The organism is Empedobacter sp. GD03739 (assembly GCF_029843245.1).
GTDB classification, from domain to species: Bacteria; Bacteroidota; Bacteroidia; order Flavobacteriales; family Weeksellaceae; genus Empedobacter; species Empedobacter falsenii_B.
In genome coordinates this window covers 1-48,628 of record NZ_JAOCHX010000027.1, presented here as the reverse complement: position 1 = coordinate 48,628, position 48,628 = coordinate 1, and the positions used below count along the sequence as shown (strand labels likewise).

Annotated in this window: 46 protein-coding genes and 1 riboswitch; of the genes, 26 read left to right on the top strand and 20 right to left on the bottom strand. The window is 31.3% G+C overall.

The window, feature by feature from the left end; translation table 11 throughout:
- The 5 genes from N5E64_RS10230 to N5E64_RS10210 form a co-directional block, all read right to left on the bottom strand.
- The coding region (locus tag N5E64_RS10230) for a T9SS type B sorting domain-containing protein (protein WP_280037452.1) at positions 1-1,003 on the bottom strand (1,003 nt) is incomplete at its 3' end.
- Between the two features lie 6 nt (positions 1,004-1,009).
- On the bottom strand, positions 1,010-1,789 hold the full coding sequence (locus N5E64_RS10225) for a hypothetical protein (protein WP_280037450.1): 780 nt from the start codon (positions 1,787-1,789) through the stop codon (positions 1,010-1,012).
- A 70-nt stretch (positions 1,790-1,859) separates the two neighbouring features.
- A complete protein-coding gene (locus tag N5E64_RS10220) occupies positions 1,860-2,648 on the bottom strand; it encodes a hypothetical protein (RefSeq protein WP_280037449.1) in 789 nt (262 codons plus the stop codon).
- 240 nt (positions 2,649-2,888) lie between these two features.
- On the bottom strand, positions 2,889-3,305 hold the full coding sequence (locus tag N5E64_RS10215) for an OsmC family protein (RefSeq protein WP_115001108.1): 417 nt from the start codon (positions 3,303-3,305) through the stop codon (positions 2,889-2,891).
- Between the two features lie 317 nt (positions 3,306-3,622).
- Positions 3,623-4,714, bottom strand: coding sequence for a M42 family metallopeptidase (locus N5E64_RS10210; RefSeq protein ID WP_219034484.1), 1,092 nt, complete (start codon positions 4,712-4,714; stop codon positions 3,623-3,625).
- A gap of 61 nt (positions 4,715-4,775) precedes the next feature.
- Between N5E64_RS10210 and N5E64_RS10205 the strand changes: the two genes are divergently transcribed.
- From N5E64_RS10205 to N5E64_RS10180, 6 genes are all read left to right on the top strand, one after another.
- Entirely contained in the window at positions 4,776-5,429 is a 654-nt protein-coding gene (locus N5E64_RS10205; protein ID WP_280037447.1) for a DUF4294 domain-containing protein, read from the top strand.
- A 72-nt stretch (positions 5,430-5,501) separates the two neighbouring features.
- A complete protein-coding gene (gene pfkA, locus N5E64_RS10200) occupies positions 5,502-6,485 on the top strand; it encodes a 6-phosphofructokinase (RefSeq protein ID WP_260391944.1) in 984 nt (327 codons plus the stop codon).
- 31 nt (positions 6,486-6,516) lie between these two features.
- Positions 6,517-7,521: a type I glyceraldehyde-3-phosphate dehydrogenase gene (gene gap / locus N5E64_RS10195; protein ID WP_038336349.1), complete on the top strand. Its 1,005-nt coding sequence runs from the start codon at positions 6,517-6,519 to the stop codon at positions 7,519-7,521.
- Positions 7,522-7,739: 218 nt separating this feature from the next.
- Positions 7,740-8,336: a sigma-70 family RNA polymerase sigma factor gene (locus tag N5E64_RS10190; RefSeq protein ID WP_280037446.1), complete on the top strand. Its 597-nt coding sequence runs from the start codon at positions 7,740-7,742 to the stop codon at positions 8,334-8,336.
- A 322-nt stretch (positions 8,337-8,658) separates the two neighbouring features.
- A complete protein-coding gene (locus tag N5E64_RS10185) occupies positions 8,659-9,624 on the top strand; it encodes a nitronate monooxygenase family protein (RefSeq protein ID WP_115001115.1) in 966 nt (321 codons plus the stop codon).
- An 11-nt stretch (positions 9,625-9,635) separates the two neighbouring features.
- On the top strand, positions 9,636-10,499 hold the full coding sequence (locus N5E64_RS10180) for an acyl-CoA thioesterase II (protein ID WP_115001117.1): 864 nt from the start codon (positions 9,636-9,638) through the stop codon (positions 10,497-10,499).
- Positions 10,500-10,658: 159 nt separating this feature from the next.
- Here N5E64_RS10180 and N5E64_RS10175 read toward each other — a convergent pair whose 3' ends face one another.
- The 8 genes from N5E64_RS10175 to N5E64_RS10140 all read right to left on the bottom strand — a co-directional run bounded on the left by N5E64_RS10175 (position 10,659) and on the right by N5E64_RS10140 (position 17,373).
- The gene (locus tag N5E64_RS10175; protein ID WP_115001118.1) at positions 10,659-10,898 is read right to left on the bottom strand and encodes a hypothetical protein; all 240 of its coding nucleotides are present in this window, start codon (positions 10,896-10,898) and stop codon (positions 10,659-10,661) included.
- 3 nt (positions 10,899-10,901) lie between these two features.
- Entirely contained in the window at positions 10,902-11,747 is an 846-nt protein-coding gene (locus N5E64_RS10170) for an aldo/keto reductase (RefSeq protein ID WP_115001120.1), read from the bottom strand.
- Between the two features lie 47 nt (positions 11,748-11,794).
- The gene (locus N5E64_RS10165; protein ID WP_125349248.1) at positions 11,795-12,373 is read right to left on the bottom strand and encodes a hypothetical protein; all 579 of its coding nucleotides are present in this window, start codon (positions 12,371-12,373) and stop codon (positions 11,795-11,797) included.
- Positions 12,333-12,515, bottom strand: a complete 183-nt coding sequence (locus N5E64_RS10160; protein WP_125349247.1) for a hypothetical protein — start codon at positions 12,513-12,515, stop codon at positions 12,333-12,335. Before N5E64_RS10160 ends, N5E64_RS10165 begins: the two co-directional genes overlap by 41 nt.
- 151 nt (positions 12,516-12,666) lie before the next feature.
- Positions 12,667-13,500 (bottom strand): hypothetical protein, encoded by an 834-nt coding sequence (locus N5E64_RS10155; protein ID WP_115001125.1) that lies wholly within the window; start codon positions 13,498-13,500, stop codon positions 12,667-12,669.
- A gap of 29 nt (positions 13,501-13,529) precedes the next feature.
- Entirely contained in the window at positions 13,530-14,270 is a 741-nt protein-coding gene (locus N5E64_RS10150) for an MIP/aquaporin family protein (RefSeq protein WP_115001127.1), read from the bottom strand.
- 12 nt (positions 14,271-14,282) lie between these two features.
- Positions 14,283-15,785, bottom strand: a complete 1,503-nt coding sequence (gene glpK, locus N5E64_RS10145) for a glycerol kinase GlpK (RefSeq protein WP_115001128.1) — start codon at positions 15,783-15,785, stop codon at positions 14,283-14,285.
- Between the two features lie 28 nt (positions 15,786-15,813).
- Positions 15,814-17,373 (bottom strand): glycerol-3-phosphate dehydrogenase/oxidase, encoded by a 1,560-nt coding sequence (locus N5E64_RS10140; protein ID WP_115001130.1) that lies wholly within the window; start codon positions 17,371-17,373, stop codon positions 15,814-15,816.
- A gap of 133 nt (positions 17,374-17,506) precedes the next feature.
- Here N5E64_RS10140 and N5E64_RS10135 point away from each other — a divergent pair, with 133 nt between their 5' ends.
- Positions 17,507-18,283, top strand: coding sequence for a DeoR/GlpR family DNA-binding transcription regulator (locus N5E64_RS10135; protein ID WP_115002099.1), 777 nt, complete (start codon positions 17,507-17,509; stop codon positions 18,281-18,283).
- Between the two features lie 79 nt (positions 18,284-18,362).
- Here N5E64_RS10135 and N5E64_RS10130 read toward each other — a convergent pair whose 3' ends face one another.
- Positions 18,363-18,965, bottom strand: coding sequence for a DUF4126 domain-containing protein (locus N5E64_RS10130; protein ID WP_115001131.1), 603 nt, complete (start codon positions 18,963-18,965; stop codon positions 18,363-18,365).
- 336 nt (positions 18,966-19,301) lie between these two features.
- Here N5E64_RS10130 and udk point away from each other — a divergent pair, with 336 nt between their 5' ends.
- The 12 genes from udk (at position 19,302) to N5E64_RS10070 (ending at position 33,792) form a co-directional block, all read left to right on the top strand.
- Complete coding sequence (gene udk, locus N5E64_RS10125) at positions 19,302-19,970, top strand: uridine kinase (protein WP_260392473.1); 669 nt, start codon at positions 19,302-19,304, stop codon at positions 19,968-19,970.
- Positions 19,970-20,359, top strand: coding sequence for a septum formation initiator family protein (locus N5E64_RS10120; protein ID WP_280037436.1), 390 nt, complete (start codon positions 19,970-19,972; stop codon positions 20,357-20,359). The genes udk and N5E64_RS10120 overlap by 1 nt, the downstream gene beginning before the upstream one ends.
- Positions 20,352-21,626: a methylmalonyl-CoA mutase family protein gene (locus tag N5E64_RS10115; RefSeq protein ID WP_280037435.1), complete on the top strand. Its 1,275-nt coding sequence runs from the start codon at positions 20,352-20,354 to the stop codon at positions 21,624-21,626. Before N5E64_RS10120 ends, N5E64_RS10115 begins: the two co-directional genes overlap by 8 nt.
- Positions 21,627-21,753: 127 nt before the next feature.
- Positions 21,754-22,920: an RsmD family RNA methyltransferase gene (locus tag N5E64_RS10110; RefSeq protein WP_280037433.1), complete on the top strand. Its 1,167-nt coding sequence runs from the start codon at positions 21,754-21,756 to the stop codon at positions 22,918-22,920.
- Between the two features lie 62 nt (positions 22,921-22,982).
- Positions 22,983-25,160 carry an FUSC family membrane protein gene (locus tag N5E64_RS10105; protein WP_280037431.1) on the top strand — a complete coding sequence of 726 codons (2,178 nt, stop codon included), beginning with the start codon at positions 22,983-22,985 and terminating at the stop codon, positions 25,158-25,160.
- 3 nt (positions 25,161-25,163) lie between these two features.
- Positions 25,164-26,963, top strand: coding sequence for an ABC transporter ATP-binding protein (locus N5E64_RS10100; protein WP_115001141.1), 1,800 nt, complete (start codon positions 25,164-25,166; stop codon positions 26,961-26,963).
- A 60-nt stretch (positions 26,964-27,023) separates the two neighbouring features.
- A complete protein-coding gene (locus N5E64_RS10095; protein WP_280037429.1) occupies positions 27,024-27,698 on the top strand; it encodes a hypothetical protein in 675 nt (224 codons plus the stop codon).
- A 232-nt stretch (positions 27,699-27,930) separates the two neighbouring features.
- Positions 27,931-29,226 (top strand): TolC family protein, encoded by a 1,296-nt coding sequence (locus tag N5E64_RS10090; RefSeq protein ID WP_280037428.1) that lies wholly within the window; start codon positions 27,931-27,933, stop codon positions 29,224-29,226.
- Positions 29,227-29,230: 4 nt separating this feature from the next.
- Positions 29,231-30,223 carry an HlyD family secretion protein gene (locus tag N5E64_RS10085; protein ID WP_125349239.1) on the top strand — a complete coding sequence of 331 codons (993 nt, stop codon included), beginning with the start codon at positions 29,231-29,233 and terminating at the stop codon, positions 30,221-30,223.
- 6 nt (positions 30,224-30,229) lie between these two features.
- Entirely contained in the window at positions 30,230-31,411 is a 1,182-nt protein-coding gene (locus tag N5E64_RS10080; protein ID WP_125349238.1) for an ABC transporter permease, read from the top strand.
- 35 nt (positions 31,412-31,446) lie between these two features.
- Positions 31,447-33,336, top strand: coding sequence for an ABC-F family ATP-binding cassette domain-containing protein (locus tag N5E64_RS10075; RefSeq protein ID WP_280037426.1), 1,890 nt, complete (start codon positions 31,447-31,449; stop codon positions 33,334-33,336).
- A 67-nt stretch (positions 33,337-33,403) separates the two neighbouring features.
- A riboswitch (SAM-I-IV-variant riboswitch) is annotated at positions 33,404-33,503 on the top strand.
- Between the two features lie 43 nt (positions 33,504-33,546).
- Complete coding sequence (locus N5E64_RS10070) at positions 33,547-33,792, top strand: hypothetical protein (RefSeq protein WP_280037424.1); 246 nt, start codon at positions 33,547-33,549, stop codon at positions 33,790-33,792.
- Between the two features lie 57 nt (positions 33,793-33,849).
- Here the strand turns inward: N5E64_RS10070 and N5E64_RS10065 are convergent, their stop codons facing one another.
- Complete coding sequence (locus N5E64_RS10065; protein WP_125349236.1) at positions 33,850-35,337, bottom strand: helix-turn-helix domain-containing protein; 1,488 nt, start codon at positions 35,335-35,337, stop codon at positions 33,850-33,852.
- 118 nt (positions 35,338-35,455) lie between these two features.
- Between N5E64_RS10065 and aceB the strand changes: the two genes are divergently transcribed.
- Positions 35,456-37,042, top strand: coding sequence for a malate synthase A (aceB, locus tag N5E64_RS10060; protein ID WP_280037421.1), 1,587 nt, complete (start codon positions 35,456-35,458; stop codon positions 37,040-37,042).
- A 77-nt stretch (positions 37,043-37,119) separates the two neighbouring features.
- A complete protein-coding gene (gene aceA, locus N5E64_RS10055) occupies positions 37,120-38,397 on the top strand; it encodes an isocitrate lyase (RefSeq protein WP_257468114.1) in 1,278 nt (425 codons plus the stop codon).
- Between the two features lie 51 nt (positions 38,398-38,448).
- Here aceA and N5E64_RS10050 read toward each other — a convergent pair whose 3' ends face one another.
- Positions 38,449-38,886 (bottom strand): hypothetical protein, encoded by a 438-nt coding sequence (locus N5E64_RS10050; RefSeq protein WP_115002102.1) that lies wholly within the window; start codon positions 38,884-38,886, stop codon positions 38,449-38,451.
- A 9-nt stretch (positions 38,887-38,895) separates the two neighbouring features.
- Positions 38,896-40,086, bottom strand: a complete 1,191-nt coding sequence (locus tag N5E64_RS10045; RefSeq protein ID WP_280037419.1) for an MFS transporter — start codon at positions 40,084-40,086, stop codon at positions 38,896-38,898.
- A gap of 293 nt (positions 40,087-40,379) precedes the next feature.
- Here N5E64_RS10045 and N5E64_RS10040 point away from each other — a divergent pair, with 293 nt between their 5' ends.
- Positions 40,380-41,255 carry a helix-turn-helix domain-containing protein gene (locus N5E64_RS10040; RefSeq protein WP_280037417.1) on the top strand — a complete coding sequence of 292 codons (876 nt, stop codon included), beginning with the start codon at positions 40,380-40,382 and terminating at the stop codon, positions 41,253-41,255.
- A gap of 93 nt (positions 41,256-41,348) precedes the next feature.
- Positions 41,349-43,298 carry an oleate hydratase gene (locus N5E64_RS10035; protein WP_125349231.1) on the top strand — a complete coding sequence of 650 codons (1,950 nt, stop codon included), beginning with the start codon at positions 41,349-41,351 and terminating at the stop codon, positions 43,296-43,298.
- A 155-nt stretch (positions 43,299-43,453) separates the two neighbouring features.
- Here the strand turns inward: N5E64_RS10035 and N5E64_RS10030 are convergent, their stop codons facing one another.
- The 3 genes from N5E64_RS10030 to N5E64_RS10020 all read right to left on the bottom strand — a co-directional run bounded on the left by N5E64_RS10030 (position 43,454) and on the right by N5E64_RS10020 (position 45,464).
- On the bottom strand, positions 43,454-43,900 hold the full coding sequence (locus tag N5E64_RS10030) for a hypothetical protein (protein ID WP_280037414.1): 447 nt from the start codon (positions 43,898-43,900) through the stop codon (positions 43,454-43,456).
- Between the two features lie 146 nt (positions 43,901-44,046).
- Positions 44,047-44,253 carry a helix-turn-helix domain-containing protein gene (locus N5E64_RS10025; RefSeq protein WP_125349309.1) on the bottom strand — a complete coding sequence of 69 codons (207 nt, stop codon included), beginning with the start codon at positions 44,251-44,253 and terminating at the stop codon, positions 44,047-44,049.
- Positions 44,254-44,822: 569 nt separating this feature from the next.
- Positions 44,823-45,464, bottom strand: a complete 642-nt coding sequence (locus N5E64_RS10020) for a DUF6266 family protein (protein WP_038337029.1) — start codon at positions 45,462-45,464, stop codon at positions 44,823-44,825.
- A 604-nt stretch (positions 45,465-46,068) separates the two neighbouring features.
- Here N5E64_RS10020 and arr point away from each other — a divergent pair.
- The 3 genes from arr to lnu(H) form a co-directional block, all read left to right on the top strand.
- Positions 46,069-46,518 (top strand): NAD(+)--rifampin ADP-ribosyltransferase, encoded by a 450-nt coding sequence (arr, locus tag N5E64_RS10015; RefSeq protein ID WP_280037412.1) that lies wholly within the window; start codon positions 46,069-46,071, stop codon positions 46,516-46,518.
- A gap of 178 nt (positions 46,519-46,696) precedes the next feature.
- On the top strand, positions 46,697-47,560 hold the full coding sequence (locus tag N5E64_RS10010) for an aminoglycoside 6-adenylyltransferase AadS (protein WP_003013318.1): 864 nt from the start codon (positions 46,697-46,699) through the stop codon (positions 47,558-47,560).
- Between the two features lie 287 nt (positions 47,561-47,847).
- A partial coding sequence (lnu(H), locus tag N5E64_RS10005) for a lincosamide nucleotidyltransferase Lnu(H) (protein WP_051021433.1) occupies positions 47,848-48,628 on the top strand: 781 nt, incomplete at its 3' end.

Here is a 48,628-nt window from a genome sequence, read left to right as displayed (position 1 = left end):
CATACCAATAATTATCTGTTGAAACTGGTTTTCCAGCTATTTTTCCGTCCCAAATGAAATTCTCTGCTTTTGTAATTATTTTCACTTTTTTACCAAAACGATCGTAAATTTCGACTAACGCATTTGGATAAGCATGTAACAATTTACTCAAATCCCAATTGTCATTTATTCCATCATTATTTGGCGTAATCACATTTGTAATCACCATTGCTTCAGCAGGAATTTCTGTCAAACATTCTCCATTTTTAGACTTAACTCGAATAATATATTTGCCTGCAACTACGTTTTTAAACGTATTAGAACCTTGCCAAGGATAAATGATTTTACCTCTCTCATCTTCTAATTGATATTGAACAGAAGTATTTCCTCCACTTGCAACAATAATCATTGAATTATCTAAATCAGTATTTACCAAAATTGATGGAAATTCTATTAACTGAACTTCAGTTTCAGCAATCGAAACACAACTTCCAATTTTAGCTTCCAAACGATATTTACCAGCCTTATTTACAACAAAAGTTGAAGAAGTAGATGTATAAACTAAGTTATGATGTTCATCAAACCAATTGTATTCATCAAAACCACTCGGAGCTATAATGGTCATCGAATTAAAATCTGGACAGAAATAATAAATTGGTGCTAAATCAATTTGTGTAGCTTCGGTAATCGTAACTTGTAATTTTTGCGTAGAAGAACCACAACTGTTGGTTTCCGTAACTTGCAAAGTATAAACACCTAAAGGTGTATTCTTCCAATCGATTTCGACTTGATTTCCTGATGTTGTAATTGGGATATAACTTCCAGAAAAATTACTTTCTAAAACTTTCCAAACATAAGTAGAACCAGTAGTTCCGTTGCCAGAGTTTTCGTTCAAATCTACACCATACTGATGTTTTGAAGCAAAACATAGTTTTTGCTGACCTAATAGACTACATCCCAAAAGAAGCAGTAAGCCTATTAAGCCTATTTTTTTGAATTGATATGTTTTGTAATTATAAATCAATTTATATTAGAATTCAATTGGAGAGATCACCGGACCAGCGCTTAATTTAATTGTTACAGTTTTTCCTGCAGCATTTGTAATTGTAGAATTCGTGAATGTGACTTTTGTACTAAGTGGTGCCGGTTGTGTAGCTGTATAAGTAACATTATTTATAACAAAAACAACATCAACTGTTCCATTTGGAGTAATCTCTATATCTATCTTACCATCAGAATCTAAAGTAGCTGAAGTATTAGTGACTACAGATGTAACTGTAACATTTCCGTTTGTAACCTCAAAATTAACAATAGCCCCAGGCGTACCATATAAAGTAATATTAGCCTTAGCAGTACTACAAACATCGTCGCTATCTGCATCAATGAATAAAACATCAGGTTTAACTAATTTTACATTAATATCTGTTTTAGAGTCTTCCGTAGAAATCGAAGGTTGACAACTATTAAACTCTTCTGCTGTAATTTTATAATCTTTTATCAAAGCTGCAATTTCAGCCGGAGTTGGTACTCCTGACGGAGCTGTTGGCCATACAGCATTCCATGTAATTGTAGCTTGATTTGAATCGTTTAATCCTGATCCATCTGGATCATTTCCTGCTGTAAAAGTTGCTGTGGTGGTAGTTCCTGCATTAGGATTCCATCTGTACCATGAACCTGCCGTACCATCCGGAGAAGCTCCATTTGGCCCTTGAGTGTCAACTGTCAGAGATTTTGTAGCTACAAGTGGTGTACCATCAGCTTGTGTTGATCCATCAGTATAATATTGAGCTTGTGCTTTAAAACCTAACAAGGTGAAAGCAAATAAAGTAATGCATTTAAGAGTAAAATTTTTATTCATTTTTTTATGATTTTCTATTTAATTAATTCATTTCTATTGGTGCTATTTTAGGTAGTGGATTTTGTACAACATCAAATTTAAATTTTATATAACATCCTGTATTTTTTTTATCTTGAATAAAAAGTGTATTATCTCCACTTGTACTTATATCAGTCCACCATGGATTTATAAAGGGTTTATAAGTTACTCCATTATCATTACTAATCTGGTAAACTCCAGAACCACCTCCTAATGTTAATTTGATTCGAGCTGGTAGCTTGCACAATGAATAATCTGGTAGAATAATATTTCTCTCTACTTTCAATATATCTAATAAAGGAGGTGTACCAACTGTAACACAATTAGGTTCCCCTGTATACCAATCGCTTGCTGTATAAACTGACTTAGGTGCAATTGCTGTAGGCCTTCTAATCATACTTGTTCCTGTTTTATCTACTCTTAACTCATCTATTACAACTCCATTTTTTAATAATTGAATTTGATCATCATCATTAATTCCGTGAGAACCATTTAATATTAAATCATAATTAGGATTATTACAAATAATTGGAGATGTAGATGTTACACCAACACCTATTAAATAAATACTATAAGGTTGCAATAAACCTGTTAAAGCAATATTTGTAGTCCATGGTTTTGGAGGACTTGGATTATAATCTCCTCTTCTACGATATGTATAATTATTAAGATTAATCACTCTATCTGTTGGGTTATATATTTGTATAACCCCAAAAGAACCTGTTTTATGATCATATATTTGGGATATATATATTTCTGATCCTGTTGGTACAGTTGGACAACGTCTTTCCACCACAGTAAAAGATACATTAGACCATGTTTGAGCAGCAGCATGCTGTATAAAAAAGAAAAAAAGTGTGATAAAAAATAAAATTCCTTTCAATAGTATTTGTCTTTAGTAATTTCACAAAACTATCGTTCTTTTCTAACATAAAATTTAGAAATACATTATCATAATGTTAATTTTTTAACTTTTATTCCAACAAAAAACCGGGCTTAAAAGCCCGGTTTTTTGTTGGAATATCACAGCTACTTAATTTACATTTATCTCGTAGGTGATATCAATTCCTCCATTTGCAAGCATATCATGTACACTACAATACTTCTTAACCGCTAATTCAGCAGCCTTATTTGCTTTATCTAAATCAACATTTCCTTTTAAGAAAAATTTGATGTGAATATTTGTAAAAATATTTGGAATTTCATCTCGACGCTGACCTTCAACCTCAACTTTAATATCTTCAATTTCTTGACGTTGTTTTTTCAAAATTTCATTCAAATCAAAAACACTACAACTTCCCAAAGCAATCAAAACCAACTCCATTGGGCGAACTCCTTTTCCTTCTCCTCCAATCGATTCAGGTCCATCAATATTTACTTTTACCGAAGAACTTGACGCAGTCGCTTCATAGTGAGAAGCCTGATTTACTCTATTTAATTCAACTTTCATCTTATTTCTTTTAAAGTATAAAAATAATCATTCTCTAAAGATTTATTCTAATATTTGATTGAATAATGATTTTCTGAATAAATTTTAGCTAAATTTAAATTCAATTATAGAAAATTTTGATGAAACTGCTCAAAAAATACTTGAAAACGGAGGAATAATAGCATGCCTAAATTTGCTATTCCTGGAATGTCTTGGCAAGGATATTTTTTTTAGATACAAATAACAATGTTTTGGGAATTTTTGAAGTAGATCGAAACACAAAATAGCAACAAAGGCTGTCGTGAGACAGCCTTTATATTTTTTTATCACTTTATAATTTAAACGGTATGATATTTAAAACTTTGTTCGTTTTTAATTGTTTTTACTGATTCGTAAATCAACTCGATGACATTTTTTACATCAGCTTGATGAACCATTTCTACAGTTGTGTGCATATAACGCAAAGGCAACGAAATTAAAGCAGACGGAACACCTCCATTACTATATGCAAAAGCATCTGTATCCGTTCCTGTTACACGAGAACTTGCCGCACGCTGAAAAGGAATATTGTTTTTCTCAGCTGCATCAATAATTAATTCGCGCACATTATTTTGCACCGCTGGCGCATAATAAACAACTGGACCATCACCACATTTTTGCTCACCTTCTTTCGATTTTGTAATCATTGGAGTTGTAGTATCGTGTGTAACGTCCGTAATAATTGCAACATTTGGTTTAATTGTTTGTGTAATCATTTCCGCACCACGCAATCCTACTTCTTCCTGAACCGCATTTACAACGTATAAACCAAAATCTAATTGATCTTTATTTTCAGCCAATTTACGCGCAACCTCAGCAATCATAAATCCTCCCATTCTATTGTCTATCGCACGACAAACAAAATAACGGTCATTCAACGTAAAAAATTCATCAGGATAAGTAATCACACAACCAACGTGAATTCCAAGTTCAAGAACTTCTTCTTTTGATGTACAACCTGTATCAATCCAAATTTTATCTGGAGTTGGCGCTTCATCTTTTCCTGCTTGACGCAAATGAATTGCTGGCCAACCAAAAACTCCTTTTACAATTCCTTTTTTGGTATGAATATTAACCACTTTAGAAGGTGCTATCATATGATCTGATCCTCCGTTACGAATCACATAAATCAATCCATCATCAGAAATATAATTCACAAACCAAGAAATCTCATCAGCATGGGCTTCAATCACAACTTTATACTTCGCTTCAGGATTTATTACACCATAAGCAGAACCGTAATTATCTGTTTTTACTTCATCTACATATGGTTTGATATAATCCATCCAAACTTTTTGTCCTTCACTTTCAAAACCTGTAGGTGAAGCTGTATTTAAATATTTTGTCAAAAAATCCAAAGATTGTTGATCAAACAAATTATTTGTACTCATTTTAGTTTATTTATCTAACAAATGTACTAATTTTAGGAACAATTTTTGAACTAATTCTGATATGAAATTTTATATCTATCATATAACTTTACTACTTACTTTTGTTGGATTATCTAATGTTAATGCTCAAATTTTTGGGTTAGATTTAGGGGGAAAAAATCCTTCTCAAGAAATTAAAAATGATTCAATTAATTTAGATGAATTTGCGTTTAATCCTTTAGACACAATACATCTTAATGAAATGAATAGTTATTCGGTTCATTTAAAAACTGATTTAGAAAAAAAATATTATTTATGGCTAAGAAAGCGCGTTCGCGATGTTTGGCCTTATGTGAGAACTGCTGTTAGAGAATATAATTATGTATCGGATACGATTCAAACTATGGATAAAAGACGAGACAAAAAACGTTTTATTAAATCTCGTCAAAAGGATTTGGCTGATCAATTTGAAAATCAATTAAAAAATATGTCTAGTTCTCGTGGACAAATTCTTACTAAATTAATCTACAAAGAAACCGATAAAACAACATATGATATTATAAAAGAATTACGCGGCGGATTGAATGCTTTTCTTTATCAAGCAGCAAGTGGCGCATTTAATATTGATCTGAAACAAACTTATGATCCGAAGCGAACACGAGAAGATTTGTATATTGCGGTTATTCTTCAACGAGATTTTGCAGACGGAACGTTAAAACCTGTCGACGAAGATTAATTTATCTTTCATACTACCAATTATAATAATATTCTGATTTTTTATTATATTTGATTTAATAAAGGAAAAAACGTGGGAAACAATATAAAAAGAATTGGTGTATTAACCTCTGGAGGTGATGCGCCTGGAATGAATGCGGCCTTACGTGCCGTTGTAAGAGCATGTAAGTACTACGATATCAAATCAGTAGGAATCCGTCAAGGTTATGAAGGTTTGATTAACAATGATATGATTGAACTTGGACCTCGTTCAGTGAAAAATATTATCAATCAAGGTGGTACAATTCTTAAAACTGCTCGTTCTTTAGAATTCAAAACTACAGAAGGTCGTCAAAAAGCATATAATCATCTAAAACAAAATAACATTGATGCTTTAGTTGTAATTGGTGGAGATGGTTCTTTTACAGGAGCAAATATATTTCATCAAGAGTTTGGTGTTCCATTTATTGGAATTCCAGGAACAATTGACAATGATATTTTCGGTACAGATTTTACAATTGGATACGATACAGCTTTGAATACTGTAATTGATGCAATTGATAAATTAAGAGATACTGCTACATCACATGATCGTGTATTTTTTGTGGAAGTAATGGGACGCGATGCAGGTTTTATTGCTTTAAATAGTGGAATTGCTTCGGGTGCACAGGATATTTTGATTCCAGAACAACGTGATAGCGTCGAAGAATTATGTTCTTCTTTAGAACGTTCAGAAAAATCTGGAAAAAAATCAAGTATAGTTGTAGTTGCAGAAGGTGAAAAGTTAGGTGGAGTTTTTGAATTAGCAAAACAAGTACAAAATCGTCATCCAGAATATGATATTCGTGTAACAGTTTTAGGACACATACAACGTGGTGGTTCTCCATCTTGTCACGATCGTGTTTTAGCAAGTCGTTTAGGAATTGCTGCTGTCGAAGGTTTACTAGAAGGTAAAACAAATCTTATGGCTGGTATTCGTTCTAATAAAGTTGTATTTACAGCCATTGATGAAGCCATCAAAAAACACAATGAGATTGACGAAGAGTTGATCAAAGTAGCTAATATTTTAGCGATTTAAACATTTAATATAAAGGGAAATTATATATACTATGTCAAAAATTAAAATTGGAATCAACGGATTCGGAAGAATTGGTAGCCTTGTTTTCGGGGTTGCTATTGAGAGAAACGATATTGAAATCGTAGGTATTAACGATTTAGTAGACGTTGATTATTTAGCTTATATGCTAAAGTATGATTCAGTTCACGGAAAATTTAACGGAGAAGTTAAAGTAGAAAACGGAAACTTAATTGTTAATGGACAAACAATTCGCGTTACAGCTGAAAGAGACCCAGCGAACTTGAAATGGGACGAAGTTGGAGCTGATATCGTAATCGAAGCAACAGGTTTATTCTTAACAAAAGAAACTGCAGGAAAACACATTGAAGCTGGAGCAAAAAAAGTTGTTTTAACAGGTCCTTCTAAAGATGATACCCCTATGTTTGTAATGGGTGTTAACCACGAATCTGTAACAGCAGAAGACACTATCGTTTCTAATGCTTCTTGTACAACAAACTGTTTAGCACCATTAGCAAAAGTAATTCACGAAAATTTCGGAATTGTGGAAGCTTTAATGACAACAGTTCACGCAACTACTGCAACTCAAAAAACAGTTGACGGACCATCAATGAAAGATTGGAGAGGTGGACGTAGTGCAATGGTAAACATCATTCCTTCATCTACTGGAGCTGCGAAAGCAGTTGGAAAAGTAATTCCAGAATTGAACGGAAAATTAACAGGAATGTCTTTCCGTGTACCAACTGTTGATGTCTCTGTAGTTGATTTAACAGTTAAATTAGCAAAAGAAACAAACTACGACGAAATCAAAAAAGTAATGCGCGAAGCTGCTGAAGGAGATTTGAAAGGAATTGTAGGATACACAGAAGATGCTGTTGTTTCTCAAGATTTCGTAGGTGATACAAGAACATCTATTTTCGATGCAGAAGCTGGTATCATGCTAAACCCTACTTTCGTTAAGTTAGTTGCTTGGTATGATAACGAAATTGGTTACTCTAACAAAGTAGTTGATTTAGTTCAACACATCGCAAAGATTTAATTCTTAATTAATAATTAACAAAAAGGCTGTTCTCAATAAGTGAATGGCCTTTTTTGGTTTAGACTTCTAAAATTTTAAGAAAATTTTATTTTTTTTTAAGACTTTTTATGTTAATTCACTTGTTTTGATTCAAACTTTGATTATATTTGAATCACTTATAAAAAAAACAAGAAGCCTATAGATAAAAAATCTACTTACTAAACCAAATTATCTACCTTATGAATTACGAAGAAGACTCATTACTAATCAAAGACTATGTTGATGGTAATGAATATGCTTTAGAAATTTTAATTGAGAAGTATAAAAGTAGAATCTATAGTTTCATTTTCTCAAAAGTTTTAGACAAAGATATCACTGAAGATATTTTCCAAGATACTTTCATAAAAGTTATTCTTACACTAAAAAGTGGCGGATATAATGAAGAAGGAAAATTTTTACCTTGGCTAATGCGTATTGCGCATAATTTAACTATTGATTATTTTCGAAATATTAAGAAAATGCCTGCTGTTAGAGAAACTATAGGTAAATATGATGACGAATATAATATTTTCGATTTTATTGGAAACTCTGATGAATGTTCTGAATCCAAAATCATAAAAAATCAAATCGAAAATGATTTAAGATACCTGGTTACTTTATTACCAAGTGATCAAAGAGAAGTTTTAGAATTAAGAATTTTTAAAGAATTAAGTTTCAAAGAAATTGCGGAAGAAACAAATGTCAGTATTAATACTGCATTGGGAAGAATGCGCTATGCTATTATCAACTTGAGAAAAGTCATCGAAAATAATAACATTATTTTAACAATCGATTAAAAAATAAACTTATCTATTTAACGTTTTTAAAGTAAATAAGTTTTTATGATTGAATTTTACTCAGAAAAATTTGAACCAAAACAATCAACGATTGAAAAATTATTAATGTTTTCAAAATCAATTTCAGCATTGAAATTAAATAACGTGAAGGAAATAATAATCCTAAATTTAAATTAATCGAACACTGCTTTTATCAAATAAAAAATCCTGAAAATATTAAACATTTCAGGATTTTTTTATGCAAATAAATTAATCTTTTCTGAAAATCATAACTCAATTTATAACTATATTGCATCCTATACCACATCAAAAAAATTTTAGTATGACCCTACAAGAATTTAAAAATAGTTTAGATTTACCTTTAATCACTTCACCTATGTTTCTTGTTTCTCGAACAGAATTAGTTATAGAATCTTGTAAAAATGGTGTTTGTGGAACATTTCCTTCATTAAATGGTAGAAAACCAGAAGATTTTGAACAAATGCTAATTGACATCACAACTCAGTTAGAACAATTCGAAAAAGAAACTGGAAAAAAAGCAGCACCTTTTGGAGTAAATTTAATTGTAAATAGAACCAATCCAAGAATTGAAACTGATTTAGCTTTATGTGTAAAGTATAAAGTTCCATTAATCATAACATCTTTAGGAGCAGTAAAAGAATTAGTAGACACTGTACACAGCTATGGAGGAATAGTCTTTCATGATGTTATAAAAAAACGTCATGCTGAAAAAGCTGTAGAAGCTGGTGTGGATGGAATTATTGCTGTAGCTGGTGGCGCAGGCGGACATGCAGGAACTGCTAATCCATTTGCTTTAATCGATGATATTAGAACATTTTATAACGGCTGCTTAATTCTTGCTGGTTCATTGAATAATGGAAATGATATATTAGCTGCAGAAACAATGGGAGCAGATTTTGCATACATAGGAACTCGTTTTATAGCTACAAAAGAAGCAGCTGCAGATAATAAATACAAAGATATGATAGTAAATTCCTCATTTGAGGATATTATTTACACTGACGGTGTTTCTGGTGTTAATGCTAATTTCTTAAAACAAAGTATCAAACATTCCGACATTAATATCGAAGATAAAAAAGAAGAGGATTTTTCTAAACTAACAGATCATGATGACCAAAAAGCTTGGAAAGATATTTGGTCTGCCGGTCATGGCGTTTCTGGTATACATGATGTTCCTACAGTAAAGGAATTAATAACTAGAATGAAAAATGAATATAAAACTGCCTTAGAAAAGAATGTCCAACGCTTAAACAAATTAAAATTTTAATCTAACATAAAATGAAAACAACACAAGAACTCATCGAATTAATTTCTCTAAAAAAGTTAGAAAATAATCTATTCGAAGGAAAAAGTTCTTTTATGGGAAGTCCTCATGTTTTTGGAGGACAAGTTGTAGCACAAGCATTAAATGCTGCATACCAAACAGTAGACACAGACAGATTTTGTCATTCATTACATTCATATTTCATTTTAGCTGGTCAATTAGACGAACCAATCTATTATGAAGTTGCTATTTTAAGAGATGGAGGAAGTTTCAGTACAAGAGTAGTAACAGCAAAACAAAATAACGAAGCTATTTTTGTAATGGCATGTTCTTTTCAATTAAAGCAAGAAGGTTACGAGCATCAAGAAGAAATTCCAGATGTAAAACAACCAGAAGAATTAATCAGCTGGAGACAAATTGCAGAAATGTTCGGAGATTTTTTACCAAAAGCTACTAAGCAATTTATAATGGCCGATAGACCAATAGATTTTAAACCTGTCGAAACATTAAACCTTGCAGAAAAAAAAGATTATGAAAGTTATAGCAATGTTTGGATGAATTTTAATGATGCGCCAGAAAACTTACCCTTGCAAGTTGTTCATCAGTTAATCGCTTACAGCTCTGATTATAATTTATTATCTACAGCGTTAAAACCTCATGCTTCTAAGGCTCATTTTGGTAACACTCAAATGGCAAGTTTAGATCACTCCATTTGGTTTCACAGAACTCCAAATTTACAAGATTGGATTTTAGTGAGCGTAGATTGCCCAAGTACAATGGATACAAGAGGGTTTACAAAAGGAGAACTATTTAACAGATCAGGTGAGCTAATTTGTAGTGTTGCTCAAGAAGGTTTAATTCGACCAAAAACAAAATAAATACATCAAAAAAAAACCTCATAATATACTATTATGAGGTTTTATATTTATTTAGGCGTTCGAGCGGGTTTTCCTCAATATCTTTTCTAATTGATAATTTAACTGAAATAAAAATACATCCAATTAGAAAAGGATACCGCTTCACCTCCTAACGCAAAGTCAATCAAAAATAATTTTTGTTCCTTTACTTATACTATCTTGCATAATAAAATCAATAATCTCTTGATTTATATTTTCTGATAATACAGAACGTTTTTTAAAAATTAATAAATCAGCATAAAATACTGGTGGATGAAAGACTAATTCTCCTGAAACTCGTATAAAAACATTAACGGTCTGATTAGAATAATTAATTAATATTTCTCCTCTAGAAACAATTGAATAAGTTATTTGTTTCATCAATTATTTCTTATTTGCAAAGTAATCTAAAAAATTATTTGGATCAGCACCTGTTCTTTCGTTTGAATTCAATGAATCAATTTTATGAATATCATCCAAAGAAAGTTCAAAGTCAAACAATAAAGAATTTTCTTTTATTCGTTCTGGATTTACACTTTTTGGAATTGTAGCTATCCCTTTTTGTAGATCCCATCTTAAAATAATTTGAGCAACAGACTTATTATATTTTTTAGCTAAACTTTTTAGTATTTCATTTTCTAACAATCTCCCTCTCATCAATGGAGCCCAAGCTTGGTAAGCAATTTGATGATCTTTACAATAATTAACCAATTCTTGTTGAATCAACCTTGGATGAAATTCATTCTGAACAACCATCGGTTTATAAACGCAATTCTTCTGAATTATTTCTAAATGATGTTGCAAACAGTTAGAAACTCCAATAGATTTTACTAAACCTTCTTCATATAAAAATTCTAAAGCTTTCCAAGATTCAATTAATTTATCAGCGACTGGCCAATGAATTAAATACAAATCAATATAATCTAAATTCAGGTTTTTAAGTGATTGATGAAAAGCATTAATTGTTTTATCATATCCCATATCATCTATCCAAACTTTTGTAGTAATAAATAATTCTGAACGATTGATTTTGTAAGAATTAATTGCTTTACCAACTCCTATTTCATTATTGTAATAAGATGCTGTATCTATAAGACGATAACCTTCATCTAAAGCTGAATGAATAGCAGTTATAACCTCATCACCTTCATTCGTTTTATAAACACCCAATCCTAAAATTGGTAAATGAAGACCATTATATAATTTTATTTTTGTGTCTATATCAATCATAATTTGAATTTACGAATGAATTTACAATAAATAAATCTCTTAAAAAACTAGAGACCTAAATATAAATAAGTATTAACACTCATACTTAAAGGTCTAACATCTAAAGACTGTTGTGTTACTCCCCCGTTAATAGATTCTGTTGTAGCAGAAACTGTATGACTATGATCTCCTGCATTTGATGTTTGATAAGTACCTGAAGTATCATCTGCAATATTTGTTAAATTACCATTTCTTGTCATCTCATAAGATGTATTTCCCCTATCTGTATAATTATGATTATGTGACCCTGCAACATTTGTAGAAGCTGATGCAGATAAAGTAACATTTGGAAGCTGACCTCTAGTAAGAGTTTTAGTATTAGAATTTGACAATCCTCCAAGCGTTGTATTATTCTGTACTAAATAAGCATTTGTTGCATCAGGTAAATTAGTAGAAAAACCTAAAACACTAGCTTGTGCTTGCTGAGTAGACATTAAACTACTTACTGAACGTCCGTCCAATTTAACCCAACCATTATGGTCACTAGTAATAAGGCTATACTTAATATCACCAGTTAAATTAGTTGCTACAGCAATTGTTTTCCATTCAGGTGAATTTGAAACACCATTTGATGTAAGTACCTGCACTACCTTGACTTGTAGCATTACCACCAACATTCAATTCATTAGTAACTTGTAAACTACCATTTACATGAAATGTTTTCTGAGGTGTTGAAGTATTAATACCAACCTGTGCAATTGCTATGTCCACAATTAGACTAGCAATCATAATTAATAATTGTTTTTTCATAAAGTTTTAATTATTTGTATTTCAAATTTATACAATTATGTATTATAGTTATTTAACTTTCTTTTTTTTCAGGAAAATAAATAAAAAAAGGGACTAATAAATAGTCCCTTTTATAATTAAATAAAAAATATTAAAAAATATTAAACGCAAGTTGAATATTGCCAGAGTCATTAATTGGACTCCAAGAAGCTGTAGCAGTTATAGGTAATTGATATCTACCAAAATTAAGTGTTTTACCAATAATAAAACCTACGTTTGCTAAACCTGATTTAGGTCCATAAAAGTTTTTTCCTTTATCTTCTTTTTCAGGTGATAAAGCAAATGCTCCAGCAGCATACAAATCTAAATTAACTAATTTACTTTTCACCACAGGATAAGAGGCTTGTACATAAGAAGAATAAAGATTTTTCTCATTTTCAATTCCTCTATCTCTACCATGAATCACAGTAGACCAATATAAATTTAATGGAATTTTATCAGAAATTGTATATGACACAGAAAGATCTAAAAAGTGACCTGTTTTATCTCCATTATATTCAAAAAAATCTTTATTATTCCATGTAGCATTAGTGGAATAATTATAAATATCCCAAAGAGCAAAAGTTAAATTTTTCACTGGAGAATAAGTTACATAATAATCAAATTCTCTATATTCTCCAGTTGTTCCGTATCCTCCCCAAACTCCTGCTTTTAATTTACCATCTGCCGTACCAACTCCTGCATCTATAGCAAAAACGGTAGAATTTGTAACAGCTAAACCTCTCCATAAATGCATTGTTTTTAATTGACCATGTAAATAAAATGGAGATAATTCTTGCTGAAATTCTTCATTTAAAGACACCTTGCTTTTTTCATCCTCATTTATTTTAAGATCTGCAACATCATATGACTGAGAAAAAATACTAACTGGAGTTAAAAAAACAAAAGTTAGTAATATATTTTTTAGTGAAGTTATTTTATTCATGTTGTGTGGTTTTGAAATGAATAATTATATTAACTAGACAAAAAGTTAAATAATAACGCTGCAAAAACAGCTCCTAAAATTGGTCCTAAAATTGGAATCCATGCATATCCCCAATTACTTGAACCTTTACCTTTCATTGGTAAAAGAGAATGCATAATCCTCGGCCCAAAATCACGAGCAGGATTAATTGCATAACCAGTTGTTCCTCCTAAAGATAATCCAATAGACCAAACAACGAAAGCTACTGGTAAAGCACCAACTGATCCTAATCCTAATTTCACTTCTTCTGTACCCGAAGTACCTTTAGCATCAGAAAAATAAAATACACAAAAAACCAATACAAATGTTCCCAAAATTTCAGAAAGGACATTTCTAAAATTATTTGGAATTGCTGCCCCTGTAGAAAAAACACCTAATTGAGAACTTGGATCATCTGAAGAAGCATCAAAATGATCTTTATACATTGCCCAATTTAAAAATGCTCCTATCATCGCTCCTAATAACTGAGCAAGAATAAATAATGGTACTTTAGACCATTCAAATTTATTTGCTAATGCTAAACCTACAGAAACTGCAGGATTTAAATGAGCACCACTCACAGGACCTGCAATTACAACTCCTGCAAAAACAGCCAAAGCCCAACCTGTTGTAATAACAATCCAACCAGAACCATGACCAATTGTCTTTTTCAAAGCAACGTTTGAACAAACACCACCACCTAAAAGTATTAGGACAGCAGTTCCTATTAATTCAGCTGAAAATTCATTCATAATTCAATTGATTTAATCTTCAATCCAATTTTGAGTTCTTTTTACAGCCTTATTCCAGAATTTCAATAAGTCAGCTCTTTTATCTGAATTCATCTCTGGTTTAAAAACTCTATCCTGCTTCCATTGAACTTTTATCTCATCAATATTTTTCCAATATCCAACAGCTAAACCTGCTAAATATGCAGCACCAAGAGATGTAGTTTCCAAAACTTTAGGACGAATAACTTCATTTTCAATCAAATCAGCTTGAAATTGCATTAATACATTATTCGCACAAGCTCCGCCATCTACTCTTAATTCTTTTATTTCCCCTTCAACATCAGATTTCATACTCTTAATTAAATCATCAACCTGAAATGCAATTCCTTGGATAGCTGCTTTGGCAATATGAGCCTGTGTCGTACCACGAGTAATTCCAAAAATTGCACCTCTCGCATATTGATCCCAGTAAGGAGCACCAAGACCTGTAAGAGCTGGTACAAAATAAACACCACCATTATCTTCCACAGATGCAGATAATCTTTCACTTTCTGGTGCAGATGAAATTATTTTAAGACCATCTCTCAACCACTGAATAACAGCTCCTCCTACAAAAACAGAACCTTCTAATGCATAAGTTGTTTTACCGTCTATTTGCCAAGCAACTGTCGTTAATAAATTATTTTTTGAAAAAACTGGTTTTTCACCAATATTCATTAATAAAAAACAACCTGTTCCGTATGTATTTTTAGCCATTCCTTCCTCCACACACATTTGTCCAAATAATGCAGCTTGTTGATCTCCAGCAATACCAGAAATTGGAATTTTAGTTGAAAATAACGTTGTTGATGTTGTTCCATAAATTTCACTACTACTCTTTACTTCAGGTAGCATAGATTTGGGAATATCAAATAAATTTAACAATTCATCATCCCACTCCATTGTATTAATGTTATAAAGAAGTGTTCTTGAAGCATTAGAAACATCCGTAATATGCATTTTTCCTCTAGTAAATTTCCATACAAGCCAACTATCTACAGTTCCAAAACATAATTTCCCTTGTTCTGCTTTTTCTCTTGCTCCATCAACATTATCTAAAACCCATTTAATCTTTGTAGCACAAAAATATGAATCAATAACAAGACCTGTCTTTTCTTGTATAATATCTTTATACCCTTTTTCTTTTAATGAGTCACAGTATTTTGATGTTCTTCTATCTTGCCAAACAATTGCATTATAAATAGGATCTCCTGTTTCCCTATCCCATACTATAGTTGTTTCCCTTTGATTTGTAATACCTATAGCTGCGATATTAGTTCCATTTAAATCTGATTTAGCTACAGATTCAGCAGCTACTGAAGATTGTGTATACCAAATTTCATTTGGATCATGTTCTACCCAACCTGGCTGGGGAAATATTTGCTGAAAATCTTTTTGAGATATCGCTACAATTTCTCCATCATGATTATAAATAATAGCTCTCGAACTAGTTGTACCTTGATCTAATGCAAGAATAAATTTTTCGTGTGTTTCCATTTTTTGTGGTTTTTATTTTTTTTTCTTCTTATAATTGATATATTTTTGCTAATTGAGCAAATTCATTTACTTCTTTTTGAATCCATTGTTCATCTTTACCTAACTCTTGAGCCATAATTGTTGCTACTTTATGAGAAACTTCAACTGCTCCTTTTGCATCTAATAATAAAAGTCGAAGTCTACGAGCTAAAACATCTTCTAATTTATATGCTAATTCATTTCTTACAGCAAAAACAACACAAGCATATGTGTAATCATATTTTGGCAATAATTTTTCAGCATACTGAGGGTTTTCTTTTTCCAATTTCAATATCTCTGATCTATCAGAACCATAAAAATGTAAATCTTTTTCAAAGTTGACATTTTCTTCATATCCATGTATTTTTAATTGCTCAGTTTTACAACTTACTGAAGGAACTTTATTCAATTGAATAATTTTATCAATTGTATCTTGTCCCATTCTTCTAAATGTTGTCCATTTCCCACCTATAATTGTTACTAATCCACTATCAGAAACTAAGATTTTATGACTACGAGAAATCTCTTTAGTGTTTTTCCCTTCACCTTGTGGTGCAGCTAAAGGACGTAAACCAGCAAAAATAGCTTGCACATCATCTTTAGTCGGTTTTCCTACTAAATATTGTTGAGCTGTAGTTAAGATAAAATTAATTTCTTCATCTAAAGCTCGTGGTTCTAATTCTGCATGATCTCTAAGCGTATCAGTTGTTCCTAGAATTAATTTATCATACCATGGTACAGCAAATAATACACGACCATCACTAGTTTTAGGAATCATTAAAGCATTTTCACCTGGCAAGAATTTTTTGTCAATTGTTATATGAACACCCTGACTTGGTCTTACTAGATGAGGTGAATTAGGTTTATCAAATTGCAAAATATTATCAGCATAAACTCCTGTTGCATTAATAACTGCTTTAGCATTTAATTCATATACTTCTTCCGTATCTTCTGTTTTTATTTTTACTCCAGAAAGTTTTCCTTTCGAATCTTTTAAAAGACCTACAACTTTTGTATAATTTAAAACACAAGCACCATTTTCTATAGCTGTCTGAGCTATATTTAGGGCTAATCTTGAATCATCAAATTGACCATCTTGATACACTACTCCTCCTTTTAAACCATTAGGTTTTACTGTAGAAAGTAATTTCAATGTATTTTTTGAATTAACGTATCTTGATTTTCCTAAACTTAATTTCCCAGCTAAAAAATCATAAAACTTTAAACCAACCGTATACATAATATTATCAAAATACGAGTAATTAGGAATTACAAAAGAAGTATTTCTTGTAAGATGAGGTGCATTTTTTAATAATAGACCTCTTTCATGACAAGCCTCTTTTACTAAACCAATATCACCTTGTGCCATATATCGAACCCCTCCATGTAAAAGCTTAGTTGCTTTACTTGAAGTCCCTTTTGCAAAATCAGCTTGTTCAACTAATAAAGTCTTATATCCTCTAGTAGCAGCATCCATTGCACATCCAAGACCAGTGGCTCCTCCACCGATTATTATAACATCCCAATCTTTTGTTGATGCTATTTGTTTTAATAAAGAGCTTCTTTTCATAATAAAAACATTTCGAAATCAAAAATAATAAAAAAAAACAAATAAGAAATAAATAAAAACTATTTTTAATGTAAAAAGAAATAATTATATGTAAAAACTTTATTAAATTTGAGTAGATTTTAAAACATAAATGATGATAGAATTTGAAACAATGGCGCAAAGACATAATTATATTTTAGATCAATTAGAGAAAAATGAAGTCGTTAAAATATCTGATTTAGCAAAAAAACTTGATATATCTATTGTCACAATCAGAAAAGACATTAAAACATTAGAAAACATGAACTTAATATACAAAGCTCATGGTTTAATATATAAAAACAATCCCTATACACAAGATATAAATGTAAACGAAAAAAGCTTATTAAATGTTGAACAAAAGAGAGATATAGCAAAATTTGCTGCATCTTTAATTGAACCAAATGATGCAATTTTAATAGCTTCGGGAACAACTGTTTTACAATTTGCTCAGGCTATAAACGTAACAAATGGAAAGTTAACAGTTGTAACTTCTGCAATGAACGTTGCATTAGCTCTTAGTGGTAAAGCTAATATTGAAGTAATACAATTAGGTGGTGTTGTTCGACCAAACTCTACATCTGTTGTTGGACCTTATGCTGAAGATACATTGAAAAAACTTTCTTTTTCTAAATTATTTCTTGGAATTGATGGTATTGATACAGATTACGGATTAACAACCTCTAATTTACTCGAAGCCAATTTAAATCATCTTATGATAAAAGCTTCTCAAAAAACAATTGTATTAACTGATTATAGTAAATTCGGAAAAAAAGGTTTTGGTAAAATATGTAATCTTAATGAAATTGACCATATTATAACTGACTCTAGAATTACAGAAAAAGCAAAAGAAGATATTGATAAACTTGGAGTAAAATTAACTATTGTTTAATAATATTTCTTTTTGTTTCTTTTAATAAAAAAACCTTGATAACAATTGTTATCAAGGTTTTTTTATTATTATTTTAATTTTAATGCAATAATATATTGTTTTTTCTTTTACTTACATGACTGTAAGCATAATAACAACTGTACAATATAAATAATACAAAGAAGAAACAAAGCACAGGTAAATAAATTGACATAAATATCAAAATTACAGAACAAAGTGTTTCTACTGTACTAATTACAAAATTCCCTTCTCCTCTTGTAGTTATTGTTGATACATCTCTTGCTGCTGTCATAGTTGCAGAAATAAAGAAAGAAACTCCTCCTCCAATAACTATAGCTAATACCCAAGAAAGGTATTCATTAATCACCTCTGGTAATACAATTTTAAAAATAAATATCCCTGCAATTGCAGCTAAGAGCACAGATAATTTATCTAAAAAATTATCTAAAATAGGAATATAATATACTACTATTTCTACAGCGGCTAATAATCCTAAAATCATCATCGTTGTATCAGTTCCAATCCAACTCCAATTATCAGAAATATTTAAATCAATACTTCCTGAATCGGTTAATAAACTTACAATGAAAAGTGGTAAGAATATTCTAAAACCAGTTGCAGCTACTAAACCAATACCTATGAGTATTGGTAAGAGAAAATTTGTTGATAATAATTCGTTCATTTTTTATGTTTTTAACAGTTTTGATTACTTAAATTTACAAAAAAAATACTTAATAATTATCATTTTTTTCTTTCCTTTGCATCCGATTAAGAGAAACCAAGTACTGCAAAGTACTTTTTTTGTATAAATAAACCTAAATGTTTGAGTTACATCTAAATAATCGAATAATAAATCAATCATTTTTTAAATGCATCGATAATTATTTCTTTTCTCAAAATCAATCAACCAAAACTTCTTCACGACAACATTTAAAATTTTGCAAGAATCGATTTCTTTTTATTTTAATTTCTGATAGGAAAATTTTATCTTTAAGGAAATTTTACGAGAACTCTTGCAATGGAAACATCAAACGAAATTAAAAAAAATAATAAAACAAAAATGCTAGTAATAGGAATTGCAGGAGGAACAGGTTCGGGAAAAACAACTGTTGTAAATAATATTTTAAGAGATCTTAACGCGGAAAGCGTTATCGTTATTTCTCAAGATAATTATTATAAAGATCATCCTGAATTATCTTTTGATGAACGTTCTAAGATCAATTTTGATCACCCAAGATCAATTGATTTCGAATTACTAAAAGAACATGTCGCTTTATTGAAAAATGGCGTATCAATAGAACAACCTGTCTATTCGTTTATTACGCATAGTCGCAAGGAAGAAACGATTTTAACCCATCCACAATCGGTTATTATTGTAGAAGGAATTTTGGTATTGACTGACCCAGATTTACGCGATTTATTTGATGTAAAAATCTTTGTTCATGCAGATTCTGATGAGCGTTTAATTCGTCGTGTACGTCGTGATATCCAAGAACGTGGGCGCGATTTGGATGAAGTTTTAACGCGTTACCAAAAAACGTTAAAACCTATGCATCAGCAATTTATAGAACCATCTAAAAACTATGCAGACATTATTATTCCGAATATGAAAAAGAAAAATTCTGTCGCAATCAAAGTTTTATCAACTGTAATTAAAGAAAAACTCAACTCGAAAACTACTGTATAATGAAAGAAAAATCGGAAGAAATCTTTGACGAAGAACTTACACCAGAAGTACCGAAAAGAAAAATTAAGGATACACGTGTATTCAAATTTGTTTGGAATCGTTACTTTGTTCTAACGGTTGCGTTTGCTGTTTGGATGATTTTTTTCGATCAAAATTCTTTTTTCGTACATCGCGAGTTGGATAAACAAATCAAATTATTAGAAGTTGATCAACAATATTACCAAGAACACTTGGATACTGAGTCTGAAAAATTAAATCAACTAAATAGTAATCCTGCTGAAATTGAAAGGATTGCAAGAGAAAAGCATTTCTTGAAAAAAGATGATGAAGATATTTTTATCATTCAGCAAGAAAAAGTTACGAAGCCACAAAATAAAGAAAATGAGTAAGTTATTTGAAAATTTTGATTCTATTTCTGAAAAAGAATGGAAAAATAAAGTTCAAGTCGAGCTAAAAGGTTTAGAATATAATGAAACTTTAGTTTGGGGAACGAACGATCAAATAAATGTAAAACCATTATATACAAAGGATGATGTCGATTATTCGGCTGTACAACCTTTACCAAAATCCTCAAAAGATTGGAAAATTATTTCGAAATATACTGGAAATAAAAACCAAGATTACAGCTTTTTGTATGGATATTTGATTAATCAAAATCAAATTGATTCATCGTTAGAACTTCCTAATTATCTAGATTTATTTATTAAATATAATGGAACTTCTGATTTAAAATCGCTTGAAAATCTTCCAAATCTGAAATATTTAGATTTAGATATTTATGGATATTTGGCTCAGAATGGACTTTGGCAAAATGATTCAGAAAAAGCATCAAAAGAAGTTGTGAAAGAATCTTTAGCGTTGAAAAATTTCGAAAAAGTAATTTCAATTCAAGGAGATGTTTATCAAAATGCTGGTGCAAATCATGTTCAACAAATCGCGATAACACTTGCGCATGCTGTAGAATATTTAGAAAATTTTGGAGCTGATATTGCGGACAAAATCTATTTTAAATTCGCTGTTGGAAGTAATTATTTCTTCGAAGTTGCAAAATTAAGAGCATTCCGCTTTTTATGGAAAATGATTTTGGAGCAATATAACAAAGAAAGTGAAGCATTTATTTTCACTTCAACATCAGATCGCAATAAATCTAAATTAGATATTTACAACAACGTTATTCGCTCTACAATAGAAGCTTCTTCGGCTATTTTCGGTTCAAGCGATGCTGTTTTTGTTGGATCATATGATGAAGTAAATAAAGAGTCTGATTTTGGGTTAGAATTAGCCGCAAAACAACAATTATTGTTGCAAAAAGAATCTTATTTGAATCAATTTGCTGATCCTGCTGCTGGTTCTTTCTACATCGAAAGTTTGACAAATCAAATGGCTGAAAATGCGTTAGAATTGTTCAAAACGATACAAAATGTAGGCGGTTTTGTAAAAGCTTTACAAAATGAAACTATTCAAGATTTTGTTTACACAAGCGCGAAAAAAGAGCAAAAAGATTTTGATGAGCAAACTATTAAATTAATTGGTGTTAACAAATTTAGAAATCCTGCGGATGTGATTGAGAAATCGCCAAAAGAAAAAGTGGTAAAACAAGCACTTTTTGTTCCAATTGTTCCAACTCGTTTGGCAGAAAAAGAGGAAAAAAAATAGTTTTTGCATGAATTGGATGCCAATTTCATTAAAAGAACTTAATAATATAATCGAAACTTCAGTAGCTGTGATGGATACTGAAGTTTTGTGTTTAATAAAATAATATTTTACGTCAAAAAATAACATTTTGAATCCAACTATTTTAACAAAAGAATTTCAAGATTATCTGAAAATAATCGAACATGAAGACATCAAATCTATAGGTTTGAAAAAATCGTTGTTTGAAGAAATTTCTTCTGCTGAAATTGCACAACAATTGAAAGGGATTCAAGTTTCAAAACATAAATTTCCAACACTTTATTCGACAGAAAATATTTATTTTCCGCCTTCAATTAATTTGGAACAAGCAAGTTCAGAAGCCACAGCAAATTATAAATCAACTTTAGTTAAAGGAAAAAATTTGATTGATTTAACCGCAGGTTTTGGAATTGATACCATGGCTTTTGCAAAGAATTTTGACAAAGTATATCACATCGAACAAAATCCTGAATTGAGTGAGATTGTACAACATAATGCTAAAATTTTAGCGCCAAATTTAGAAACCTATACAGGAACTTTTCAGTCTTTTTTTGAAGAAAATCCTACATTAAAATTTGATGTTATTTATCTCGATCCAGCAAGAAGAAATTCGAGCGGAAGAAAATTTATTTTGGAAGATTTAGAGCCAAATATTTTAGAATGGATTCCAACTTTTTCCGAAAAAACAGAGAAAATTATCATCAAGCTTTCGCCTTTATTAGACATCACTTCTACCCTACAACAAATTGATTCAATTTTTGAAATACACATTGTTGCATTAAAAAATGAAGTGAAAGATTTTCTAATCATTTTAGATAAAAATTCTTCGACAAAAAATCCTTTGATAAAAGCTGTTAATTTAGAAAATAATCAACCCGAATTTTCTTTCCATTTTGAAGAAGAATATAGTGCAAATGCAAGTTTTGAAGAAATTCAACATTATATTTACGAACCAAATGTTGCGATTCTAAAAACTGGTGCTTTCAAATTATTGAGCGAAAAATTCAATCTTCATAAACTTCATCAGAATACTCATTTGTATACTTCGAATGAACTTTTAGAAAATTTTCCTGGAAAAATTTACTTAATTGAAGAAGAAATTAAAAATCCAAAAAAAGAAATTCTAAAAACAAAAGCGAATTTATTAGTCAAAAATTACAATCAGCCAATAGATGTTATCAAGAAAAAATTCAAAATTATTGATGGCGGCACAACAACTTTAATTTTTACACAAAGCATTGATGGTTTTCATATTCTAAAAACTTCACGAGTTTAGTTGGGTTTCGAAAAAAGTTGTGTTAATTTTATACAACAATTTTCAACCTTAAAAAATTACAATTGAAAATCATCAATAAAATTGAAAACTTTATCTACGGAGAAGCGCTTTCAGATGGCTTAAAAACTTCTTTAGCGATTATCATTCCGCCTATCGTAGCCAGCTTGTTTGGCGATTTATATGCCGGTGTAACGATAAGTCTTGGTGCAGTTTTAGCACACATGACGGATACACCTGGTCCATTTAAAGAACGCCGAAACCTGATGTGGCTTTCCGTGCTCTTGATTTTCTTTGTTTCGTATTTCACCAAAACGATTAATAGTTACCCAATATTTCTAGGTATTTGTTTAACAATTATCGTTTTCTTTTCTAATATGTTAACCGTTTGGGGACAACGTACGAGTGCGCTTGGAATGGTCATTATGATGTCAATGGTAATGAATATGAATGATTTACGACATGAGTTAAGCCCTCTTCATATTGCGCTTTTTGTGACGGCTGGAGCAGCTTGGTACACTATTTTTAGTCTAGCTATTAGCACTTTTCGTCCTTATCGTATGGCGCAGCAAAACTTAGCTGATACAATGATTCATATTTCTGAATACATTCGAATCAAGGCTTCTATGTTTGATAAAGACTCAAATTATGATGATATTATCAAAAAATTAATCGATGAACATGTTGTAATTAATGAAAAACAAAGTTTAGTTCGTGAATTAGTTTTTTCGAATAAAAAATTGGTAAAAGACCAGACTCCAATTGGGCGTTCGATTGTATTTATTTTCTCTGACTTAATCGATATTTTCGAGAATATTACCGCGACTCAATACGATTATGTAAAAATTCGAGAAGTTTACGGTGATACAAAAGCTATGCGCAAAATCTATAATTTAATGAATAAATTAGCGCATGAGCTTAAAATGATTGCTTATCATATTAACTCGAACAAACGTCCTAAACAACCTACTTTTGACTTTGAAGTTGAGTTGAAAAAGATTGATGATGCCATCAAAGAATTATATGCAGAAGGACAAAAACCAATCGTTTTATCTAAAATTTATATCAATCTAAAGCAAATTGTTTATAAAATAGAGTTTATTCATAAGTTTTTTTATGATGATTCGTTCACAGAAAAAAAGAAAAATCCGCTGGATCATGCCGAACATTTTGAACCTACAGTTGATTATTCTTTACGAAAATTAAAAGATCATCTGAATCTAAAATCTTCAATTTTTAGACATGCAATTCGTGCATCAATTGTAATGTTATTAGCTTATGGCGTCACATTTATTATTCCGATGACTTATCATAGTTACTGGATTTTGATGACAGTTCTAGTAATCTTAAAACCTGGTTTTAGTGTAACAAAAAAACGAAACTTTCAGCGTTTGAAAGGAACAATTGGCGGTGGATTAGTTGGGGTTTTAATATTATTGATAATTCCTCAACACAGTATCCGATTTGCTTTAATGCTTATTTTCATGTTAATGGCCTACACTTTTATTCGTCACAAATATGCAATTGGTACATTTTACTTAACCGCGTATATTCTTATTTCGTTTAGTTTTTATTCGCAAAAAGATTCATTGTATATTATTCAAGAACGTTTTATTGATACACTTGTTGGAGGATTTATGGCGTTTATTTCGAGTTATTTGATTTTACCAACTTGGGAAAAAAATAATATGAACGAATATATTCAAAAAGCATTGATTGCAAATTATGAGTTTATCTATTTGGTTTTTAAAAAATTAGCCGACAACGAAGTTTCTACAACAGATTATAAATTAGCTAGAAAAGATGTTTTTATTGCAATGGCAAATATTAATTCAGTTTTTCAGCGTGTAATTTCTGAACCGAAAGGAAAACAAGAAAATGCTAACGTACTGAATAAATTCACCATTTTCAATCAATCATTTGTCTCATATTCAGTTGGTTTAGTTAAAATTTTAAAGAAAAACAATTCCGTTATTTTAACTTCAGAACATATTCGATTGATGAAGAAAATTTTGCAATTATTGTTACAAAACATTCGGCTTTACGGTGAATATGAAACAGAAAATTTACCAAAAACAATAGAGTTTAGAGAAAAAACTGTTGTTTATACGGAAATTGAAACAGAGGCTTTGCAAAATGATTCTGAACTGATTGAAGATCTATTAGAGTATTTATACGAGATTGCTTACGATTTCACAAAAGTTGGTCACGTTTTTGTGAAAGAACAACCGTTAAAAGAATAAAAAATGACAATCATCCAGCTGTTTAAAAATCTACGTCCATTTGTAAAACCTTATCGTTCTTTGGTTGTCGCAACTTTGCTCCTAACCTTAGTTGGATCTTTTACTTCACAAGTAAATGCCCTTATTTTACAATATACCGTAGATTCTATAAATGGTTTGGTTGAAGCTGGAAAAGGATTAAAAGAAGGTCTGAAAATCATTTCGTTTATTTCAATTGTTTTGATGACAAAAGAAATCTTGAATGCTTTTATCACATTTGGTCAAAAATATTATGGTGAAAAGCTTAGAATCTTAGTTTCACAAGATTTAGCACAAACCATTATCGAAAAGATTTTGACGTACCGAATGGCATTTTATACAAATCAAGATAATCAAGCAGGAAAACTTCAAACCCGTATTGACAGAGGAATTGAAAGTTTGACACGTTTAGTTCAAAACTTTTTTATCGATATTCTTCCACTTTTTGCCAATTCAATTGTTGCTTTAATTTTAATGTTCAATGCTAATTTTTATGTTGGATTGGTTGGACTTTGTATCGTTCCGATTTATTTCATTATCACGCAACAGCAAGCGAAAAAGCTGAGTGGTTGGCGACGAAACTTAAGAGGTTATCGTGAACAAAAATCACAAGGAATTATCAGCATAATTGATTCAATTACAGTAATTAAATCATTTAACCGAGAAGATATAGAAGGTAAAAAACAACTTGATTTGCAAAAAGAATTGACGAATAATCAAATGCAAACACGCAAAACAAGCTTCTTTTTTGATGGTTTAAAATCTTTTATCGAGCAGTTTGGCGTAGTGATTATCATTATTTTAACTTCGTATTTGGTTCTTGACGGACAAATGACAATTGGTGCAATTATGTTTCATATTTTGTTGTTTAACAACGTTTCTGCGCCTATTCGTCAACTGCATCGTATTTACGATGAAATGAATGATGCTATGATTTATTCCGAAAGTTTCTTTGGAATTTTGAAAGCAGACAATGAAAAAGAATCATCTGGGAATTATCTTCCAACAAATCTAAAAGGAAAATTCGAAATCCAAAATGTTGACTTTTCTTATCCAAATGGTTACAAAGCCTTGAAAAATATCAACATGACAATTCAACCCAATAAAATTACTGCTTTAGTTGGTTTGTCTGGTGCTGGAAAAAGTACAGTGATTAATTTGTTAGATAAATTTTATCAACCTGATTCTGGAAAAATTCTACTTGATGGAATTGATTTAGAAGAATATGACACGCAATTTTTACGTGATAATATTGGGTTGGTTTTACAAAAAAATCACATTTTTAATGGAACAATTGAAGAAAATATTCGTTATGGAAATGTAAACGCAACTTTCGGAGAAATAGAAGATGCTGCAAAACGCGCTTATATTCATGAACAAATTATGGACTTGCCAGAAGGTTATCAATCCAAAGCCTTATTGTTATCTGGCGGTCAACAACAACGCATCGCCATAGCACGTATGTTTCTCAAAAATCCACCAATTATTTTTCTAGACGAACCTACTGCAAGTTTGGATGCAATTGCGACAGAACAGATTAAAAATAGTTTGGATGCCATCAAAAAAGATCGAACAGTTATCATTATTTCGCATAGTATTTCTCAAATTATCGATGCCGATTATACATACGTGATGAAACAAGGCGAAGTTGTAGAACACGGGATTCATGAAGATGTCTACAAAATGAACGGCACTTATAAAGAGATTTTTGATGCGATGGCAAAAAGCTTAAACATTGAAAAAATTGCCAAAACTTTTGACGATGAAGAAGAAGAAAATTATTAGCAATAATTTTATTATAAAACATTATAAATCACTACCTTTAAAGAGGTAATAGGATAGTGTATGAAAAAATTAGTTTATTTTATTGTTGGGGTATTGTTTTTTACCCAATCTTGCGAGCAAAAAAAAGAAGCTCCAAAAGAATTAGCACTTAATACGGTAACTTACGAAAATGCTTTAGACGTTCCTGTAAACAAAGTTGGTGTTCTCATTAACATAGATTCCCTTGGTTTTTTTGATCATAATTCTCAAAATTTAGATCAAAACATTGATTCAAAATCAATTGAAAACCAGCTCAAACAAATAAATTCTAAATTTGATATTGTAAAAGTAATTCGTGATAAATCTGAAAAAATATTAAACGACAACAAGTACACTTATCAAATGATTGATAGATTTGATAAAAATTTAGTTCCGAATGAATTAATCACAAAGGAAAATGTAAATCAAGTTAAATTTAATGATTTAAAAAAAGCGATTAATCAAGATGATTTAGTTTTGATTAATGTAAAATCGGGTCTTGATTATGATCCTGCCAACAAACAGAAATACATCGCAAAAACATATGTCTATATTAATATTTTAGACCTTAAAAATAATGCTTTAAAATATAGCGAAACAATTGGTGGAACTAAATATATAGACGAAACAATCAATAAAAGTACGACGGATTATTTAGAGAAAATGATGAAAGAATCATTAAACGAAACGTTGGATATTATTGATAATAAATATTAAATACATTGAACTATGCGCCATTTTTTTGGCAACTTTTGGAAGTCCTGAACCCTTAAAAAGTTTCAGGATTTTTATTTTTAATGACATTCTAATATTGACTTTTATTCATGGTATATTTTTTGTTAATTTTAGTCAAAAATTATAGGATGCTTATTATTCGATATTTATCTTTTATTCCATTATTGACTTCTATTTCGGGATTTGCACAACAATTGATTGATCACAACTTCGATTGCCTGTTGAAAAAGCGATTGAGTCAAGTTATGAATTAAAAAATAAACAACTGGAAGTCGAAAAAAACAATTACCAATATGACGAAGTAAAAGGTAAACGACAACCAAATTTATCTGCAATTGCACTGGGTGGTTATCTAAACTCGAACGGAATCATCGATATTCCAACCAAATCAATCGATATTTTGTCAACAGAATTGTTTTCGGGTAATCAAAGATTCAATACCTCAGCAGGATTATTTACTGTGGGAGTTAACGCTACTCAAATTATATTTTCGGGATTACAAATTCCAAATGCGTTGAATGCTATTCAGGAAAAAAGTACTGCTTTAGATTATTTGAAAGAAGCCGAAAAAGAAACTATAACCAAAGATATTTTACAAACTTATGATCAATTGATGTTATTGGTCAAAGTAGAAGAATTAATTTCAAATTCTGCAAAACGATTGGATAAAGAACATCTTAAAGTGCAGAAAGCAATTCAAAATGGTTTAGCTATTCCATACGATCGTGAAAAAATAAAATTAGCAATGCTAGAATTAGAAGCTCGACAAGTAGAACTGAATGGTAATCGACAATTGCTATACAAAAAATTAGAAATGTTGACGCATCTATCTGAACAAGATCTTCAACAAATTCAATACGAACTTACACCTATTGATATTCTTGCTTCAAGCTATACTTTAGAAAATAAAAAAGAATTGAAAGCACTTGAACACTCTGTAAAAGCTTACGAATTTCTGTATCAAAAGGAAAAAGGTTCACATTTACCGCAAGTTTTTGCATTCGCGAATACCAATTACACCTCAATTTTTGGAAGTCATTTCAAATTAAAAGATGGTGATGTATTAGGTGATGTTAATTTAAAAATGAACCAATTTTCGATGTTCCCTAATATTTTGATTGGTATTGGCGCAAAGTGGGAATTGTTGGATGGCGGACAACACAAAAATAAATTAGCACAAGCAAAAACTGACATTTTAATAAATGAAAACAAGTTGAGAAATTCGCAAGAAAAACTGAATTTATTATTAAGTAAAAACAAAATTGATTATGAAACTTCTACTGAAAAATTGAAAGTAAATAATCAACAAAATACCATTGCAACAAATAATTTAGAAATCGCTTCAAGACGATTTCAAGAAGGATTAATAGATGTAACCGAACGTTTGGCTGCCGAAAATGATTATTACAAAGTCAATTTAGGTTATTATGCTCAAATCTTAGATCAACGCTCTAAAACCTACGAATTACTTCAAACTTCTGGAGAATTATTTAATCAATTATCAAATTAAAATCATGAAAAATACACTATACTATATTTTTGCTTTAAGCGGATTAATACTTTTTACAAATTGTAAATCATCTGACAAGGAAAATAAAAAAGAAGAGCAAACTATTTTTCAAGGTAAAATTGAGCGCGATCAAATTAGCGTTGTAACAAAAATTCCAGGAAAAATAGATCAAATATTAGTTCACGAAGGTGATGAAGTAAAAAAAGGACAAACGCTTTTTATCTTACAATTACCAGAAGTTGATGCGAAGAAAAGTCAAGCAGAAGGTGCTGTAAATTCTGCCGAAGCTCAATACGAAATGGCGAAAAAAGGTGCTACAGATAATCAATTGAAACAATTGCGTGCAAAAGTTGCTGGCTTGAAAGAGCAATTAGATTATGCAGAAAAATCAAATCATCGACTAAAAAATATGCTTCGAGATAGTCTTGTTCCACAACAAAGTTATGATGAAGTTTATGCTAAATATCAAGGCGCTAAAAACCAATATTTAGCTGCAAAAGCGGAATTAGCTGATGCCGAAAATGGTGCGCGTGTAGAGCAACAACAAATGGCTTTGGGACAAAAAGAGCGTGCTTTGGGAGCTTTGCAAGAAGTAGATGTTGCTGAGGCGGAAAGATACATCAAAGCACCACAAGATATGACGGTTGAAACAATTAATCTAAAAGTTGGAGAATTAGCTTTGGCTGGATATTCTATTGCAACCGGAATTTTAGAAGAAACTACATTTTTTAGATTTACAATTCCTGAGAATAAAATCGGACAATTGCAAAAAAATCAAATCGTCAATTTAAAAGTTCCTTATAAAAATAATATGGTTTTGAAAGGTAAAATTGTTTCGATAAAAGTGCTTAATTCGTATGCTAATATTTCAACTGCTTATCCTGATATTGATCAACAACAATCGCAATATGAAGTGAAAGTTGTTCCTGTTGACTATAAACAAGCTGCTCAACTATTGACAAAAGCAAATGTAGTTTTAGATCTTAACGCTAAATAAATTCTGATGAAAACGATTTTTCATTTAATTATACGAGAATTCAAACTTTTCTTCAAGAATCCTGTTTTACCAATTTTATTCTTGGGAGCTCCTATTATGTATGGTGTCCTGATCGGAAATGTTTATAAAAAAGGAAATGTAACCGATTTACCAATTATTGTTGTAGACGAAGATCGTACGACGACAAGTCAAAAAATTATTCAGATGTTGGATGAAAATGAATCGGTGAAAGTTGCTGAAGTTTTACCTTCAACATTTGATTCTAAGAATAAAGCTTTAGCAATCGGAGCTGAAGTTGTGGTTGTCATTCCTCGAAACTTTCAGTCTGATGTACAACAAAAAAAATTACCCGAAATTGCTTATTTTGTAAATGCTTCAAACACGTTAACTTCTAATACAGCGGCAATCGCAATTACGACAGTTCTAACAACAATGAAAGCCGGAATTTCAATAGAAACAGCTCGAAAACAAGGCGTTCCAGAATATATTGCAACACAAAGCTACGAACCGTTCAAATCTACCATGATTCGCCAAAATATCAGAAGTGGAAACTATTTATATTTTATGCTTCCAGGTGTTTTATTAACCGTTTTGCAACAGGTTTTATTATTAGGTTTAGCACTTTCATTTGCTTCAGAATTTGAGAACAGAACATTTAATGAATTAATCTCAAAATCATCCAATCCATTTACCATTTTATTTGTCAAAACCTTCCCTTATTTATTTATGTCAGTATTTATATATATGCTGTATTATTGGTTCGGAATGTTTTATGACATGAAATTAGAAACCGAATTTTGGCCATTCTTCACTTCTTCTCTTGCATTTATTTTAGCCGTTTGTTTTTTAGGATTTTTAGTCAGCATTCTCCTTCCAAGCCAATTAAAAGCAACCGAAGTTTTGATGGTTGTTGCAACACCAAGTTTCATTTTAAGTGGATTTACATGGCCTTTAAGTCAAATGCCAAAATGGATTCAAGCAATTGCAGATTGCATTCCATTAACACATTATTTGAAAATATTCCGAATACTTTTCATCGAAAAAGGCGATCCTGCGTTAATTCAACCACATTTAAATAATCTAATTGTAATAGGAAGTATTTGCTTTGTCTTATCTTTGGCTATTCTAATCGTTAAAATAAGAAAAGCTAAACAATCGATGAAACAAATCGAAACAGAAAAGATTTAGCATCTTTTTTTAATTTACAAAACAGATAATAAACCATGAATTTTCTTACAGTTGAAAATCTAACCAAATCATACGGAATCAGAACTTTATTTGAAGATGTAAATTTTCATGTAAATGAAGGAGACCAAATCGCATTCGTAGCAAAAAATGGAAGTGGAAAATCTACTTTACTTAAAATTTTAGCTGGATTAGAAACTGCCGATTCTGGCGAAGTTCGTCCAAATAAAGGTGTTAAAATCTTGATGTTGGATCAAAGTGATGACTTTGACGAAAACTTGAAAAGTGAAGAATATATTTTCAATCATTCGAATGAAGTTTTAGATGTTGTTCGACAATATGAAAACATGATCGAAAATGATCCAACAAATCCTGATTTAATTGATTTAATGGGAAAAATGGATGTTTTAGATGCATGGAAAGTTGAACCAACAATCAAGGAAATTTTATCAAAATTGAAAATTGATTTCTTGGATCAAAAAATTGGAAAACTTTCTGGTGGTCAGCGCAAACGTATTTCTTTAGCAAAATTTTTGATTGATTTAAGCTTCGAAACTGGATATGTTCTTTTGATTTTAGATGAGCCTACCAACCATTTGGATATTGAAATGGTGGAATGGCTTGAATATTTCTTGAACAAAGAAAACAAAACATTGATTTTGGTTACGCACGATCGTTATTTCTTAGATGCAATTTGTACCAAAATTCTCGAAATGGAGGACAAAACATTGTATGTACATTCGGGAAATTACGAAACGTATATTACGAACAAAGCATTGCGTATCGAAAATCAAAATGCAACAATTGACAAAGCGAAAAACCTTTATCGTAAAGAGATTGAATGGATGCGTCGTCAACCGCAAGCGCGTACAACAAAGTCTAAATCTCGTATTGATGCGTTTTATGATACTGAAAAAGTGGCTAAACATAAAATTGTCGATCAACAAGTAAAATTAGAAATGGTGATGACGCGTTTGGGTCAAAAAATCATCGAAATGGAACATGTTTCGAAAGCATTTGGTCAAAAGAAAATTTTAGATGATTTCTCTTATATTTTCGCTCGTGGTGGAAAAATTGGTTTAGTCGGAAAAAATGGTGTTGGAAAAACCACTTTCTTGAAAATGTTAGAAGGAATCGAAACGATGGACTCTGGAACAATTGAACGTGGAGAAACCTTAAATATTGGACACTTTAAACAAGATGGAATCGAATTTAAAGGCGACGAACGTGTCATTGAATTTGTAAAAGATATCGCAGATTTTTTCCCGCTTGCAAATGGAAAAGAAATGCGTGCAGAGCAATTCTTAGAAATGTTTTTATTTACGCCAGAACAACAACATACTTTTATCTCAAAGTTAAGTGGTGGAGAGAAAAAACGTCTGCAATTATTAGCAATTTTGTATAAAAATCCTAACTTTTTGATTCTTGATGAGCCAACAAACGATTTAGATTTACCTACTTTAACGGTTCTTGAAAGTTTCTTAGAAGAATATCAAGGTTGTTTATTAGTTGTTTCCCACGATAGATATTTTATGGATAAAGTGGTCGATGAATTGATGATTTTTGAAGGCGAAGGAAAAATTTCTCGTTATATGGGAACATATACAGAATATCACATCGAGAATAAAAACAAGCCTGTAACTGACGATAAAAAGGTTGAAAAAGAAATCGTTATTCAGGAAAAAGTTGAATCGAAAGAGAAGATTGTAGAGACAAAACCAAAAAAATTATCGTTTAAAGAACAACGAGAATTAGAAGAAATTAATAAATCTTTACCAATTCTTGAAGCCAAGAAAGAAGAATTAACGAATTTACTTTCTGATCCAAATTTAGGCTACGACAAAATCACAACTATTGGAGATGAACTACAAAAAATTGTAGACGAATTAGAAGAAAAAGAATTCCGTTGGTTAGAATTATCCGAATAAAAATATTGAAAAGGAACTTTTTTGAGTTCCTTTTTTTGTTTTTAAAATTTATGCCTATATTTACTCTATCAATCATCAGGAGTTTCTGAAAAATCAGAACACCAACCGAGCCAAAACCGCGCTACGGTGGTATAGAATGAGGGCAAACGCCAAAATAAAAGGTTATTCTCCACTCTATCCTGTTGTTTTTATCATTAAAAAATTAAAACAATGGAAAATCTAAAAAATGAATTTGTCGTATTATTTCGTGAATTAACTGACAACGAATTAATCGAACGCTTTAATCAAAATGTAGGAAACAGTTCTTGGAATTCTGCAAGAAGATGTTATGTCAAAACATTATTCAACGAATTACAATTCCGTAATTTTGATTGCACAACCATAGAAAGAGGAAACACATTTTCGCTTCAACATTATGTAATATTAATTGAAAATAGATTAGAATATTTAGATTAAACATAAAAAAAGGAAAACTTGAAACAAGTTCTCCTTTTTATTTTACGGTAGATAATATTACTTACTCTGCTCTTTTATAAAATCATTAATCGTAACATTTAATCGTTTATTTCGGATATCTTTTTCAAAACGAATTGGTTCAGCAACACGTTCAGCACAGTCTTTCATACCACAATTTTCACACGTAACCGCAACTTCTTTTACAGGAATTGAGGGATCATTCATAAATTTCACTTTACGTTGAGCTGATTTGTACAATACACCAATCGTTACGCTTCGTAAATAATTTGGATTGAATGGATCTTTCGTTGCAGAAGAAATTACATAATATTTTTGATTATTATTGAACGGATACAACGAAATTTGTGCAGAAATCTCATGATGATCATCTTGATGTTTTTCCAATTCTTTCAAAACATTTAACGAAACCCAACGACGACAATAATGCTCATCCGTTTCATTTGCTTGTGGCGATTGTTGTTGATTAAGATGAAGTTCTTTCGTTAATTTATATGAATTTGAACCAACTTTTGCTGACAAACGCAAGAAAAACAAATCACGAATATTAAAATGTTTGGGTAACAAATTTGTCATTCGTTGATAAACCGTTTCAGGTGATTCGGTATATTTTCCAAGAATTTCTTGAAATTTAGACAAATCATGATGCTCTATAGCAAACAAATTCTGCATATCCTTCAACAGTTTTTCTTCTGGTAACAACAAAGCTCCAGCAAAATAAGATGCATAAAAATTGTTTAACAATTGATCAAAATTATCAAAACTTGCCCACGAAAATGTATACAAACGTTCCTTCAAATCAAGATAATTATAGCCTAATTCTTTCGCTAAAATAAATCGTTTTTGATCATTGTCAGAATTAATATTGATATACAACAGCTTTTTCTCTTTGATAAAAATAGAACGTAATTTCGCTAAATCCTTCCCTCCTAACGAAGTGAAATCTTCATAAAGAATGGTATAATTATATTCTTCTTTCAGAATTTCTTCCATCGTTTCATTTTTTACAAAATCTTCTGATTCAATCAAATATTCTTGTAAAAAACTCTTTGCAGATTTTTCAATTTCAGGGAAATAATTATCATTTGCTTCCTGAAAAGACCTCAACGAAGCCAAGAAAAAACTTTCGCGTGTAAGATTGTAATTATTACCTATTTCAATCAACGTAGAAATGAACGCATTTACCTTCATTGGTGCGTTAGAAATGATCTCAATTAAATCTCTTTCTTCAATTCCGAAGAGTTCCAAAGGAATTTCTTGCAATAAATTTGATTGTAGAATCTCAGCGACTGGCGCTAAATTCTTATCCAATTTTAAAGAAACTATCTCATCATAAGGAATTTCCAACGCTTCGGCAAGAGCAACAATTTTATCAGTTTTTGGATATTTTTTACCTTTTTCGATCTCATTCAAATACGATTTCGAAAGTCCAGTTAACTTAGATAACTTAAACAACGACAAATCTTTAGCCGTTCTTAATTGTTTTAGTTTTAACCCAAAAATTAATTTAATGTATTCTTCTTGCATAATTTTTTCAAAAATATTTGGTAAATGTAAACGAATTTTTATAATTTAGCGAACGTTCGCTGGAAGTAAAATTCCGCTCGAATAACCAAAACCAAAATTACAACAAAAACACAAAAAAATGGATACTATTACAAGTGAATTAAAATTATCGCAGAATAAGCTGGATAGTTATCCAGATATTTTGACAACCGAAGCGGTTAAATTTTTAACAGCTTTACACAAAAATTTCAACGAAAGACGTTTAGAACTTTTGGCGAATCGACAAGAAAGACAAATCTTTTTTGATTTGGGTAATTTTCCAACTTTTTTGTCAGAAACAAAAGAAATCAGAAATGGCGATTGGACAGCAGCTCCTATTCCAGCTGATTTACAAGACAGACGCGTTGAGATAACTGGTCCTGTTGACCGTAAAATGGTAATTAACGCGTTAAATTCTGGCGCTAAAACATTTATGGCCGATTTTGAAGATAGTAATTCTCCTACATGGGATAACAATCTTCAAGGACAACAAAATTTAAGAGATGCTGTAAATGGTACTATTTCATTCGAAAATAATGGAAAAAAGTATCAATTAAACGAAAAGACTGCTGTCTTGCTTGTAAGACCGAGAGGTTTACATTTGAATGAAAAGAATATCATAATAGATAAACAAGAAATATCAGGCTCACTATTTGACTTTGGTTTATATTTTTTCCATAATGCACACACGTTACTTTCCAAGCAAAGTGGGCCTTATTTCTATCTTCCTAAATTAGAACATCACCTAGAAGCACGCTGGTGGAACGATGTTTTTGTTTTCGCACAAAATTATTTAAACATTCCACAAGCTACGATTAAAGCTACAGTTTTGATCGAAACTATAACAGCTTCTTTTCAGTTAGATGAAATTATTTACGAATTAAAAGACCACATCGCAGGCCTTAACTGCGGTCGTTGGGATTATATATTTTCTTATATCAAAAAATTTAAGAAACACCCAAATTTTATTGTTCCAGATCGTTCACAAGTTACGATGACTTCGCCTTTTATGGCTGCATATTCGCAAGCAGTTATCCAACGTTGTCATAAACGAAACATACATGCAATTGGTGGAATGGCTGCTCAAATTCCGATTAAGAATGATGAAAAAGTCAATGAAATTGCCTTTGAAAAAGTGAAGAATGATAAACTTCGCGAAGTAAAAAATGGACACGATGGAACGTGGGTTGCGCATCCTGCTTTGGTAAAAGTCGCAAAAGATATTTTTGACGAATATATGCCACAAGCTAATCAAATTGACAATAAGCGAGAAGATGTTGTAACAACTGCCGAGGCTTTGTTAGAATTGCCAAAAGGAACAGTTACAGAGCAAGGGATTCGAGACAATATTAATGTCGGAATTTTATACATCGAAAGTTGGTTATCTGGAAAAGGTGCCGCAGCTTTATATAACTTAATGGAAGACGCAGCAACAGCAGAAATCTCTCGTACGCAGGTTTGGCAATGGTTAAGCCAGTCGATTACGTTAGAAAACGGATGCGAATTTAACAGTGACAAATACAAAAAATTAAGAGCCGAAGAGGTTCAAAAAATAAAAAAATTAGTTGGTGAGGAAAACTATTTGAACGGAAGATTTGAAGAAGCTATTTCAATCTTTGACGAATTAGTTTTATCGCACAAGTTTACCGAATTTTTAACATTAGAAGCCTATAAGTATATTGATTAAGCCCTTATAACCAGACACACACAAAAAGAAATACACACACAACACACATTCATAAACAAAACACAAAAAACACAATTATGAGCAATCAAGAAAGAATTCAAAAGATTCGGCAGGATTGGGAAACTAATCCACGCTGGACAGACATTGTTCGTCCTTATTCAGCAGAAGATGTTATTCGATTAAGAGGTTCTTTGGACATCGATTACACTTTAGCAAGATTAGGTGCTAAGAAACTTTGGGAAGGTTTAAATTCGAAGCCATTTATGGCGGGTTTAGGCGCTTTGAATGGTAATCAAGCCATACAAGAAGTGCAAGCTGGTTTAGATGCAATCTATCTTTCGGGATGGCAAGTTGCTGCAGATGCAAATCTTTCGGCAGAAATGTATCCAGATCAATCATTGTATCCAGCCAATTCGGTTCCAATGGTGATAAAACGTATTAACAATGCGTTGCGTCGTCGCGATGAAATACAATCTGTTACCGAACAGGGAAACATTGATTATATGGTACCAATTGTTGCCGATGCAGAAGCTGGATTTGGAGGAAACTTGAATGCTTATGAATTGATGAAACAAATGATAGAAGCTGGTGCTGCTGGCGTTCATTTCGAAGATCAATTGTCATCAGCCAAAAAATGTGGTCATCTTGGAGGAAAAGTTTTAGTTCCAACACAAGAAGCAATTAACAAATTGGTTGCAGCTCGTTTAGCAGCAGATGTTTGCGGCGTTCCTACTCTATTGGTTGCCAGAACTGATGCAGAAGCTGCGAATTTGATTACTTCGGATATTGATGAAAGAGATCAACCTTTTATTATACAAGGAAGTAGAACTTCTGAAGGTTTTTACAATGTGAGAAATGGTTTGGAACAAGGAATTAATCGAGGTTTAAGCTATGCGCCTTATGCTGATTTAATTTGGATGGAAACATCTAATCCAGATCTTGGAATGGCAAGAGAATTTGCACAAGCGATTCGAGAAAAATATCCAAATCAGATGTTAGCCTATAATTGTTCGCCTTCATTTAATTGGGCAAAACATTTAACAGAAGCTCAAATGGAAACATTTCGCGAAGATTTAGCTGAAATGGGATACAAATTCCAATTCATCACTTTAGCTGGTTTCCATGCGATGAATACCTCTATGTTCGAGTTATCACGTGCATACAAAGCCAAAGGAATGGCGGGATATTCGGCATTACAAGAAAAAGAATTTGCGTTACAAGAAGAAGGTTTTGCAGCTGTAAAACACCAATCTTTTGTAGGAACACAATATTTCGATTACGTACAAAACACAGTGCAACAAGGCATTTCATCTACTACAGCTATGGCCGAAAGTACGGAAGCCGCACAATTCTAATACATACTTTTCAATTAGAAAGGACGTACCGCAACTACGTCCTTTTTTATCTTAATTAATTTTACTAATTACAAAAACTTTTCCATTCATTTCGAACGAATCTTGTTCCGATTTCCCAACCAAGATTCTAGCCAAAGGGGTTTGAGTTGATAGAACAAAAATCTTTTTATTCTCGAAAATAATTTCCCCAAAACTACACGCCATACAGAAATTTCCCATCGTAGTTTCAACATAACTACCTAAACCAATGGTTTTGTTCTCCACAATTTTTATTTTAGAAAACACGTCTTGCTGAATTAAAACTTCATTCAATTGGTTTTGAATTCGAGTAATTTCCTGTTGCATCATTTCGCGCGATGTTTCGTACTTATCGCCCATACTACTTTTGGTATCGTTGTTCGAGGCGCGCAAATCGTCAATCAAACCATTCAAATACGTTATTTTATCTTCGATTTGTTGTGCTATAAATTGATATAATTCTGCTTTCATTTCTTTCAATTAAATTGTTTGAGGCTTATTCTTAAATCTCAGCATGTAAATGGTTCCCAAAAGACAGATAAATGCCGAAACATAAATCACCATCGGAATGCGATCCAAATAATCCTGAAAATACCAACCCGCACACAATGCTCCAAGTCCTATCCCCGCTTCCATCGCAATATACATTGTTGCCATCGCCTTTCCACGTTCATCAGGTTTACTAAAATCTATTGTCCAAGCATTTAGTGCAGGTGAAAGAATTCCGGTTGAAATGCCATACATCACCCCCCCTAAAATCAACCCTATTTTTGCATCAATAGAAGCCAAAAATACCAATGCAATAATCAATAAAACTAAGCCTAATTTTATCACCAACACACGCCCTTTTTGGTCAGATATCTTACCTGCAAAGAAACGAACCATCATAGATGATATTGTAAATACCATAAAGAAAACCCCTTTATTTTGAAAACCTAAATGTTCGGTCCAATCTGGAATTAATGTCAATATAGAACCATAAGCAACATACGAAAGAAACGTAATCAATGCCGCTGGCAAAGCTTCTTTTGCAAAAACATCTTGCTTCGAAATCTTTAATAATCCGAACGAAAATTTTTGTTTATTTTGCAAGGTCTCTTTCATATTGAATAAAATCAATATCGATAATAATGCAAAAAACGAAGACGTAAAAAACATCACATTAATCGATGTATATAATGTAATTGTACTTCCCAATGCAGGTCCAATTGCCATTCCGATACTGAAACAAATTCCGTGCAAGCCCAATGCTTCGCCCCAACGTTCGCGCGGAATAATATCTGCAATATAAGCTGCTGTTGCAGTGGGTTTGAAACCTGTCGAAAAGCCGTGTACCAATCTCAAAAATAAAAAACCTGAAACGGTTGTTAAAACAGGATATAAAATTCCGCACACAAAACAGACAATAGAACCGACTGCCATAATAGGTACCCGCCCCACTTTATCGGTTAATTTTCCACTAAAAGGTCTCGAAATTCCCGCTGTCAAGGTAAATAATGCAATAATAAATCCTTTGTATTCTGCTCCTCCCATGCTGCTTAAATAAGCAGGTAGCTCGGGAATCATCATATTAAAACTCGCTGAAAACAACAACGAACTCAAACACATTAAAATAAAATGGAGATTATAAACGGGATCTAAATTTAATTTTTTATTAATGGCAGAAAACATAACGGATTTTTTGCAAAGGTAATTTATCTTAACCGAAACAAACTACACAATCCAAAAGTATTACTTGTTACAAAAAATTACTACATCATTCAACATTGTTAGCCGATATTTCATTGATTATATTCATGAAATTTCTTATTTAAGAACTACTTAGTTGATATGAAAATAACTTTTACATTAGAATACAGTTAAAATACCTTATTGTATTTAATTACTTACTAAACAATTCTTATTTTTGCTATATCAATTCTACTACCCTAAAAAAACGATCTGACCAACTATTATTTTCAAGCATGAAAAACTATGAAAACCTAAAAGAGACCTTGTCTTTTTATGGCGTAAATTGTAATAAACTATATTATATCTCATCAGGAAATCCAATTTTTGCGTTTCCTGAAAGATCTTTTCGAATCGACTTTTATGCATTTTGTATTTGTTTATCTGGCTCGATAGAAGTTGAGATAGATTCTCAGAAATATTTTATTACTCAAAACGAATTCTTGATTTCTGCTCCTTCTACTGTTTTGAAAATTCTAGATACTAACTCTAATTTTAGAATGAAATTGTTATTTTTTGAGAAAAATTTTCTCCTTAAAAACATTTCTAATCCTTTCTTTATTGATAAACTTAATTTGTTTACACATCAAAACTTTACAGTTTGTAAGGCAAATAAAAAAGATGCGAATCATCTTTTAATGTTAATCAATTATCTTCAAGAACAACGAGAAAGAAATGTTTTGTTCTTAGAAGATATTATTCGATCGATTATTTTTACTTTACTTCTTGAATCTGCCTCTATAATTGCTGAACAATATTCAAAAGTAAATAAAAATTATTCCCGCGAAATCAACACTCTATTTTGTAAGTTTACACAACTTGTTCAAGAAAATGTTATCGCTCACAAAGACGTACAGTTTTATGCAGATCAATTGTTTATTACAAATAAATATTTGATTCACCTTGTAAAAAAAGCAACTAAGAAAACTCCACATGTTATTATTGACGAGTATTTATTAAAAGAAGCGTATGTTTTGCTTGGCTACTCAGAGAAAACAATTGTCCAAATAGCATTAGATCTAGGTTTCAACTCTTCTTCATCTTTTGGTCGGTTTTTTAAAAAATACACTTCAACTTCTCCTCAACAATATAGAAAACAACAACATATATAAAAAAAGAAATTTGGGATACAAATGACGAATTTCGGGATACTTTAGAAAAGTAATAAAGCGTAATTTTATTCTAGAATCTTAAAATAAATAATTATGGATAAAGTTACTTCAAAATTTGACAACGTTTTAAATCATTCTACTATCTACGGAAATATTGATCATCAACCAGATGCAAGTAAAGAAACACCAAGAAACACTCCAGAAAAATCTTATCCCTTCTCTGATCAAATAGGAAATTACCAACGCAATAAAGGAATTCCTACAAAATCTTATAAGGACAGTAAGGTATATATTGTGGGAAGTGGTATTGCAGGTTTAGCTACTGCCTATTATTTTATTAGAGACGGACATTTCACTCCAGAGAATATCACATTTATAGAACAACTTCAGGTAGAAGGAGGTTCGTTAGATGGAGCTGGAAATGCAAAAGATGGTTACATAATTCGAGGAGGTCGAGAAATGGATTGTACCTACGAGAATTTATGGGATATTTTCCAAGACATTCCTGCATTAGAGTTACCAGAACCTTATAGTGTTTTAGACGAATATAGATTAGTAAATGATAATGATTCTAATTATTCTATTGCACGTTTAATTCATGAAAAAGGGAAAGTAAAAGACTTTAGTAAATTTGGTTTGAATAAGAAAGATCAATTAGCTATTATCAAACTTTTGTTAAAGAAAAAAGAAGAATTGGACGACATAACGATTGAAGATTATTTTAATCAATCATTCTTAGAAAGTAATTTCTGGACATTTTGGCGTACAATGTTTGCCTTTGAGAATTGGCATAGTTTACTAGAATTCAAATTATATATGCATCGCTTTTTACATGCGATTGATGGTTTAAATGATCTTTCTTCATTGGTATTTCCTAAATACAATCAATACGACACTTTTGTTACGCCATTAGGTAAATGGTTAAAAGAAAAAGGAGTAAAAATTCAGTTAAATACACTGGTTAAAGATTTAGATTTATTAATTAATACAGAAGGAAAAGTAGTCAAAGGAATTATAACAGAACAAGATGGACAAGATGTAATTATTCCTGTCACACCAAATGATTATGTTATTGTAACTACTGGTTCTATGACTGAAGATACTGCGTATGGAGATAATACAACGGCACCAGTTTTAGCGATAGATAATAATACTAGTGGTCAAAGTGCAGGGTGGAAACTATGGAAAAACCTTTCTGCTAAATCTCCTGTTTTTGGTCGTCCAGAAAAATTTTGTGGGAATATTGAAAAATCTTCATGGGAATCTGTTACTTTAACTTGTAAACCTTCTGCATTAGTAGAAAAACTAAAAGAATATTCTGTTAATGATCCATATTCAGGTCAAACAGTTACAGGCGGAATTATTACAATTACAGATTCTAATTGGTTAATGAGTTTTACGTGTAATCGTCAACCACATTTTCCTACACAACCAGATGATATTTTAGTTCTTTGGGTTTATGCATTATTTATGGATAAAGAAGGAAACTACATTAAGAAAACAATGCCTACTTGTACAGGAAACGAAATCCTAACAGAATTATGTTATCATTTAGGAATTGAAGACCAAATAGACGACGTTATTGAGAATACAATCACTCGTTCTGCTTATATGCCTTACATCACATCTATGTTTATGCCTAGAGCAAAAGGAGACCGCCCACAAGTAGTTCCAGATGAGTGTAAGAATCTAGGTTTAGTAGGTCAATTTGTAGAAACCAATAACGATGTAGTTTTCACAATGGAAAGTTCTGTTCGTACCGCACGTATTGCAGTTTATGAATTACTTAATTTAAATAAGCAAGTTCCAGACATTAATCCATTACAATACGACATTCGTCATTTATTAAAAGCAACTAAAACGTTGAACGATGATAAACCATTCATGGGTGAAGGTTTATTGAATAAAGTTTTAAAGGGAACTTATTTTGAACATATTCTACCTATTGGATCAGATTCACCACAAGAGGAAGAAGAAAAAGAATCTTTTCTATTAGAACAATTTGGTAAATTCAAAGAATGGGTAGGACATTTTAGAGGTTAAAATCACCCACAATTCAATCCTGAATACCAATGCTATAAAACTAATAAAAGCTTCTAAATCTTTAGTGATTTAGAAGCTTTTTGAGTATTACTATATTTTTTCTATTTAAAAACTATACCAGCTTTTATTAATAAATATTAGCTATAGTGATATTATTATTGAATTATTAAAGGTTTTATTTCAAATTCTGATTCAATATTTTCCTTTAATTTTAGAAATTCTATTGTATGCATACTATGCAAATCAACATCAGTTAATCCAAATGGTCCATTTTTCTCAGTAATATATAGTCCATTTTCAAGCTCAATTATTGCTTTCTCCATTTCATCAAGTTCATTTTCGAAATATTTAAAATGATAATTAATGATTTTTAAATTTAAAATTAATTCTATTAGTTTAGATTCAACTTTCCTTGCTAATTCAAACTTTTTTAAAGTTTCACTTTCATTCCATTCTTCTGTTGGAAAGTAAGGAATTTGAATTAGTTTATCATTATCAATTTTTATAAAAGACTCAAACTCCTGTAATCCATATTTATTTTCTGGGTTATAACAATATTTTATTTCGGTTATAATTTTTCCAATACTATCAGTCAGGGTCATTTTACAAAATTAAACTTAACAATATTTCTTTACAAGAATAAACAAAACCTGTTTTACAAAAAAGTTGTCATTTCTATATTTCATTCAACAACATTCCAATATACAAAATCTCAACCACTCCCAATACCCCACAAAAAAAGCTCTTATCAAAGAGCCATTTGGTTAAAGAACTGTTTTGGATAATAAAATTTATTTCCAAATTTTATATAAGGAATCTTATTCGTTTTCCTCATCCTATACAACGTTTTGTCACTCACGTTAAGCAAACTTTTTAGGTCTGCGTTATCATAGAATTTCTGATTTTCTTCTAATAGTAGAAAAGTTTTTTGGAATTCTATCAGCAGGAGCTTCATATCCTTTAATGCCTCTCCATCGTTTTGTAAAAATAAATCATTTTTCATATATTTAGTTGATGTTAAGATGTACTAATTTATAAAATTAATACTTAATAACCAAATATTTACCAAACAAACAATATTCCTTTACACGAAATCTAGCTATCACCCTACTTTTTGTAGAGTACTCAAATCGATTATGTTCGACAATAAACCAATGTATCGTTGAACAGTTTTAGGATTAAAACCATAAATACAAGCAAGGTTCTCCCAGAATTTTACACCAAACATAAAGTTGAAAAAAAAACACATATTCACTTTGCAAAAAAAATACCACATAGAAACATAGACCCAAATGATTTTGCTTTCCAATTAGTAGTCTACCTATTCGTATTTTCAACTAATCTTTATAAGCCATCACAACTAAAACTATGTTTCTATGTGGTCAAAATAAATTTGAACAACATCTATAAAATTCTATTTTCGATACGATTCTTCTTCACTCTTCTACGCCGTTAAACAAAGTATTGTACCGAAAAATCACTCCAATCAACGAACTTCATTTTACTACTACCTTACTACTACCTTTACACAACCATATACTCGCCAAGATAAATACTGGTACTCGCCATAGCCTTTGTTTCACTATTCAGAAACGCCCAAAAATTCACTTTTTTGCCATTGTAATATGTTGGTAAAGTAATATGTATAATCATAGAATCACGAGTTACAACATTCTGAAACACTTCGAACGAATTTAGTTCCTCGCAATAACAAACAAGATTCACAAAATCCGAAGGTTGCGCATTGCCTTGCCCAGAATTATCTTCCCAATTCATTTGGAAACTATCCCCACCTGCCGTCTCTATCGTAGGTTGTAAAAAGCCAACCAAATCGCCTTTCGACACCAATACACGCTCTAATACAATAACAGGTAAACCATTCTCCATTTCCAATGCATTGTTCAGCATATAAGAAGTCGCGATGTTGTAGCGCGATTTTAGCCCGACTCTATTCCCAAAATATAAATTAAGAATAAGACGAATTGGTTGCAAAAAACCAATAATTTTCTTAAATTTGATTTGTTGCATCAATTGCAAATCAGTAGGTTGGCTTTTAGATTTTTTTGGCAAACTACGGATAATGTCTTTGCCGCGCCAATTAACGCCTACTACAGTTCCTACTTTTCCTGAGAATCCACCAAGGATTCCTTTTTTAATTTCTGCCATAATTGCAAGTTTTTATTGTTAATATTCATAAAGTTAGCAACAGAAACAACACCATTTACAAAAACACAATTTTGTGCCCGCATTTGCCCTGCTCTGCCCGCATTTGTCCACTTTTGTCCAGTTGCTTTTTACACAATAATAGTAATATAACAAAATAAAAACCTCGCTAACCTCCTATTTATAAGAGCTAGAGAGAAGTTGAATTTTTGGTCAATTTTGGTCTTGTTCGACCATTGTTCGACCATTGTTCGACGAATCTTCGGAAAAACGGCATTCTCGTCGAAGAACGGTCGAAGAAAACACGAACAAAAGTGGGAGGAAATTGAAATTGTAAAAATAAAATGATGCAAGAATACTTTGTTTCGCTATCCATACATTCATTATTACATTCTACATTAAATTATTTCGTGATACATGAATATTGTTTTTATAAGTATCTTATTTACAAAAAAATAATTATATTTGCTTCTAATTTTACGAAATGCGGATATAGTTGATTTTTTACGAAACAAAAGCTAGATCAGTTTCGTGAAAAAACAATGTTAGCGGTCATTGTATGACGACAAGCGAACAGACACAAAATATTTTAAAATAAATTATGACAATGGAAAAAACTAACAGCGCCCAAAAAACAAGCGGACACGGTGCGACACCTTTCGCACAGACATATTTTCACGGGACAAGGTCTGACTTGAAAGTTGGTGAGTTTATCGAAGTTGGTTTCAACTCTAATTACGGACAAAGAAAAAATGCAAAATATATTTTCCTTTCCGCGACATTAGACGCTGCGATTTGGGGTGCTGAACTTGCATTTGGAGAAGAACGAGAAAGAATTTATTTAGTTGAACCAACTGGACCAATTGAAGACGACCCTGACTTAACGGACAAAAAATTCCCGGGCAACCCGACAAAATCTTATCGTTCGACACAACCGTTTAAAATAGTTGGTGAAGTTACTAATTGGCAAGGACACCCACCTGAACAAGTTAAAGCAATGAAAGACGCATTAATGAAACTAAAAGAACAGGGAATTAATTCACTAAATGACGAGTAGACCAAGACAAAAACAACGAACCGCTAACACGGGTTTTGCGTTAGTGGGCGGACAGTGCAAATAGAAACATTTGAGCAATTAATAAACATTGGTGCTGGCAGACAGTTTACGGTTTCAAAAGCCCACCAACGCAAAGCCCGAAAACGTTGTACGACATAGTAAAACCGAACCAAACAAAATGAAAGTCAGAGAAGAAAAGTTAAGAACAATTATAGAATGGTCGGAGAAAAACGAAGATGTAAGAGTTCTTCTTCTGACAAGTTCACTTGTAAATCCTTTAGCACTTGTTGACGAATTTAGTGATTTAGACATTGAATTTGTTTTTGAGGATAATACAAATTACATTTCAGACAAAAGCTGGACGCTTAAATTCGGAAATCCAATTGCTATGATTGAAGAAGACGAAAGTTGTTTTAACCATAAACACGCAATGAAAATGCTACTTTATGAAGACGGTGTGAAAGTAGATTTTAAACTTTACAGCAAATCAAAATTTATAAAGGAAACGCAAGAGAAAGAATTACCAGAAGATTGGGATATTGGTTATAAAATTTTAATTGATAAAGATGGTATTACAAAGCAAATGCTGAAACCAACTTATCAAATTTCCATTATCAAAAAACCGTCTGAAAAAGAGTTTCAAAATCTAATAAACGATTTTTGGTGGGACACAACTTACGTGGCAAAGTGTCTTGTGAGAGATGAAATATTCTATGCGAAATTTATGTCGGAAACCGTTATTCGCACAGAATATTTAATTCCTTTAATTGAATGGCACATTGCAAGTGAACACAATTGGAACATAACGACCAATAAATATGGACGACTTTTCAAAAAGTATCTTAACCAGGAAATGTGGGCTAAAACAGAACAAACATTTTCAGGGAGCGATATAAAGGAAAATTGGACTGCTCTATTTTCAATGACTGATTTAGTTTCAGAAATAGGAACTGAATTGTCAAAAAAATTAGAGTACAAATACCCGGATAAATTAGAAAATGACATACGAAAATATTTAGCTGGACTAAAACCCAAAACATAACTACGTCGTACAACATCGTATTGGCAATAGGCGGGCTGAACGGCTTCGTATCAACGGAAGTGCAAAATTCAACTTCTGTTCTTTGATTAAAGTTCAGTGCTAAAAATCCCGCCCATCGCCAATACGCGGCACGTTAGCGGTAATTTTACCAAACAGAATGTTGAACATAAAAAAATATAATCCGATGAAGCTATAAGTAAATGTTCAAAATAAAAAAAGTGAAACTTTTTTATTGCTTTCAAAAAGCAGTGAGAATTTCTATTATCAACTTTTAAAAATTAGAAGAAATGACGCAGTTACAAATGATTAACAAAACAAAATCTATAGCTCAACAAGACGAAAATGTTTCCGCTGTTTTTATGTATGGTTCATTTACTAAAAGCGAAGGAGATAAATATTCTGATATCGAATTTTACATCTTTTTAAAAAATAAAGAAAATTTCTCGTCGGAAAAATGGGTAAATCAAATTCATCCTGTGGCATTATATTTTACAAATGAATATGGAAGCGAAGTTGCTATTTTTGAGAATATGGTCAGAGGCGAATTTCATTTTTTAAAAACGGAGGAAATTGAAATTATCAAATCTTGGGACGGAATTGTTGCATTTAGCGATTTTGACCAAATGAACCTAATCGACAAAGACGGACATTTAACGAAAACACTAAATCAAATCAAAACGAAATCGCCCGAAAGAATAACAAATGAAAACATCTTGTGGTTAAGTCAATCATTACTGAATGTTATACTGACAACAAGCAACTTAATTAAGCGAGAAGAATTTGCTCATGCTCATCATAGTTTATCAAATGTTCAGAAATATTTGCTTTGGCTTATTAGAGCAAGAACAAACAAAACCCAACATTGGGAAAGTCCAACTAAAAGTCTTGAAAAGGATATTGATACGACTTGGTATTTTGCGTATAAAACAGTAACATCGGATTTAAATCCTAAAAATATAATTTTAGCTTTTGAAAACTCATTAAATTTATCGGAAAAACTATTTGACGAACTAAATATTGAACCAAAAATGAAAGAAATCCTACATGAAATAAGAAAAAACTACCGCT

Excerpts from the sequence above, each read along its gene's own strand:
- N5E64_RS10215 (WP_115001108.1), bottom strand. The coding sequence starts at position 3,305 with ATGAAAGTTGAATTAAATAGAGTAAATCAGGCTTCTCACTATGAAGCG.
- N5E64_RS10210 (WP_219034484.1), bottom strand. The coding sequence starts at position 4,714 with ATGAGTACAAATAATTTGTTTGATCAACAATCTTTGGATTTTTTGACA.
- N5E64_RS10205 (WP_280037447.1), top strand. The coding sequence starts at position 4,776 with ATGAAATTTTATATCTATCATATAACTTTACTACTTACTTTTGTTGGA.
- gap (WP_038336349.1), top strand. The coding sequence starts at position 6,517 with ATGTCAAAAATTAAAATTGGAATCAACGGATTCGGAAGAATTGGTAGC.
- N5E64_RS10190 (WP_280037446.1), top strand. The coding sequence starts at position 7,740 with ATGAATTACGAAGAAGACTCATTACTAATCAAAGACTATGTTGATGGT.
- N5E64_RS10185 (WP_115001115.1), top strand. The coding sequence starts at position 8,659 with ATGACCCTACAAGAATTTAAAAATAGTTTAGATTTACCTTTAATCACT.
- N5E64_RS10180 (WP_115001117.1), top strand. The coding sequence starts at position 9,636 with ATGAAAACAACACAAGAACTCATCGAATTAATTTCTCTAAAAAAGTTA.
- N5E64_RS10175 (WP_115001118.1), bottom strand. The coding sequence starts at position 10,898 with ATGAAACAAATAACTTATTCAATTGTTTCTAGAGGAGAAATATTAATT.
- N5E64_RS10170 (WP_115001120.1), bottom strand. The coding sequence starts at position 11,747 with ATGATTGATATAGACACAAAAATAAAATTATATAATGGTCTTCATTTA.
- N5E64_RS10160 (WP_125349247.1), bottom strand. The coding sequence starts at position 12,515 with ATGATTGCTAGTCTAATTGTGGACATAGCAATTGCACAGGTTGGTATT.
- N5E64_RS10155 (WP_115001125.1), bottom strand. The coding sequence starts at position 13,500 with ATGAATAAAATAACTTCACTAAAAAATATATTACTAACTTTTGTTTTT.
- N5E64_RS10150 (WP_115001127.1), bottom strand. The coding sequence starts at position 14,270 with ATGAATGAATTTTCAGCTGAATTAATAGGAACTGCTGTCCTAATACTT.
- glpK (WP_115001128.1), bottom strand. The coding sequence starts at position 15,785 with ATGGAAACACACGAAAAATTTATTCTTGCATTAGATCAAGGTACAACT.
- N5E64_RS10140 (WP_115001130.1), bottom strand. The coding sequence starts at position 17,373 with ATGAAAAGAAGCTCTTTATTAAAACAAATAGCATCAACAAAAGATTGG.
- N5E64_RS10135 (WP_115002099.1), top strand. The coding sequence starts at position 17,507 with ATGATAGAATTTGAAACAATGGCGCAAAGACATAATTATATTTTAGAT.
- N5E64_RS10130 (WP_115001131.1), bottom strand. The coding sequence starts at position 18,965 with ATGAACGAATTATTATCAACAAATTTTCTCTTACCAATACTCATAGGT.
- udk (WP_260392473.1), top strand. The coding sequence starts at position 19,302 with ATGGAAACATCAAACGAAATTAAAAAAAATAATAAAACAAAAATGCTA.
- N5E64_RS10120 (WP_280037436.1), top strand. The coding sequence starts at position 19,970 with ATGAAAGAAAAATCGGAAGAAATCTTTGACGAAGAACTTACACCAGAA.
- N5E64_RS10115 (WP_280037435.1), top strand. The coding sequence starts at position 20,352 with ATGAGTAAGTTATTTGAAAATTTTGATTCTATTTCTGAAAAAGAATGG.
- N5E64_RS10100 (WP_115001141.1), top strand. The coding sequence starts at position 25,164 with ATGACAATCATCCAGCTGTTTAAAAATCTACGTCCATTTGTAAAACCT.
- N5E64_RS10095 (WP_280037429.1), top strand. The coding sequence starts at position 27,024 with ATGAAAAAATTAGTTTATTTTATTGTTGGGGTATTGTTTTTTACCCAA.
- N5E64_RS10085 (WP_125349239.1), top strand. The coding sequence starts at position 29,231 with ATGAAAAATACACTATACTATATTTTTGCTTTAAGCGGATTAATACTT.
- N5E64_RS10080 (WP_125349238.1), top strand. The coding sequence starts at position 30,230 with ATGAAAACGATTTTTCATTTAATTATACGAGAATTCAAACTTTTCTTC.
- N5E64_RS10075 (WP_280037426.1), top strand. The coding sequence starts at position 31,447 with ATGAATTTTCTTACAGTTGAAAATCTAACCAAATCATACGGAATCAGA.
- N5E64_RS10070 (WP_280037424.1), top strand. The coding sequence starts at position 33,547 with ATGGAAAATCTAAAAAATGAATTTGTCGTATTATTTCGTGAATTAACT.
- N5E64_RS10065 (WP_125349236.1), bottom strand. The coding sequence starts at position 35,337 with ATGCAAGAAGAATACATTAAATTAATTTTTGGGTTAAAACTAAAACAA.
- aceB (WP_280037421.1), top strand. The coding sequence starts at position 35,456 with ATGGATACTATTACAAGTGAATTAAAATTATCGCAGAATAAGCTGGAT.
- aceA (WP_257468114.1), top strand. The coding sequence starts at position 37,120 with ATGAGCAATCAAGAAAGAATTCAAAAGATTCGGCAGGATTGGGAAACT.
- N5E64_RS10050 (WP_115002102.1), bottom strand. The coding sequence starts at position 38,886 with ATGAAAGCAGAATTATATCAATTTATAGCACAACAAATCGAAGATAAA.
- N5E64_RS10045 (WP_280037419.1), bottom strand. The coding sequence starts at position 40,086 with ATGTTTTCTGCCATTAATAAAAAATTAAATTTAGATCCCGTTTATAAT.
- N5E64_RS10040 (WP_280037417.1), top strand. The coding sequence starts at position 40,380 with ATGAAAAACTATGAAAACCTAAAAGAGACCTTGTCTTTTTATGGCGTA.
- N5E64_RS10035 (WP_125349231.1), top strand. The coding sequence starts at position 41,349 with ATGGATAAAGTTACTTCAAAATTTGACAACGTTTTAAATCATTCTACT.
- N5E64_RS10030 (WP_280037414.1), bottom strand. The coding sequence starts at position 43,900 with ATGACCCTGACTGATAGTATTGGAAAAATTATAACCGAAATAAAATAT.
- N5E64_RS10025 (WP_125349309.1), bottom strand. The coding sequence starts at position 44,253 with ATGAAGCTCCTGCTGATAGAATTCCAAAAAACTTTTCTACTATTAGAA.
- N5E64_RS10020 (WP_038337029.1), bottom strand. The coding sequence starts at position 45,464 with ATGGCAGAAATTAAAAAAGGAATCCTTGGTGGATTCTCAGGAAAAGTA.
- arr (WP_280037412.1), top strand. The coding sequence starts at position 46,069 with ATGGAAAAAACTAACAGCGCCCAAAAAACAAGCGGACACGGTGCGACA.
- N5E64_RS10010 (WP_003013318.1), top strand. The coding sequence starts at position 46,697 with ATGAAAGTCAGAGAAGAAAAGTTAAGAACAATTATAGAATGGTCGGAG.